The organism is Streptococcus cristatus AS 1.3089 (assembly GCF_000385925.1).
Classification (GTDB): Bacteria; Bacillota; Bacilli; order Lactobacillales; family Streptococcaceae; genus Streptococcus; species Streptococcus cristatus_B.
The window spans coordinates 1,008,241-1,065,911 of sequence record NC_021175.1; the positions used below are offsets into that span (position 1 = coordinate 1,008,241).

Sequence of the window (57,671 nt, forward strand, 5' to 3'; positions counted from 1 at the left end):
TGTTAACTCTTGCAATAATTGTTTCATAAGTGTCCTTTGGTTCATTCTATTCAGGAAAGCATTTGACTTCAAAACAATATCTGCCTCTTGCAAAATAGGCAGGTTGTTAAAAATCAATGTTCAATAAAACTAGTATAGCAAAAACTCTCGAAAAAATAAAAATGAGTCTGGGACAAAAGTCCTAGCCTCCCAATTGTCTTTGGATTGTCGAGCAAGACGCAGTGGTTGAGTAGGCTCTACTACGCTGATTTCATCAGCTTTTACAGCCCTACTCAACTGTGCGGAGGTGGGACTACGAAATCGAATTCTTACGAATTACCGATTTCTGTCCTACTCTCATTAAATCAAATAAGATTACAACTTAACAATCACTTGCTCACGACCAGCATACCTATCGATTTCTTCTTGCCAGATTGCTATCAATTCATCATCAACAATGACTGGACTATTTACCTCTTTCATTTTTTGAATTCTTTCGTCAATCGATTTAATCTTACACACTTTACTGTTAATCGTGGCCAGAAATTCTTTAAACGAAAGATGGAAGGGGATAATTTTTGTTTTTCATGATCAAAAAATGCTATGAGATTATAATTTTGATTAGAAATTCCCAAAAGAATATAATTTCCAAAACTATCCTCTGCAATCGGTAGGTAATCAACTTCAATATAATCTGATAGAAAATCATGATCAATTAAATACTGGAAATTATATTCATAATTAGCATTTTCAAACCCATAAAAGGCTCGAATATCTGAACTTTCTTTCTTTATTTTAAAGCTTGTCTGTAGGGTATTTCCACCATTATAGTTTATTAAAAAGGTTCTATATTCTTCTGGGAACAAAATGTCATGATTTTTTTCAAATTGAGCCAATGCCTCTGAAACACCTGTTTTATCAAATGGAAAAATTCTTAACATCTTTTATCCTTTTTTTGTTATTGAATAGCTAGCATACTTGAATTTCAGCTTTTTCTATCTATTTCATTGGAAAGTTTTAGTAATATATCGCGTAATTCCTCAAAATCTAAAGAGAGATTGTGTAGACCTACTATCATCTGTGAAATTGCTTCTCTGTCCAACTGATTGTCTTTTGTAAGGGACTGAACCAGCTTTTCATTTCCCTTCTTTATCCAACCTACATGATTTGGAATGTAGTCTCTTAAATAGTCTGTGAAGCCTTCTAGAGCTTCTTCTGAAAACGGCACCTCAGCTTGACTTGTTCGAATCAATGAAATACTTTCTACTATTTTATTTAACTCTTTCTCAATTGTCATTTTAATCTTCTTCTTTCATGATAGAGATATGTTCCGATAAATTATCCATCTTTGACTGAGATAGATTGATAGTGCTAGTTCCTTCAGGAGTCTAGCTTAGAAGGTCAATGATGAACAAATCTAGTATAACAGAAACTCTCCAAAAAAATAAAAATGTGACAACATCAGGTTATCACATTAAACAAAATAAGACTACAACCTAACAATCACTTGCTCACGGCCTGCATATCTATCAATTTCTTCTTGCCAGATTGTCTTTAATCTAGGTGTAATTTCTTTTTTACTGCCTACGGATCTCATATCGGCGATTCTTTCTTCAATCGTGCGAATTTTTTTCTTTTTACTTTTAATCTTAGCCACCCAGTCTTCAAAATTGATTTCTAAATGCTGCACGAGCTGACCTTCATGGTCAAAAAAAGCTAGCTGATTGAAATTTTTGTCTGTAACACCAAGAAGAATAGAATTCAAAACTATCCTTGGCTATAGGAATAAAGCCTCTTTCTAAAACTTCTTCTAAAAACCATTATCAATCAAATATTGGAAATTATTGTATTGACTCGCTTTATTAAATCCATAAAAAGCTCGTATGTCTGAAGTTTTACGATTTATGCTAAAACTAGTTTGTAAGCTATTACCACCATTATATTTAAGTAGAAATTTTTATATTTTTCTGGAAACTTGATTGTAAACTCATCTTCAAAATCCGCTATAGCCTGATCTACACCTTCTGTATCGTAAGGAAAAATTCTTAACATTTCTAACTCCAAATTTTGTACTATCTTGTGAAGTTTTAATTCAATCAATCCAATATTTTTTAAAATAATTACTGAATAAAAAGAGGGACTACACATTATCCCTCCCATTTTAACATTAATTTTGGACTAATTCTAGAAATTCAGAAAAAGTGCGAGCCAGAAAATAGGCATTGTTTTCATCACTAGAGCCCTCTAGATTATATGTATCATCATAATAATAAATACCTTCATTTTCATCACCACTCAACCAGAAAACTAGAAAACCATGTTGCAAGGAATTGCCTATAATTATTGAGTTAGAAAAAAGATCATCTAAATATTCATCAGTCCAATCTTCTATATCAGAGTTTTTTACGCCAGTCTTAATCCCATATAAAACATCAATATTAATTTCTTCATTGATGTTCTGTATCTCAATAGAATTTTCAAACTCATAGGAAGGACATCGTCCACCATTGTTTTCTTTCAGAAAGTTTTTATAATCGTCTGGAAGAGTTAGGTTGTATTTCTCTTCCAAATCTTTTATTTCCTCATCACTGGCACGACCTAGTGCTCGAATCATTAGGCTCATCTTATTTTCCTCTTCTTTTAAATATCGCAATCTTTGGTTTACGATTTTTGTTGAACATGCTCCCCTTTTGGTTAAAAGGCTTGATGCCTTTGAGACTGTTTTACCCATCTCTCGCAAAAGCAGAGGCAATTTAGAAAGTCAGATAGCAATAAAGCTAAGTAAAAATCAATATTACAGCTTAACAATCACTTGCTCTCGACCTGCAAATTCATCGATTTCTTCTTGCCATAATGCTTTTAACGCATCATCAACTACAACAGGACTTCCAATTTCTTCCATTTCTTTCGTTCGCTCCTCAATGGATGGAATATGAACAACAGGACTTTTTATCTTTTTTAGAAATTCAGTAAAATCGATAGTGAATGAGATATACGTTTGCTTTTCATGATCATAAAAACCTATTTTATTATAAGTACTAGCGCCGACACCAATTAGAATACTGTTACCAAAACTGTCTTTAGCTATGGGTAGATAATGATTTTCAATAAAATCTTCTAAAAAGCCTTTTTCGACTAGATATTTAAAATTACTATAATGGTTAGCTAATGAAAAACCATAAAAGGAGTGGATATCTGAACGAACTTTCTCAACTTTAAATCTTGTATCAATCGTATCTCCGCCATTATACTTTAATAAAAATTCTTTATATTTTTCAGGCAAGGAAATAGAATAATTTTTCTCCAATTGTTCTATTTCAGTTATGATACCATCGGTTTTAAATGGGAAAATTCTTAACATATCTACCTCTTTTCACTACTGGCATCAAAATATCCTCCATCAATCTGGTTGAGCAATATCAATGAGTATTTGAAAGCTGTATCTGAATTTCTCTAAAATCAGATAAATTTTTCTTTCAATCTATGCCTACAATCGGTTCCGCCACTTCTAACAGGGGGCGGGATGGCTCTGTTTGATTGAGTTTTACCTGCACAGCTTCTGCCACTGCTCGCGGTACACCCACTTCGACGATTTCATCGACACTGGCTTCTTTAATTTTGGTCAGAGATTTGAAATGCTTCATGAGATTTTGCTTACGTTTTGGTCCCAAGCCTTCGATGCCGTCTAGCTGCGATGAGAAGGAATTCTTAGATCGAAGCTGACGGTGGAAGGTAATGGCAAAGCGGTGGACCTCATCTTGGATGCGCTGGAGGAGGAAGAATTCCTGAGAATTACGAGATAATTCGACGACTTGCAGAGGATCACCAAAGAGCAATTCATGAGTCTGGTGCTTATCATTTTTTTGCAGTCCAGCGATCGGAATATCAAGTCCCAACTGGTTTTGGATAACTTCTTTAGCAATATTGACCTGGCCTTGTCCACCGTCAATGACAATCAGATCTGGTGGCGTCAGCCCGTCACGTATCACCCGACTATAGCGGCGCTTGATAACCTCTCTCATACTGGCGTAGTCGTCCGGCCCTACCACGGTCTTGATCTTGTATTTGCGGTAATCCTTCTTGCTAGGCTTACCATTGACAAAGACCACCATAGCCGATACAGGACTGGTCCCCATGATGTTGGAGTTATCGAAAGACTCAATCCGAACGGGCGTCGGAATGTTAAGGAGCTTCCCTAGATTTTCGATAGCGCCCTGCGTTTTCTCAACGGATTTCTCCAAAAGATCAAATTTCTGCTGGAGGCTGACCCGAGCATTCTTAATAGCCAGATTGACCAACTGTTTCTTTTCGCCACGCTGAGGCTTGACTACTTTGGTATCCACAACGGCCCGAACAGCTTCTTCATCAATGTCTGCTGGAATTAAGATTTCATTGGGCTTGAGATGAGACTTTTCTTGGTAAAACTGGCCAATATAGGTCAGAAAATCTTCGTCGGGATCATTGTAATAGGGAAAAAGATTGACATCACGCTCGATTAGTTTGCCCTGGCGGACAAAGAAGACTTGGACGCACATCCAGCCCTTGTCCACATAGTAACCAAAAACATCCCGATTCTGCAAATCTTTAGCCATGACCCGCTGCTTGGTACGCAAGGTTCCAATAGCCTGAATCAGGTCACGGTATTCGGCTGCCCGCTCAAATTCCATAGCTGCAGCTGTTTTATTCATCTTATCACGCAGCTCATCGATAATCTTATCGTCCTGACCTTTGAGAAAGTCCGACACTTCCTGAGCCATATTCTTGAAATACTGGCTATCCCGCTTGCAAATTGTATGGGCTTCGCATTGCCCCAAGTGATAATAAAAGCAGACTTTTGCAGGTGGATTGGTACATTTTTTGAAAGTGAAAATTCGATCGAGCAAACGCTTGATTTCATTGGCTGCACCGACGTCTGGATAAGGCCCAAAATAAAGACCACCATCCTTTTTGACTTGGCGCGTGATAATCAGACGAGGATAGACTTCGTTGGTAATCTTAATAAAAGGATAGGACTTATCGTCCTTGAGCATGATATTGTACTTGGGCTTATTTTCCTTGATTAGATTGATTTCTAGGAGGAGAGCCTCAATATTGGACTCAGTGACAATAAACTCAAAATCCTCAATCTCGGAAACCAGGGCCTCCGTCTTGGTGTCGTGGCTGCCACGAAAATAAGAGCGAACCCGATTACGGAGATTCTTGGCTTTTCCTACATAGATAATGGTACCGTTTTTGTCCTTGTGAATGTAACAGCCGGGACTGGTCGGCAACAGTTCCAGCTTGGATTGGATTAGCTTGTTTGTAGACATATTTCTCCAAAATCCTATCTTTTCAATAGAAACTTTTCATTTTCCTAGAACATGCACTTCCCTAACAATTCATGATCATTCCTCGTTGCAAATGTTTATTTCTAGGTTGGTAGATCTTAGGCTTACTTTGATTCTTGCGCCCTTTTTTCTAACATTTTCTTTATGAAATAAGGCATTTTGACATTTTCTCTGCCCTTTTTCTCTATCAACTTTTTGACAAATTCAGGCATTTGAAGTTCTTCCGTTTCGCTTAAAATTTGATTACTTTCTTCTGAAGGGGCCAATTCGTCAAAGGTTGTTTCTTCTGGATGCATGTATCGAAGCTCTTCTGCTTCATGCTGACGAATAGTTGCTAATAATGCAGCAATCAAACGGGAGTCTGTGTTAGGCATTGGTGGGCGATGATAAGCCACACCGAGTTCTTGGCACAATTCCTGACACTCCACGTCATTATCGAACAGTACCTCGATATGTTCGCTGATGAAACTGATTGGGACAAAGATATAATGTTGTGGATGAGTCGTCTGATCTCGGAGATATTCTAGGACATCTGGCTTGATCCACGGCAAGCCAATATCGCTTTCGCTCTGCCAAGTATTGATATACTCAGATGGAGCAAGGCCCAGCCGATTGGCAATCAACTGTGAGTTTTCAATAATCTGATCAATATATGGATCTTCAAAATCAAGGGCTAAAACTGGTACACTGTGAGCTGAGAAAATGACCTTAAAACTTTCATCTTTGACTTTTGCTTGCAAGATTTTCCTGATTTCTTCCTCCCAAAAGCGAAGCAAGTCCTCAGCCTGATACCATTCTTTGATAATATGGAATTTAATTGTCTGGCTCGTAATAAATTTTTCATACCCCATAACAGAATAAAAAGAATAATGCGGTTCTAAAATCAAGCAGATACATTCCTCAATCCCGTCATCCTCCATCTGCTTAATAACATCTGGAATAAAAGGGCGAGAAAATTTATTAGCAAAATAGACAGCATACTCTCCCTTTAAAGCTTCTTTCACCAGCTCAACTTCTGCCCGCGTGATGCGTTGCAGGGGGCTGCCACCAATACGCTGATAATTATCATGAAGGTGCTGAATCTCCTGATCAGTAGGTCGCACGCCACGACGGATATTCGTGAAAAATTCTGCAATATCCTCAAAAGTATAACCCTCTGGCGATCCAAAGGTCATCATTAGAATAGCTTTTTTAGTCATAAGTTCCTCTTTTTATATAAAATCCTCTGCTATTATAACATGATATCCCCTGAAAAGCAGATAAAAGGAATGTTTTCTAGCTAAATTAAGAATTATTTGAGTCTCAAAAAATTTTCTTCTTAAATTTGTTTCAATCAAACTAATTCACCAATAAAAAATGAAGCGAGCTGTAACACTCACTTCACTGTTATCTGCTATAAAGCTTTTCTGCGGCGATGTTTCACTGCACCTGCGAGAAGAGCTGCACCAAGAGTCATTCCAAGGAATGCTAGTTGTTCCGCTTCCGTTCCTGTATTAGGAAGGACAACTGACTGGCTAGGCGAAGCTTTAGGAGTCGCTGGAGTCGGTGTAGCACTAGTATTATCAGTCTTTGGCTGAGCTTGAGCAGCTACATTAGCTGTCGGTTCAACCGATGCATCCTTCTCATCTTGAGAAGCTGGATTCGAAGTCAGAAGCATTTGACTCCCTGAACCTGCTGCAGCAAATCTAAGTCCACCATTTGCCCGATAAGTAGTTGTAGTGGCCGATGCTAGGGCTTGACGCTCTTCTTTTGGAAGAAGGTCTAACAAATAATTGTAATTTGCTAGCAACTCATTGTAGACTGTTTGCAAATCAGCTAATTTTTTATTTTCGGTCTCAGCTAGGGCTTGTTTAGCTTTCAGGTCAGCCTCTGCTCTTGCCAAATCTTGCTTAGCTTTTTCCAATTGCTGCGGAGCTGTTTTCAGATCTACAACCTTCTTCTTAGCTTCCACCACACGATTTTGAGCAGCGACCAATTCAGCTTTAGCTGCTTCCAAGGCTGCATTCTTGTTTTCTTCAGCGGTCTTCAAAGCTGCAAGCTGGTTTTTAGCCTCTTCCAAGGTTGCTTGGGCTTTCTGCAATTTAGCTTGGTATGGAGAGAGGGCAGCCGCGATTCTCGCTGTAGCTGATCTCAAAGCAGACTTTTTATCTGACAAGTTTTGTTGAGTCAGGGCTAGACCTTTCTCAGCAGCTTCAAGGTTCTGCTTAGCTTTGAGAACAGCAGCCACACGATTTTTCTGCTCATTAGACAAATCTGTCAGCTGATTATTTAAAAGATTCAGGCTAGACTCTTGACTAACTTTCTGCGCTTGTAACTCTGCCAAACGATTTTTCAACGCTGTCACATTGGCACTTGAAGCAGCCCCACGACTACCGCCGCTGCGGAGAAGTTTCTCCATCGCTTCAACTGTTAGTAGTGTGCCATTATTGACTCTTTGGTTGAAATTACGAACATTGTGGAATCCAACTTCTGAAGTTCCGTGTGGAGTTCCCCATTGATTTGGATGAGTGTCATAGGCAGCAGAAATAGCGTTAGCCTTGTTATCCATCATTTGGACATAGTGACCAATTTTCGCAAAGACTTCCGCCCCTACTTTCATATAAATGGCATTAGCATCCAGTTGTCTTTCATCAGTTGGCAAGCCGTATTGGGCAGCAATCTTCTGATACAAGGCTTTTTCACTATGCCAGAAATTAACTGCACCTTGAGGATCGAAGCTAATAGCTACGTTTTCATTGCCAATCAGCTTGCCCATGTGCCAGTTAGCCTTCTCAAAGTACAAGGTCTGAATTTGGCTGGCAACATTGGCATATGGATCCACCAAAAGTTCTGGCAGTCCTGCATTACGACGGTAGGCATTGATAGCCTTAACCAATTCCAAAGCCTGCAAGTTATTTTCCAAGCTAGCTGGGCTAGATGGATCTGAACCAACCGTGATGTTGAATTCATTCTGACCACGTTTGTAAAGGGCTAAAGCATCAGCTGCAGCATTTCTTACAGCCTCGTTATTCGAATTATCTCGAAGATTTTCCAAGAATTGCGAATAGGTCGTATTCCGTAAATCAACTGGCGCCGTACTTGCATTTTTCTGTTCATGCACCAACTCTGTGTTTGTTGCAGTAATCAATTGCTTGGTCTGCTCTAAGTTAGCCTGAGTTTGATTGATTTTATTTTGGATTTCTGCTTGATTTTGCGGTGCAACACTTGCTGCTTGTTCCGCTTTTGCTAGTTCATTTTTAGCATGATCCACAGCTGTCTGAGCTTGATTTTCTTGATTTTTAGCAGTTTCTACAGCTGCAGTTTCCGTATGAACTGGTTCTTTGGCTTTGTTTAACTCAGATTCTGCCACATCCACCAATGACTGCTGGCCAGCAATTGTATTTTCTTGGTCTTTAACTGCCTGACTTGCTTCCTGGACTGCAGTTGCTGCTTCTTTGACAGTTTCTGATTTTGCTGTTACTTCTTCTTCAGCTTTTTTAACACTGCTCTCTGTTTGAGAAATGTTTTCTTCAGTTGCTGCCTTTTCATTTTCAGTAGCTGTATCTATCTTTTCTTGAGCTTCTGAAACTGCAGCTTTTGCTCCTTCAAGGTCTGCTTCAGCTTTCTTAGTTTGTTCTTGCTGTTGATTCACATTTTCTTTGGCAGCATCTGCTTTTTCCTTCGCTTCTGCTACATCCGCTGTCGTAATTGGTTTCTCGGTAACTGCTGTTGCCTTTGGTTTCGTAGCCGTTGACTCAACGAGTTCATCCGCTTTTACCTGATGGCTAAGCGCACCAGAAATAATCGTTGTCGCTGCAATGCCAGTCGCTACAACGGATTTACCAATTTTCTTGTCCATAGACATCTCCTTCTAATAGCACATGTATCATTTCATATTTTAGTCCTACGCTATAATACTAACATAAAATGACTGGTTAAACCAGTCAAAACCATATCATTTAAATAGAAATTTTATTACAATTCTATGACAAAAATCGAACGCTTCATCCTAATAAAGTGGAAATAGAGCGGATTTAAAGCGTTTTCTAGCTTCTTCCGCTCCTTATTCCATTTATTTCGAAAAAATCTTTACTTCTTATTTTCTGCTGGTGTCACTTGACTCTCAGCCTCTTTTTCTGAAGGAACTGCTACATTCGCTTCTTCTACTTTAGGAGTGGCTGGTGAGCTTGACTCTTCCACTGTTTCTTTAGGAGACTCGCTAGTTTTTTCTTCCTTAGTCTCCTCAGTCGAACTAGCCTCCGTCTCAGTTTTAGCCTCAGTATCAGTAGGAACTGGTTTGCTCGATTGAAGCTGATTAAAGAACGCTTCTGCTTCGGCTAGCAAGGTTGCTTTGTCTACACTCGGATCGGATAATTTATCCAATAGAGCATCTACCTTAGCAAATTGCTCATCTGTCCCCTGTTGTTCCTCAAGCATCTTGTGAGCGGACATCAGCAAATTATAAATTTTCAGATAAGTCTCTTTATCCTTGAGAGCTGCAGATGCTTGCTGTTCTTTTAAGGTTTCAACGATTTGAGCCAAGAGCGTTTTCGTTTCTGCTAAGATTGTTTCTCTAGCTTTGCGTGCTTCTTGCAAATCAGTTCGAAGTGCTGCGAGTTGCTTTTGATAATTTTCTTGCAGAGTCGAATCCGTTACTTTTTCCAAAAGTTCTTGACCTTTTTGGAAGAGAGCTTGGAGAGTTTCTTCTGAGATTTCCTCCGTAGGCTGCGGTGAAAATTCTCCATACAATTCTTTCAAGAAACCATAGATTGCCGTCTTATAACTGTGGTCGTCCAGTTTTTCGGTATCCAGAACCGTTTTATCCTTGGCTGAAGCTGCCTTGCCACTTGCCAGAGCCTTATCAACTTCGAGCTTGGTTTGATAGAGTTCCAAGAAAAGAGCTTTCAGGTCGACCGCTTCGATAAAGGCCTGAGATTTATAAAGCTTGAGCGTCAAATCAGCAACTTTCTTCCGAAGTTCTGGCTGCAAACGAGCATCATCAACCGCAAGATAGAAAGTTTTGAGATACTCAACGGAGGTCACTCCTGTCCGATCTTGATAATCTTGCAGACTTGCCAATAGCTGCTCAATCTCAGCCATCTTAGCTTGATTTTTTTCTACCTTGGCTGTCTGCAATTCACCGAGCAAACTGGTTTTATTCACATTGTAGCTGTCCGTTTCCAAACGTTTGATCTTGTCTACCAATTCTTGATATTTTTTATCAACTTCGGTCAGCTCTTCCGTTTTCGCTTTTTCATCAACATGAATGTAATGCTTATCAAATTGATCTAGGCTTGCCAAATATCCCTCTGTGGAGTTGCTTGGCAATTGCTTCATGGTTTCTACAAAATTACCGAGAGCTAGCTCGATTCGACGTTGCATCAGCAAGTCTTTAGCATAAATGGTTCGGCTAGCTGCCAAGAGGGCATCCACCTTTTCAAGAACTGCCTTTTCATCATAGGATCCTGCTTGATAAGCTGATTGCAAGGCTGGGATTTTGTTCTTCAAGCCTAGATTCAATCCTTTGGATTGGACACGGATGTAGTGGTTGTGATCGCCATGCGGAATGACAAACTGACCATTTTCAACCTGAATACTGTATGGAGACAGACCTGAACGCAGGGCTGTTGTATAAAGCTCGTTTAGGAAGTCCAGCTCTGGATTTCCAGTTTCTAAAGGAATCCGAACATGCTCTTTTCGAACAGCATATGGATGGATATGTGTCGGATCGTAGTCTTGATCCGGATTATTAAAGACAAAGAAGCCTTTTGAAATCTTAATTGCTTCACGCGGTACACCATAAGTCTTGGAAATATAAGCGATTTTCTCTTCGTCACTTGCGTCACGAGAAAAACGGTCATATTCTGTGCTGACTTGACTGGATTGGCTTGAATCTTTGTGCTTAGCCAGGTTGGCTTCTGCCGCTGCAATCTGATCTTTGGTCAAATCTTTTTTAAAGAAATAATGTGCATGCCCGCCGTGTTGGACAACGTAACCTTCCTCATCTTTTGAGATGACATGCTCAGCGTGGAAACCATGATCGTGCTCATCTTTATCAGCTGGTTTGGCTGGCTGACTTGGATTTGCTGGTTGACTAGGCTGGCTTGGTGTACTTGCAGTAGCCTTAGGATAAGTCTTCTGACCAGCAACAGGAATGTTCCGAGCTATTTCTTCTTCTAGGGCAGACAGTTTGCTGTAAGGGATAAAGTGATAGTGATTTCCATGCGGAATGGCCACTCCTTCTGCGGTCCGTCTAACAATTTTACTTGGATCAAAGACAAGACCATCTTTTTCAACATAGCGTTTTTCTTTTGGAATACGATAGAGTTTCTCAAGTAAGGTTTGGTAACTTGATGGTGCATCTTCTGCTTTTTCAGCTGGTTTAGCTCCGTGCCCAGCATCTGATTGGGCAGGTTTGGACCCTTGAGCTGGCTTAGCAGTCTGTCCCTTGTCAGCTTGATGAGCTGGCTTAGTCGCAGTTCCTGTATGTTGATTTTCTGATGCTTTACCTGTAGGAGCAGAAGCCTCTCCTCCTGTATTAGGATTTTCAGCTGGAGTTGCTACTTGCTTGCCTCGCTGCAAGGAATCCCAGTAGGCTTGGGCAGCCGCTAACTCACCTGGCGACAGATCACTTTTTGGAATATAATGCATATGACCGCCATGTGGCACAAGGAAGCCATCTCCTGTATCCGAAATCACATCAGATGGACTGAAAACATAGCCGTCATCTGTTGTATAGGCGCCATTGCTCCGACTCGATGCAGTGCCTTCTGCTTGATAGGTCCTCTTTCCTGCAGCGTAGGCAGCACTTGGACGACTGAAATCTTGCGTTTTTCTGCTAACAGTTTGACTCGATTTAGCTTCTGATCCGCCCTCGCCTTCTTCCTTGCTAGGATGAATTTGTCTTTGCCGTGCAATTTCATCAACAGAACGAACATTGCTGGTTTCTTTGGCATTGGTCAGATAGAGGTAATATTTTCCTGCAACCTTGATAATATAACCATCTTTCACTTGGTTGACAATATCTGATTCTTGCAATTGATAATTTGGATCCCGCATAATCAACTCTTCACTTAGAATTGCATCAAAGGGAACCTTGCCGTTATAGTAATGATAGTGGTCACCATGTGAAGTCACATAGCCTTGGTCCGTAATCTTGACAACGATCTGCTCAGCAGTAATGCCTTCTTTGGCCTGAATCTGCTCAGGTGTCAATTTCTCGGCTTTTTGAGATTTATTGTCCTGCTTATTTGTAGATTTCTTTTCTACATAAGCGACACGATTTGTCGCTTGTTCTTGTGGCTTATCTGCTTGATACTGCATAATCGCATAACCGCACACACCTAGTGTAGCTAGTGCCGCAACTGAACTAATAATATATTTCTTTTTCATACATCACCTCATTGTTTTAATTCTTTCGCTAAAATTTCTAAATTATCTTCTAAATTTTCAAGATAAGTCTTATCATTTTCAGGATCTGCTTCGAGAGGATTTAGCATCTTTAGGTTGACTCCTGTCGCCTTCTTCAAGGTTTCAGCCAACTTAGAAGAAGCATTGCTCTCGACAAAAATCGTCTTGACTTTATAGGTCTTGATAAAGTCTTGTATCTCCGTCAACTGCCTTGGACTAGGCTCTTGATCTGGCGAAATCCCTGAAATCCCCAGTTGCTTGAGACCGAAACGCTTGGCTAGATAAGAGAAGGCCGTATGCTGGGTCACGAAAGTTTTTTCATCTAGCCTGCTAAAGACTCCTTGATATTTTTGGCTCAGGGCCTTTGCCTTCTCTGCAAATTTTTGAGCATTTTTCTGATAGGTATCCGCATTTTTACTATCTAGCTTGGACAATTCTTGGGCGATGAGTCGCGCTTCTTCTGCCACTTTTTCAGGATCCAGCCAAGTATGTGGATCATAGAGGGTCTTTTCATCAATCCCTTCCTCAGCAGAGACTTCTTCTAAGCCGGCCACCTTGTCCAACTGCATCCCGTTGCTGGCTTCTACGACCGCTACTTTAGACTTTTGCAAGCTAGGATCCAGACTACCGGCCCAAGACTCCAAAGTCCGCGAATGATACACAAAGACATCTGCTTCATAAATAGCCGCTACATCGCTGGCTGATGGCTCAAATTCATGAATCCCTGCACCCGACTGAATCATCCGGACATCGTTCAAATCTCCCGAGACTTCTTTGACCATCGAATAAATCGGGTAAAAACTCGTGACAATATTAAGCCCGCGTTTGCTGCCAGCACCACTTGCTTCCTTTTTACTACAAGCGGTAAGGCCAAGTCCCAGCAAGACTAGACTTAAAGCTATCAAAACTTTTTTGATTTTCATTTCAACTCCTTAACCAGTTTAGCAATCATTCAAAGAAATAACTATTTTCAAAACATTCTTTCCCAAGAATGCTTTCAAAAATAGCCTCTTTTGTTAACTGGTTTATTAACTAGTTAAGATAATACTCCTTTTTATTTTTCTGTCAAGAAGGAAGTTTGAATTTTTTCAAAAATTTTCCAACCCTTCATCCAAATAAAAAAAGAGTGTGGGACAGAAATCGGTAATTCGTTAGAATTAGATTTCGTCGTCCCACCCTCCCGCCACAAGTTGGAGTAAGGGCGTGTAAAAGACTGATGAAATCAGCGTGGTAGAGCCCACTCAACCACTGCGTCTTGCTAGACAATCCAAAGACAAGTGAGAGGCTAGGACTTTTGTCCTAGCCTCTTTGAGAAATCGATATCTAAATTTTGCTACTTGATAGAAAGATCTAGTCTCCACTATCCCTACTATTGGCCCGAATTTCTTCCAACATTTTGGCTTCTTCGGCTGTACATTCATAGTTTTCCAGCAAGTCCGGACGGCGCTCATAGGTTTTTTTCAGACTTTCATAAAGACGCCACTTGCGGATATTTTCGTGGTGCCCACTCATGAGCACTTCCGGAACAACCATGCCGCGATAGTCATAAGGACGAGTGTACTGAGGATACTCCAAGAGTCCAGACGAAAAGCTATCATCCGTGTGACTGACTTCCTTGCCAATAACCTCTGGAATCAGGCGAACTGTCGCATCAATCATGGTCATAGCCGCCAATTCTCCTCCGGTCAGGACATAGTCACCCAGCGAAATCTCGTCTGTCACCAAGGTCTTGATCCGCTCATCATACCCCTCATAGTGACCACAGATGAAGATCAATTCCTCTTCCTTAGCCAGCTCCTCAGCATAGGCTTGGTCAAAAGTCCGTCCGGCAGGATCCAGCAAAATCACGCGCGGTTGCTTCTTTTCAATGGCATCATAGGCATCAAAAATAGGCTGAGCCCGCAGCAGCATGCCCTGACCGCCACCATAAGGCTCGTCATCCACATGCCGAGATTTTTCCGCATTTTCTCGAAAATTATGATAATTGATTTCCAAGAGGCCTTTTTCTCGCGCCTTTCCCACAATCGAGTGCTCCAAGGGCGCAAACATCTCCGGAAAGAGGGTCAAAATATCAATCTTCATCGTCCAGTCCTTCCGGTATCTCTACATCAACCCGACCTTGCTCGATGTCAATGCCTAACACTACTGGCGGAATGTAAGGCAGCAGCAAATCGCGCTTGCCTTTACGCTTGACCACCCAGACATCATTGGCTCCTGGCTGGAGAATCTCCTTAATCGTACCTAGCAGAACATCATTTTCATAGACTTCAAGGCCGATAATCTCATGGTAGTAAAATTCGCCATCTTCTAAATCAGCCAAGTCTTCTTCAGCCACTTTCAAACTAAAATCACGAAATTTTTCGATGTCATTGATATGATACATGCCCTTGAACTTGATAATATCAAAGTTCTTGACCTTGCGGTGGCTGGCAATCTCAACATCCATAACAAACTGGTCTTTCTTATCGAAAAGGGCCAGTTTATTACCTTTTTTAAAACGCTCTTCCGCAAAATCCGTCACCGACAGAACCCGCATTTCGCCTTGCAAACCTTGGGTATTGACGATTTTCCCAACATTAAAATAATTCATTTTTACTCCAGTTAATCTTTTTACTATTCGTTTTATTGTATCATTTTGCTAGCTTTTTCTCAAGGCAGGCAGCTAGCTCAGACAGCGGAAAAGCTTATAAGGCAATGCCTTTTTCTTTGAGATTTTGCAGGCATTCCTCATAGTAAGCCGCATCATGCTCAGGGTAAATAGTGCTCGCCACAGCCACTTTTTCCAGATGAGAATAAGCCGGACAAGTCTTGCCACGATAGTCCCGCTCCAGCCACTCTGGGGACACACGATAACCTCGCTTGCTCATCTCCTCCATAATCAGCTCATGGTACCGATAAAGCAAGTAAGGAGAGTGAGTAAAAACATAGTCAACGGTCGCATGTTTCTTGCCCCAGCCATTGCCACGAAGAGCGCAGCATTCCCGATGCTGCCCAAGCAGTTGCGGACGGGGAAGCTTAGGAATCAGTTCTTGATGCCAGAGTCTCATTCTAACCTCCATTTAGTAAAAACAAAGCAATCTTTTATTGCTCCAAATCGCAATTGAGCTCCAGAGAACTTCCTTTTAATAATCGCTGAAACGTCTATGTTTGATTTCAAAATCGAAATAATTCTCCTCCTGAAGTCGGCGGAAAATGTCTCGGTAGGCTTCTTCGTCAAAAGAATCCCCTCGATAAAGGATTTCAAAGCTAAGATCCTCATATTCCAGAAAGGCATTGGCTGAGCGAAAACCCTTGCTGTGATAGAAATCCCAGCGATCTTGACGCTGCTCAAGATTGTCACACGGCTCATCTAGACGCTCGATTTCTAAAAGCATAGTTCGCTGATAGAAATTGACCAGCTTTTCGATGATTTCACCACCATAGCCATGGCTGCGTAGATGCGGCATAATCGCAAAGAAACTAACATAAAAGGCTTGCTCGTTGGAGATGGCAAAGGCAAAACCAACAAACTCCTTTTCACGATAAAAGGCGAAAAAATTAGCATCTTCCTGTTCCTCATATCGTAAAAATTCACTGAGCGGTATCCTTTCCTCTTCTGGGAAAGCTTCATTATTCAAAGCCTCTACCTTATCCAAATCTGGAAAATCTGCTGTAATGATCTGGCTGGTTAAGCTCATAAAATCACTCCTTTTCTAGTGATAGTATAACAAATTTTGCAACTGGTTTCAAAAAAGAGGCTGGGACAAAAGTCCTAGCCTCTCAATTGTCTTTGGATTGTCGAGCAAGACGTAGTGGTTGAGTGGGCTCTACTAGGCTGATTTCATCAGCTTTTACAGCCCTACTCAACTGTGCGGAGGTGGGACGACGAAATCGAATTCTAACGAATTACCGATTTCTGTCCCACTCTCTATGTATCGATTTTTTCATATAATAGAGAGGTACCGAATGCCTAGTTAGAACCGGTTGAACTCCCAGCGAAGAGGTCTTATTCTAGCTACTACTTCACTATTTCACGTAAATTATCCAAATGCTGGTTATCAGTCACAGCTATAATGCTGACACCTGCTGGCCAAACAAAGTCTGGGGTAAATTGGCTTTCCAAAGGCTGATTTTTTGTCAGACGATAGCCGATGATATTGAGATGATACAGCCTACGAGCGTCTACTTCACGGACCGTTTTCCCGACCCAGCTAGTAGGCAACTCAAACTCAGCCACAACTACATCATCATCCAGCTGGAAAACCTCAATCGAATGGTTAAAGAGAATGGTCTTAGCCAATGAAATACCAGCCTCCACTTCAGGCAGGATAACCAAATCAGCTCCCACCTTTTCCAGTACCTGCTGGGTTACTTCATCCTTGACTTTGGCAATGACATTTTTAACGCCCAATGCCTTACAGTGCATGACCGCTAGAACACTGGATTCCAGACTTTCTCCAGTCGCCACGACGACCGTATCACAGGAACCAACGTCTGCCGCCTCCAAAAGTTCCATATCAGTAATGTCCCCGATCACACCGACGGCAATCATGTCTTCATACTGATTGATTGTCTCTTCGTGATTATCAATCGCAATGATTTCTACATCCTGAGAAATCAAGGCCTCAATGATACTCTGTCCAAAAATCCCCAAGCCGAGGATTCCAACTGTTTGATTAGCCATTTCTTTTCTCCTATCCAATCATAATGTCCGCCTTGCTGTAGTGCAAGGTAGTCGCCTTCTTCGGTTGGTAATGGTTAATACTAACCATAAGAGTCAGCGGCCCCACCCGTCCAATAAACATTAGCAGCATAATCACAATCATACCAGCTGTATTGAGGCTGGTAGTGATATTTGCCGTGACACCAACTGTAGCCAGTGCTGACACAGTCTCAAATATCAGGTAAATAAAGCGATGACCGCTATCGGTCACTAGCCCAAGAGCCAAAAGACCAAGCAGAAATGTCAGCTGAAAAATCACTGTCACACCAAAAGCCTTCTGCACTAGCTGAGGAGCCAGCGTTCTCCGACCAAGATTGGTATGTGGCAAGCTCAAAATCTCCTTACGAGCGAACAGCAAAAGAACTAAGAAGGTGGTAATCTTCAGACCGCCCGCTGTACCACCCGGAGCTCCTCCTAAAAACATCTGGAGCAGATAGATAAACAGGGTTACTGGACGAGCAGCCGTATAATCTATGGAAGCAAAGCCAGCTGTCCTCATACTGACTGTCTGGAAAAAGCTGACCAGTAGCTTATCGCCAAAGGAAAGATTGCCAATCGTTCCAGGATTATGATACTCCGTCCAAAGACTCGCGACCGTCCCAATAACGAGGAGACCAGCAGTCAGCAGTAAGACTACCTTAGTATGAAAGTGCAGCCCCTTCTGTTTTCCTCCCAGTTTAGTCGCCAAGTCAAACCAGACCATAAAGCCAAGTCCTCCAGTAATGATGAGGAGAGCCAAGGTGATATTGACCAAAACATCTGTCTGCAAGCCTAGTAGGCTATCATTGCCAAAATTATCAAAGCCCGCATTACAAAATGCAGAAACGGCTAAAAAGATAGAATTAAAAATCCCTTTTCTCAGACCAAACTTGGGAATGAAGCGAATCATAAGAAGGAGAGCGCCCAGTCCTTCGATAGTAAAAGTCGTGATAAAAATCGAACGGACAAATTGACCTAAGGTACGATTGTGACCATAACTAAAACTATCCCGCAGAATACGGCGATCCTTGAGGCTGAGCTTTTTCCGACTTTCCATGGTAAAAAATCCGATAAAAGTCAGGATTCCCAAACCACCAATCTGAATCAGCAGCATACAAAGGAGCTGTCCCCAGACATTGTATGTATCCACAACCGATTGAGTAAAAAGCCCTGTCACACAGACCATCGAGACAGCTGTAAAAAGATGATCCAGATAGCCCGCTTGGGAACTTGCCGTCTGCACCCAAGGGAGACTGAGTAGCAAGGAGCCACAGAATATCACCAGAAGAAAAGACAAGATAATCTTTTGCGCTGGTGACAAGCGTGAAAATAAATGCTTCATAAAGTTTCCTTTCCTGATCTAATAAAAGCAGAGGCCAGCTCTATCTGCCCTTCTCTTTCCTTGACAGCCCGCTGCAAATCATCTGGACTCTGCAAGTTCCTGACTTTGATGGCGTAATCCGCTGCGACAATAGCATGGCCCCGCATGTGGCCTGTTGCGACTGCTTGGGCAAAGACACGCGCAGCATACTTACCGATTTGTGATTGGGCTTGCTGCGACAGTTTGTTAGCCAAGAAACCAGCCTGCCTTAGTTCATAGGCAGATGCCCTCCCATCAAGTCGAGCCTGAAAAACCTCTCTTACCTGAGTCAAAATCTTCTTCTTTTCAGACTCATCTTCCGCATCAATCAGAGCTATAAAGCTTGACGCCATTTTCATAGCCCATCGAGCCAGTTGCCCCTGAGGAAGCTGTTCCAAAACAAGCTCCAATTCCAATCTCTTCTCACCATCATCCAGGATTTTCAGCTTGTAAGGGCTCGGTAGACTCACTTGATTATTCTCATAACACATACGCTCATGAGCGTTCCAAGCATAATCTTCTGGCTTCATATGTCCTCCAGTTTCGAATTTCTCTAAACTCGCCCCTGCATTTCGTTTTTATCTTAAATGAAGTACCTAGTTCTCGCGAAGCTCGAACTGCATCAATGGCCCTAAATGCAACTACGCCTAACGGCTTGTTTCATTAAGGATAATAAGGAGCGTAGTTCTCGCGGAGCTCGGACTGCATCAATGGCCCTAAATGCAACTACGCCTAACGGCTTGTTTCATTAAGGATAATAAGGAACGTAGTTCTCGCGGAGCTCGAACTGCATCAATGGCCCTAAATGCAACTACGCCTAACGGCTTGTTTCATTAAGGGCCATAGAAAAAACGGGACACATGCCCCGCTGCTTCTTATTTCTCATCAATAACGATGCGAACTTTTTTGTACTCGGTTGGGACAGAGTAAACAATCGTCCTTATAGCGGAGATAGTACGACCTTTACGACCGATCACACGTCCAACATCGCTTGGATCAAGATCAAGATGATACTCTAAAAACTCAGGCGTATCTTCAATCTTGATAGTTAAGGCATCTGGCTGTGAAATCAAAGGTTTCACTATCGCAATAATGAGATTTTCAATCGTGTCCATATATCAACCTGCACTTCTATTATTTAGAGTATTTTGAATCGTGGAATTTCTTCAAAACACCAGCTTTTGAAAGGATGTTGCGAACTGTATCTGAAGGTTGAGCTCCGTCAGCCAACCATGCAAGAACACGATCTTCTTTCAAAGTCACTTGGTTTTCTTCAACAAGTGGGTTGTAAGTTCCAACTGTTTCGATGAAACGTCCGTCACGAGGTGAACGTGAATCTGCAACGTTGATACGGTAGAAGGTTTTTCTAGAACCCATACGAGTCAAACGGATTTTTACTGCCATTTTTAAAATTTCTCTTTTCTTATTTTTTATTTCGGTGAAATAGCTGAGCTATTTAGCACATGTTCTATTATAGCATATTAAAAACAGCTGTCAAGTTTTTTTCTTGACAGACTTAAAAATTTTTTCAAAGCAGTAATTTTTTAATTTCTTCATAGGAAGATACCGTATAAGTCGGCTGCGCACTGCTATTGTTCATCAGCTGCTTGGGATTGTACCAAATAGAGTCCAGTCCTGCATTATTGGCGCCAGCAATATCTGCTGTCAAGGAATCTCCAATCATCAAAGCCTGAGACAAGTAAAAATCTGGTATCTGCTCTGCTATTTTTTCATAAAACAAAGCTTCGGGCTTCTGAGTCCCTATCTTTTCTGAGATGAAAATGTGATTAAAATAAGGAGAAATGTCGGAATTGGCCATGCGACCGGTCTGAATAGCCGTGATACCATTGGTGGCTCCATAAATCTCATAATCAGCTGTAGTCAGACTGTCCAAAAGCTCGCTAGCACCAGCGTAGGTCTGACCCTGCTGAGCAATATGCTGCTGATAGAGAAGGGCTAACTCGGCGCCATCTTTCTCAATGCCAAAATGAGCAAAAAGACGAGAAAAGCGAGTGTTGACCAGCTCTGGCTTGGTGATTTTCCCCTGCTCCAGATCGCGCCAAAGCCCCTTGTTCATGGGAATATAATAGTCTTTGTAGGTCTGAATCTCCGTTACGCCCTGCTCCTCTAAAAAATGAGTCAGCGCGATGTCTTCTGCCGTATCAAAATCCAGCAACGTATGGTCAAGGTCAAAAAGTAGAAATTTGTATGACAAAATCGAAATCCTTTCTGCAACTGTACTAGCTTCATTATACCACAATGCATAAAAAACCAGCCGCTCAAAAATGAACGGCTGATTTCTAATCTATTTCACAACTGGAATCCAGACTTTCATTTGATAATCTGGGGAGTACATATCACCCTCAGTGTAGACTTCAAAATCTGGTGCTCTGCTCCTGACTTAAGGAAACTCGTGCTAAAATAGAGTCACTATAATATATGGAAAAATGTACCTCAAATAATTATTTAGATAAGAGGAATATCAAGATAAAAAATAATCATCTATCTCATCAATATTTTTTAGAATTTTAGTTTCGGGAACTCCTATCTTCTTAGCCATGTCAATGGAAGATATAAATCTCAATGATAAATTCAAATTGTAGTCAAAAGCATATTCTTGAAGTTCACCAAGTTCATGATATAGGCTCATTAGTTTATCTAGTTGTTTTTTAAACTTAATATCTAAACGATTTATATAATCATTTACATCTCTTTGATAACTAAGGATTACACTTCGCTCATGCTTATTTAGCATGTCCTTCCCTAAACTAAGGGCTGTAGTTGCAACAATTGAACCAATTAGAGCTCCTATAACAGGTATTGGAATCAACGATTGCCCTATTGCTGCCCCAATCGCTGCCCCTGTAGCATCAAGGGAATTCAATGTTACTAAATTGATAAAATCATCAGTATCGATATCTCCATTTCTGTACTTAACAATAGCTGTACTTAATCCAAATGTGCCAGAAACAATTGCTCCTGCACTGGGCGCAGCTAAATGACAAACATTTGTAAGTCCATAAATAGCAAACCCTGATACTCCACCTTTTATAGCACCGTTTGCTGTACTGATACCACATTGTTGCCAATCATTAGCATCAAAATCCCAAATATCTTTTCCATCGTTATGTTTTCTATAAATAAAAATAGCTAAGTTCAGTCCACCTTGAACTGCTGCGCCAACACCAGCAACTTTTGAAGCCTCAGCAAAAGTGGGTTGTGATTTTTGATAAGCAACTGATTTCTCCTTGTTTGCCTTATTTTTTATATCCAACTCTTGTTGAAATGCTTGTTTATTAATAGCATCAACTTCACCAGATAATGTTTGATTAATAGTACCTTTTTGAACATCTCTGTATCGTAATAAAGAGGGTCTTAACCACTCATTATATCGAGATCCACGTAGATTACTTTCATTTTCAATAGCCTGTTTAATTTTATTAATTTGTGAGAGTGATAACCTGTTACCATTATATTCAACAGTTTTTGCTCCACTCATAATTTTTTCAATAACCTCTACATGGTCTTTAGGAAACATCATAATCATATTTTCATATCTAGAAGCCTGTTTAATCTCCTCTAAGATATTAGAATAAAATTTCATCTGAACTTCATTACCCTGAAGTAATATATCAGCTGCCCCATTATCATTCAACAAAATGATACTTTTTTGCAATCCTTCAAAAACATCTCTTGCGTTTCTAATGCCAGTTTCAGCAAATTCAGCTATAAAACCATGTGCTCCTGTGTCACCACCTCGATTATTACTTATAAGATTTTCAATTTCTAGTTTGGCTAAATCAAGATTTGATAATGCATTGGCTGTTCTCGTAGCTAAATCTGAAAGCTTATTCGTTTCATTTACTAGAATCATATCTAATGAATGTAATAAATCTGATAATCTTATACTATTCAGATAATCAACATATGCTGCAATGCTTTGTTCCAATACATTGTCACGGCTCTGTTCATCAAGCATCTAACTTAAGTTCCTTATTAATTAGCTGAGCCAATGTCAATGTTGAATTAACTAATAAGCCAGCTTGATTTTTTTCATCATGGGAAAATAAGCTATAATCATTCCCTTTTAGAGAAGATAGGGCATTCTTAATACCATTAATTTGAATTTCAGTCAATTTAATCAATGATATGACTTCAGAATTCTTATTGTTAAATCTTCGAATTACTATTTCTAGTTTTTCTCTATCTTTGGTAACACTATCAGCAGTTTCTCTATTTTTATTTCTTGCAAAGAAACCTGTGCCTATAGAACCTGCAAACATAACACCAGCTAAACTCCAGCCAACTGGTCCAGCCAAAGCTAATAATGCGCTTCCAGCAGTCATCCCGCCGCCACCAGCTGCTAAAGCTCCTCCACCAAGCCAAGCTAAGGCAGCATTAGTTGCTGCTGCACCAGATAATGTTGAAATAGCAGTACCTGTAGATGCCACTCCAAATGTAGTGGCAATACTCATTGCAGCAGTTGGCCCCATAGTAGCAACCGCTACTCCAAGCGCACTCAATGTCGCACCTACTCCTGTTCCACCGGAAGCAGCCTTTGCTTCTAGCTCTGCTTTCTTTATTTCGCGTTGCTTTACCGCAAAGTTTTCCATCTCAATCTCTATTTTTTTCAAGTTTATGTCAAATTCTTTAGGTGTATTAGCTAGTTGATTAATACGTTCTTCAACAACTTTAACTAAATCTACTCCTTTGATGCGCTTGGAGTAAAGAGAATTTGCATTATTTCCCAAAGTCTTTGCGACACCCTCATAACGGTTAACAGCCTCATTAAAATCATTTATTGCATTTTTTCGAAGTTCCTTATTAAATAAATCAATAGACATAGACGTACCTCTTAAACCATAAAATTATTTTTCTGTATGCGTATTATATCATATTCTGTTTGCTACTACAATATAAATATATTATTAAAAACCAGTACCTAAGGACATGTAACCGTAAACAAAAGAGAGTAATTTAGCTATTTTTATTATCTACTTTAAATAATCTTTTAAAAAGATTTATCATAAACTAATATTGAATTATTTTTATGAAACATTAAATACTATTTAACGCTTTTCTATTTACATTTATAATAAAATAAAAGCTTTCTTACTAATCAAATTGCAAATATGATAGCAAATACACAATCCCCAGAAATTATTTATATAGGACAGATTATAAGCGTTTATTTGTATTATTTAATTTTTACTATTCTTTAGTTGTATGATAAAGTCAAAAACCTTTCTGCAACTGTACTAGCTTCATTATACCACAATGCATAAAAAAAACAGCCGCTCAAAAATAAACGGCTGGTTTCTAATCTATTTCACTACCGGAATCCAGACTTTCATTTGAAAGTTTGGTGGCTCTTGTTTTGATCCTGCTACATTACCAAACAGCATCTTCGTTTTTCTCACTTCTTCTACTCTACTTTATAGTGAATACACAAATCTCTAAACTTATTATCTAGCGCCGCTATATCGAACAAGACTTCAGACAATTTTTGGTAATCTTCCTTGATACAAAATAGATGAGCTTGGCCGAACAATTTTGCTAAATTTTCTTTTAGTTCAGATCTGACCGTATCATGGTCTTTTAAGAAGTTGCTCATGTATAGATTTCTGATAGAAGCTAATTTGAAGCTAAAGTATTGATGAAGATGCTTTTGTTCTTCATTCAAGCCATTGTCCGCCACCGACTTAGCATATCTTGCTATCACATTCTCCTCGCCATCTTCATATTGTTGCTTCATCAACATAGATGTTTTCTGGTAAATTTCTTTGAAAGTTGGAGATTTGATTTTTTTGAAGTTTCCCCACATGGAGAAAGAACCTCTTTTATAGTCGATATTTTTAGCTTCCCAGGCTTTAAAAAATTCTGAGAAAGTCATTTTCATACAAGCAAAGCCTGCTGGATCATGGAAATAGATAAACTCATCATCTAGATCATAAACTGAAACAAAATGGTCCACCCCATACAAATGAATATGATTGGGATTATAAGTCAGATACCCCATGTCCAAAGGGCCAAGAACAACTGGCCCGCTGAGCAAGAACTTGCTTAGCATTTCTCTGATAGAGAGAAGATTCATCGCATTTGAATCCTTTATATAGTATTCATCATATGTAAAACCCAGAATGTTTAAAGAATGGCTGATAGAACTATCTGGCATCCCATTATCAAAGAAGACTAAGGGATGTTTTTCATCTTTCTTTACAATACTAGCGCCATTTCCCAACACCATAATAGCTTCCAAAAACTCAGGGCGAACATCATGACCATACGAATGCAGCGCCATCGCAAGTGAATATGTATAACAAAGAGAAACGTCCCCAAAATACATCTGCATAGCATCATCCTCCTCTGTAATCAACGCCTAAAAAATGACTTGCAATCACCATTTTATTTCACTACTGGTATCCAAAGTTCCATTTGATAGTCTGGAGAGGACATGTCTCCCTCGGTATAAACTTCAAAGTCTGGTGTTCCTGAGTGGCGATAGCCAGTTTCTGGGAAAAAGACTTCCAAAACATATTTCCAAGCATGATGGATGCTGGCTGGTATAGCGCCTTTGACTGGCACGATGGCATATTCAGCTTCTGCGATTTCTTTGATGGACAGACCTAGTTCTTCTGCTTTAGCCTTATCCGCCACATCATAGGCAGCCATATAGTTGATGATTTCGCCTTCTTTAACATCAGAGCAGACGCCAAAGGATTGGCCACTTCCCAGACTTTCTAAGCTTTCAAAGCTGTGATTTGCATAGAGCTGCTCCCATGCAGACGGGCATTTGCTATTGTCAATAGCTTCCAATAGGACGCCTGCCACGGTAAAAGCAGTTTTCTTTTGAATCTTGATATCCATGTTCTTTCCTCCTGTAATCTTTAAGGATAATTGAAGTCTAGGAAAGACCCGATAAGGTTTTCCATTTCGAACTTCCGAGGGGGTTGCACCATGGAATTTCTTGAAGGCTGCGCTAAAAGCATCCGCAGACTCATAGCCGTATTTCAGCGCTATGTCAATGACTTTCTCAGAGCTTTCCCGCAAGTCTGTCACAGCTTCTGACAGCCTGCGATTGCGTAGGTATTCTGCTAACGTCATATCCGCAAGGATGGAAAAGAGCCTGCTAAAAAGAGCATAAGAATAGCCTGACAGCTGCTGAAATGTCTGCAAGTTCACTTCTGCGTCCAACTTACTTTCCAGATATTCCATGGTTTTATTGAATTGATGCATCATAATCTTTTCTGCTTACCTCCTAACTACAGTCTAGCAGTTCTAAGATACTTTCGCCCCAGAATTTTTGTACAAGATTTAGAGGGCGATTCTACAACCTATCCCGCAGCTTCTCCACAAAGAGATAGGCCGCTGGGCAGGTCAGGGTATTTTTGATTGTCAGATGGTTAATCTGATGAATCTTTTTGCGGTCTGTATGAGGAAACTCGCGGCAGGCCTTGGGACGGACCTCGTAGATCGAGCAGAGATTGTCTCCACCTAAAAAGGGACAAGGCATGGCCTTGAAAACCTTGTCGCCGTCTTCATCCACCTGCAGAAACTCCTCTTCAAAAGCCGGCAGCTTCATCTTGAAATACTTGGCAATGCGGACAATGTCGGCTTCCTTAAAGTCTGGCCCTAGAGTTTTACAACAATTGGCGCAGGCTGTACAGTCAATCTCCTCAAAGACCTCATCATGGATTTGCTGGGCAATCTTATCGAGGTTTTTTGGTGGCTTTTTCTTGAGATTGGCTAAAAATTTTCGGTGCTCTTTCTGCTTTTGCAGGGCTAATTGGTGGTATTTTTCAAGGTCAATTTCTTGAGTCATAAACTACTTTCTAATCAGTTGATTTTCGTTAGCATTATATCATAAATCTCAAAAAAATGAGACTGGGACAAAAGTCCTAGCCTCTCAATTATCTTTGATTGTCGAGCAAGACGCAGTGGTTGAGTGGGCTCTATTACGCTGATTTCATCAGCTTTTACAGCCCTACTCAACTGTGCAGAGGTGAGACGACGAAATCGAATTCTAACGAATTATCGATTTCTATCCCACTCTCATTTACTTTGTTTTAAAGATTGTTAGTTGGGCCTTTTTCGTCAAGGCTCCATGTTTCTTCTATGTAGGAAATAACAGAAGCCAAGGTTTCTCGGTCGCCTTCAAAAGAGATCAAATACACTTTGTCGCCTTTTTGGAAAACCCAAGAAACAACTAGCTGCCCTGATTTCATAATTACATTCAGTTGGAAAGCTTCATTGCCAGAAACAGTGGATTTTGCTCCCCACATTTTTTCTACATCTTTATTATCATTCCAACTATAGGCTAGTCGCTGGGCAATTAGCTCAGCATTGAAAGTTTCCCCATCTTGGACATGAGCTTTTTCTCTAGTATAGCCATTCATGGTAACGATATTATAAGCTGAGCCATCCGTGAACTGAACGCTGTCGCCACCATCTAAGTCGGTGAACTTGATCCAATTACTTGGAATATCGATATAGCCGTAATCAGCCGAACCAATGCGCTTGGTCTCGGTTGTAGTAGAAACATCTTTGTCACTAGCTTTATCAGACTTGCTGCTATCTTTTTGAGAAACTTGACTAGTTGTACTACTAGAAGTAGACGATTTCCGATTACCATAATTTTTAATAAGGCCACAAGAGGACAGAGACAGACCAACCAGAACTATCAAAAAACTAAGAAAATATTTTTTTGTCATAACAAACCTCCTTTTTAACTACATGGATCCGAACTATCTAGATTTTCATATCATCCAAACATTATAAATAAACTCGCACTATCTAAGATTACTTCCCAATCTTATTTTTAGGAACAGATCTACTGTTTTTCTTCGCTTTGTAATACTGAACTCAGGCGATTAAATCCGACTTTATTCCTCATCCATACTCAGGACGCTGAGGAAGGCCTCTTGTGGGACTTCGACAGATCCGATAGCTTTCATTCGTTTTTTACCGGCTTTTTGTTTTTCAAGAAGTTTGCGCTTCCGAGAAACGTCACCACCATAACACTTGGCAAGTACGTTTTTACGAAGTGCCTTGATATCAGTACGAGCCACAATCTTATGACCAATAGCTGCCTGAATGGGTACTTCAAACTGCTGACGAGGGATGATTTTCTTGAGTTTGTCCACAATCAGCTTGCCACGCTCATAGGCAAATTCCTTGTGAACGATAAAGCTGAGAGCATCAACCTTGTCGCCATTGAGAAGAATATCCATCTTAACCAGCTTGGATGAGCGATACTCTGAGATTTCATAGTCAAAGCTAGCATAACCACGAGTAGAGGACTTGAGCTTGTCAAAGAAGTCAAAGACGATTTCAGCAAGTGGGATTTGATAGATGACATTGACCCGATTATCATCGATATAGTCCATGGTCACAAAGTCACCGCGCTTGCGCTGTGCCAACTCCATCACCGCTCCGACAAATTCCTGCGGCACCATAATCTGCGCCTTGACATAGGGCTCCTCGATCGAATCAATCTTGGTCGGATCCGGAAACTCGCTCGGATTAGAGACATCAATGGTTTCACCATCTGTCAGATTAACCTTATAGATAACAGATGGTGCCGTCATGATCAGGTCAATATTAAACTCACGCTCCAAACGCTCCTGAATAACATCCATGTGCAGCAAGCCCAAGAAACCACAGCGGAAACCAAATCCTAGTGCTTGCGATGTTTCTGGCTCAAACTGCAGACTGGCATCGTTTAGCTGAAGTTTTTCTAAAGCCTCACGCAGGTCATTGTATTTATTGGACTCAATCGGATAGAGACCCGCAAATACCATGGGATTCATCTGCTTGTAACCGTCTAGTGGCTCAGATGCGGGATTGTCCGCCAAGGTCACTGTATCTCCGACCCGAGTGTCCTGTACCGTCTTGATAGAGGCTGCGATATAACCAACATCCCCTGTCGCTAAGAAATCACGTCCAACAGCCTTAGGTGTAAAGATGCCGACCTCAGTTACATCAAAGGTCTTACCATTGCTCATGAGCTGAATGGTATCACCTGGCTTAACCACGCCGTCCATCACCCGTACTTGCAAGATTACCCCACGATAGGCATCATAGACCGAGTCAAAAATCAAGGCTTTGAGTGGTGCTTCAACATTTCCAGTCGGAGCTGGGACTTTTTCCACAATCTGCTCTAAAATTTCTTCAATTCCGATACCAGCCTTGGCAGAAGCCAATACGGCTTCGCTAGCATCCAGACCAATCACGTCTTCAATTTCTGACCGCACCCGCTCTGGATCGGCTGCTGGTAGGTCAATCTTATTGATGACTGGCAGGATTTCCAAGTCATTATCCAGCGCTAGATAAACATTGGCAAGTGTTTGAGCTTCAATCCCCTGAGCCGCATCCACAACTAGAATAGCTCCTTCACAGGCCGCTAACGACCGCGATACTTCATAGGTAAAGTCCACGTGTCCCGGCGTGTCAATCAAGTGGAAGATATAGGTTTCCCCATCTTTAGCAGTGTAATTCAGCTCGATAGCATTGAGCTTAATGGTGATACCGCGCTCCCGCTCCAAGTCCATGCTGTCCAAAAGTTGGGCCTGCATTTCCCGACTGGAAACTGTCTCCGTTGCCTCCAAAATCCGATCAGCTAAGGTTGATTTCCCGTGGTCAATATGGGCAATGATGGAGAAATTGCGAATTTTCTCCTGACGTTTTTTCAAATCTTCTAAATTCATTTTTCTCATCCTTTTAGGGTATTCTATTTATTATATCATGATTTGTCGAAAATAAAAACGACTGTAAGCAAGACAGTCGACTTAATTTTCCATTTATCTAGAGTCTCATAAATACGGAGACGATTAGTCATGAACTTTTCTGAGTTTTTCAAGAGTTTCTAGGAAAATAGCTGGCGCTTCAGCCGTAAATTCCAGCACTTCTCCAGTCCGAGGATGGGTGAAGCCCAGTGTTCGCGCGTGCAAAAATTGACCATGGCCTTTCAGGGTCTTACGAGGTCCATAAACCTCATCACCAGCAACAGGATGACCAATGTAAGCCATGTGAACACGGATTTGATGCGTCCGTCCCGTCTCCAGCTGGAGCTCAACCAAGGTATAGTCCCCAAAACGTTCCAAGACTTGGAAACGTGTCAGAGCGGGTTTCCCCTTGGCTGTGACTGCCTGTTTCTTGCGGTCTTTTTCACTGCGGCCAATCGGCGCCTCAATCACTCCGCGGTCATTAGGCAGATTTCCATGGACAATCGCCCAGTACTTACGGAGGGATTTCTTATCCTTGAGCTCATCTGCAAGTGCCAGATGGGCTTGGTCATTCTTGGCAATCATCAAAAGGCCAGAAGTATCCTTATCAATCCGATGGACAATGCCCGGTCGGAGAACTCCGTTGATGCCAGACAAGTCTTTTATGTGATACATGAGGGCATTGACCAGAGTACCGCTAGTATGCCCAGCTGACGGGTGAACCACCATGCCTTGTGGCTTGTTGACGACGGCCACATCCTCATCCTGATAGACGATTTCTAGCGGAATATTCTCAGCCACATATTCAACTACCTCTGGCTCAGGTACTTCATAAGAAATGACATCGCCTTCTTTAACGGCATACTTGGCTTTTTTTGCCTCTCCATTGACCAAAATCTGGCCATTTTTTATCTGTTCATTGGCTAAACCACGGGATAGCTCTGTCAAGTCCGCCACTGCCTTGTCCAAACGCAGGTCTGCGGCTGCTGCATCAATTTTCAATTCCATTTGTTTCTTCCTTCAAAATTACCAGTAATAAAATCACTACTCCAACAGTCAGGTACATATCCGCTACGTTAAAAATAGCAAAATTGACAAAATCCAACTGGAACATATCCACTACAAATCCCTGCTGGATCCGGTCAATGAAATTGCCCAAACCACCAGCAATAATTAGAATTAGTCCCGTCAGCAACCATTTTGAACCCTGAATATTTTTAAGTAAATACCAAACAGCAACTCCAATCACGGTACAGGTAATCAAGGCGAAAAACCACTGCTGATTTTCCAAGATAGAAAAGGCAGCACCAGTATTTCGCAGGTAAGTCAAACTGACAATCTTAGGAATAAACTTTCTAACTTGCCCCAAAGAAAAATTGGAAACAATATAATACTTGACCGCTTGATCGAGAGCAATCAAAAGAACAACTAAAAAAGGAATGGTAATCTTTCGTTTCATACTTCTCTTTTCTGTGCAAAATATTCTTTCATAACAGCTACAAAGGCTTCTCCAACCTGACTCAAGTCCACGTCTTCCCGCTTGACATAAACCATGCGATTATCCAAATTGTCTCGGAGCTTGATGACAGTGATGCCATTGACACTATTGCTGTCCAAGAAACCGGAGCCCGTTGCATAAGCATCCGTCCGCTCCAAAATTCCATTCAGCGTAGCTCGGTCCGTCACATTAAACATCTGGGAGCTGGCACTGGTATCGACAAAGTTCTCTGAATAATAGAGATACTCGTCCTTTTCCTGAGTGAAGCGAACCGTCGGCAAATCTGCCAAGTCCTCCATGACCAACTCTTCCTTTTGAGTCAGAGGATGATTTTCCCGCAGATAAATGTGGGTCTGGAAAGGAATTAGCTCGATGACTTCCAAGCCTAGCTTTTCAATCCGTTGCATGATGCCCTTGCTATTCTGATTATTGAGATAAATAATCCCAATCTCACTGTGGCCTTGGGCTACTTCATCCAAAATCTGCACGGTTGTCGACTCGAAAATGCGAAAATTCTTGTAGTCAGGATAACGCTGAGAAAACTCTGTTATCAAAGGCGGCAAAAAGTCATAGTGCTGACTGGCAATGGAAAATTCATCCTTTTCCTCTTCAGGATTAGCATACTGATTTTGAAAGACATCGAAGCCTTTGACCAATTCCTGAGCTCTCTCGTAAAATTCCATACCCCGCCGAGTCAGAAAGGTTCCGCTACTCGTCCGGCGGAAGATCTTAAATCCTAGCTCCTTTTCCAAATCTCGCACCGCGATAGATAGACTGGGCTGGCTGACATACATTTTTTCTGCTGCTTCACGGAAGGTTCCGCTGTTGGCAATGGCCACTACATAACGCAATTGTTGAATATTCATATCTTTTTCCTTTTACAAATACTCCTAATTATATCATAAACTCAGCCTTCCTCAAAGGTAGGCAGTGACTTTCCTCTTGGAAATACATCTCTGAAATCTGCCTCATTTGCCCAAAATATCCTTTGCATACAAGAAGGTGACATAAAGAACGACGAGCAGGGCTATTAAGACTTCAAAAGTAAGCAGAATTTGCCCAGCTCGACCAAGATTCAATGCATTTAAAGATTGCTTCAAGGCCACAGCCGAAATAACCAAGGGGAAGGTAAAGGCAGAAAACCCTGCTGAAAAAGGACGATTGATCAAACGAGGCAATTGCCACAAAATAAAAGCATAAAAGCATTGACCTGAAATCAAGAGCAAGCTCAATAAGACAGGATTTGGCTGAGAAAAAGTAGCTACATAAGCCGCTGTCATCAAGGAAATAGGCGCACAAATCGTTGTCGTATTTGGACGAACATTCTCTGCTAAGCCAATTTTATAGGTCTTATAAAGGACGATTGGCAAGACCAAGATGGTCGCTAAAAGGCCGTACCAAAAGACCAGCTGCCCCAAAGCCACCTGCTGGGGAACAGCAATTGTCAACGGAGCGACACCGATCCCGACAAATAAGACCGTCCAAGCAGGAAAGACATTCTCCCACTTGAAAGGGAAGACAAAGGTCAGGATATAATAGACCATCAAGAAAACTAAGCCACTAAAGCTCAGCCACCATAGCACTTGCGCACTAATTCGGGTCAAATTTCCCAAAAAAGTCCAGCTCGCTAGATAGGTCGAAGCCACCATTCCTTGCATGAAAAATGTCGGGAAGACCGAGGCCACTAGCGCTTGACCTAGTTGCTCTTTGACTTGCTCGGTATGGGTCAGCATTCCCACCACTAGATGAAGGAAAAACAAGAATGCCAGACTTGCTAAAAGGTAGCGCAAGAACTGACTGACATCACCGACTAAATTTCCCAAAGCTAGTAAGCCTAGAACCAAGCCGGCCTGGACTAATAATGGCTCTTTTCTCTTTATCATAAACAGATCTCCTGACCTCCATGCCGCTCTTCTCTGAAGGTTAATCTTTTTATTTTCTCTTTAAATAAACTGTTTCCGATTTTCGTTTAAAGCCCAATCTTTCATACAGCCTCAGGGCACCTGTATTTTGAGTTTCTACCACAATTTGACAGACTTGTCCATTTCGGCTAGCAAGGTCATTCAAGATAGAACTGACTAGGTGACTCCCCAGTCCCTGTCCCTGAAAAGCCTGATCCACAGCTAAGGCGAACAGATGATTACTTCCAAAACTTGTATCCACTGAGCAAGACGCCACGATTTGACCATCTTTTTTCAGGACATAGAGCAAGCTATCTGGACTCTCCAGCGCTTGGCTGGCATAGTGAAGCGTAGTCTCCATGGGCATTTCAAAAATCTGAGACTGAAACGCTGCAATCTCCGCAACCATTTCTTTTTTTCCCAGTAAAACTTCCACGCCTTCTTTTTCTTCTTCAGGGAAAGTCCCCGCCGCCTGCTCCAGCCAAATTTCCGTTTCTTTCAAATCATAGTCAAACTTCTCAGCAAAGGTCGGATGGTCTGCTAAAAACTTAGCTTCACTGATGTATTCGATTTGGGATAAATCGTATTTCTCTGCAACTTTGGAAAATTCCTGCAAAAGAGTTCTCGCTATGCCTTGTCTGCGATAGTCAGGCAATACATAGACAGATACCTCTGCTTGACCTGGCTCATCCGCATAAACCGATAAAAAACCGACCGTTTGATGATCTAGATTGGCCAGAAAAAAGGCTGGCATGTCCACATTAAAATTATAGGCGTTATCCAGATAAGGAAGACGATAGGTCCCATCTGTAACGTGGCAGCTCTGAACCAGCTCAAAAAGCTGATCCTTGATTTCCTGACTAGACTGGCTATAAATCTGTATTTCCATCATTCTCCCTCGAAACTTTTATAAACAACACATATAGTTTGTAACTGTCCTACTCCAACTCACTCAGATACTCATAACGCTCATACTTTTCAAGAAGCTGCTCATTCTTATCATCCAGCTCCTTCTGAAGTTCCGAAAGCTTAGTAAAGTCCGAGCCGTTCTGCTCCATTTCCGTCTCAATGGCGGCGATACGTGCCTCCAGCTCCTCGATATCCGCCTCGATGGTCTCCCACTCTTGCTTTTCAAAGTAGCTCATCCGCTTCTTCTGCTCCCGCGCCTTGACTGGCTTTTCCTTTTCTTTCTTTTGGGAAATAGCTGCGCTGGATTGTCTAAAAGCCTTTTCATCCAGATAGTCCGTGTAGTTTCCAAAAAACTCTCTGACCTGTCCATCTTCAAAAGCTAAAATCTTGCTGGCTACCTTATCGAGGAAATACCGATCGTGGCTAACTGTAATTACCGGCCCTGCAAAGCCCTGCAAGAAATTTTCTAAGACCGTCAAGGTTGCGATATCCAAATCATTGGTCGGCTCGTCCAGAAGCAGGACATTAGGCTTTTCAAGTAAAAGCTTGAGCAGGTAAAGCCGCTTCTTTTCTCCGCCAGACAACTTTTCAATCAAAGTGCCATGGCTTGAGCGAGGAAAGAGAAACTGCTCCAAGAGCTCTGCAATGGATGTCGTCCCGCTACCAATCTTAACTTCTTCCGCCACTTCCTGCAAGTAATTAATGACGCGCTTGGACTCATCCAGCCCTTCAATCTGCTGAGAAAAGTAGGCCACTCGGACTGTCTCGCCGATTATGACCTGACCAGACTGAGGCTGCAACTGACCAGCAATGAGATTGAGCAAAGTAGACTTGCCCACTCCATTATCTCCGACAATGCCCAGTCGATCTTTGTTTTGCAGCAAGAGATTAAAATGCGACAAAATCTGCTTGTCTCCGTATGCAAAATCCACATCCTTAAATTCAATGACCTTTTTTCCAATACGGCTGGTTTCAAAGTTCATCTCTAAATCCGTCTGATTGATCTGACCAGCCAAATCGCTTTTAAGGTCATGGAAACGATTGATACGTGCCTGCTGCTTGGTCGCTCGCGCCTGAGGCTGACGGCGCATCCAAGACAGCTCCTGCTTGTAAAGCTGCTGTTTCTTGTGTAACAGAGCAGCATCACGCTCATCTTGCTCTGCTTTGAGTCGAACATAGTCCTGGTAGTTGCCCTGATACTCAATCAAGCACCCGCCGTCTAATTCAAAAATCCGTGTGGAAATACTATCCAAAAAATAGCGGTCGTGGGTGATAAAGAGGACGGTCTTCTTTGAGTTCTTGAGAAAATTTGTCAGCCATTCAATCGTATCAATGTCCAGATGGTTGGTCGGCTCATCTAGCAGCAGCAAGTCTGCTTCGGAAAGCAGCACCTGCGCTAACTGAACCCGCCGACGTAAACCACCTGAAAGCTGGCTGATTTTTGCTGCCAAATCTGAGATACCGAGCTTGGATAGGACAGTTTTTACCTGACTCTCAATCTCCCAAGCATGCAGCGAATCCATTTCTGCCATGACCTTGTCCAAACGAGCTTGCTTGGCTTCATCATAAGCTGCCATGAGCAGTTCGTATTCTCGAATGAGCTGCATTTCTCGCAAATCACTGGACAAAACAGTATCCAAGACTGTTTTGTCTTCATCGAAATCTGGTTCCTGAGTCAGATAAGAGATTTTATAGTCAGATTTTGCTGAAAAAGGATAGACATCACCATCAAAGCCTGATTTGCCAGATAAGACATCCAGAAGGGTGGTTTTTCCTGTCCCATTGACTCCAATCAGTCCGATCCGATCCAAGTCGTGAATGATAAAAGAAATCTCTTGAAAGACTGTCTTATCCCCGACAGACTTGGTCAGCTTTTCAACGATAAAGTCACTCATCCAACTTGCTCCTTAATAAAGTTCATAATCTCTTCCTTGCTATTTGCCAATTCTCCGTCAACAATGGCCAATTCAATTTTAGTCAGGATTTGTCCCAATTCTGGTCCGGGTTTAAAGCCATAATCTCGGATCAAATGACTACCCGTCACCACAATCTCATGTTTATCATGAATTGTCAGAGCAGCATGTGTAGCCTCAATGGCCTCAAACTCAACTGGCAAACCTGCCGCCTGTCTCAAATTTTCAGCTTGCAGGATCAAATCCAAATCATACTGATAGCAATCACGCTTAGAAAGGCTCCGTTCCTGCCGAATCTCATAAACAGCCACTAGCTGATTTACTCGCTTTTGAAAGTCATTGGACGTTTTCCAATGCTTCAAAAACTTACGAACATCTTTTACCTTCAAAGCCAGCAAAAGCGCAGCCCAAGCCTGCTCGGAACTAGAAAATTGAAAATCTTCTTCTAAACCGTCTAGTAGTTTCTGCAAAGCCTCTGCTGAATCTTTCATATCAGGCAGAAAGTCGTAGGCAGCAGCCTTGATCAAGCTCTCCAGACCTTTTCGCCAGAAAGGTGCCATCAGGAGCTTGTCAAACTCGATAAAAATCCGTTCTACCGATATCTTCTCCAAAAGCGTCGCACAGTCTGCCATAGCCTGAAAGGTCAACTCTTCCAAATCAAAGTCTAAACCAGCCTGAAAACGAAAGCCCCGCATGATACGAAGGGCATCTTCATTAAAACGCTCTGCAGCCACTCCGACTGCCCGAAGAATGCGATTTTCCATATCTGCCAAACCGTTAAAGAGGTCTACAATCTCCCCCTCTTGGTCTAAAGCAAGGGCATTGATTGTAAAATCCCTGCGCTTCAAGTCCTCTTCCAAAGAGCGCACAAAAGAGACCTGACTAGGTCGGCGATAGTCCACATAGACATCCTCAGTCCGAAAGGTCGTTATCTCGTATTCTTCCCGGCCTTCCAAGACCAGCACCGTTCCATGCTCAATACCGACATCAACAGTCCTAGGAAAGATTGTTTTGATTTCCTCAGGATAGGCCGAACTAGCAATATCCACATCGTGAATAGGCCGATTCAACAGCGCATCTCGTACAGAACCACCGACAAAATAAGCCTCAAAACCGGCCTCTTTAATCTTCTCTAATACTGGCAAAGCCTCCTGAAACTCAGAAGGCATCTTCTCTAATCTCATAGTAAATGTTCCAATCCATAGACCAATTCAGAGCGCTTGACTACCTCTTTGATACTCAGATTTACCCCAGTCATAAAGGAAACCCGATCATAGGAGTCATGCCGCAAAGTCAGCCCTTCTCCTTGACTACCAAAGATAACTTCCTGATGGGCCACCAAGCCCGGCAAACGCACTGAGTGAATCCGCATGCCGTCAAACACTGCCCCACGGGCACCAGCCAAGGATTCTTCCTCATCAGCCGCTCCCTGCTGCTTGCTTGTCCGAACTTGACTGATTAATTCAGCTGTTTTGATAGCCGTGCCACTCGGTGCATCCTTCTTGTTGTCATGATGCAGCTCAATAATTTCCACATCTGGAAAATACTTGGCTGCTTGGGCTGCAAACTGCATAAGCAAAACTGCTCCCAGAGCAAAATTCGGTGCAATCAAGCCGCCCAGACTCTTTTGACGCGATAGTTGGGTCAAGTCTTCAATCTGCTCAGGCGTGAAACCAGTCGTTCCGACCACCGGAGCAAAGCCATTCTCAAGAGCGAAGCGAGTATTTTCATAAGCCACTTTGGGAGTCGTAAAGTCAATCCAGACATCCGCTTGAAGACCAGCAAGTTCTTCTTTAGTATTGAAAACTGGAACTCCCGCTAGATCCTTTTCATCTGTAAAAGGATCTAGCAGACCGGCCAATGATAACTCAGGATCTTCTGTTACCATCTTATAGGCTGCTTGTCCCATCTTTCCCTTGAAACCAGCGATAATGACTTTTATACTCATCTAGAACCTCTCTCTATTCTTGACTAAGCACTCTGCAAAACTCTAGACTAGCGGAATGTAGGCCAATGCAACGCTGCCCTCACCCAAGTGAGTTCCAATCACACTACCAAAGGTAGCCAGAGGAATGTCATCCGCGATGCCAGCCTCCATCAGCTGCTGACGCAAGCTTTCCGCCTTCTCTTCAGCATTCCCATGAATCACCATGACTTGATAAGAAGCAGAGGCAGTTTTTTCCTCAACCACTTCAATCAATCTCTTGGTCGCCTTCTTTTCCGTCCGAATCTTTTCAAAGACTTCGATGACACCTTCATCGTTAAAATACAGAATCGGCTTGATACTCAAGAGATTACCCAAAATAGCTGCACCATTGGACAAGCGACCACCCTTAACCAGATGATTGAGGTCGTCAACCATGATAAAAGCACTGGTTCCATCAATTTGTCGCTGAATCTTAATCAAAATCTCTTCAAAATCCTGCCCCTCAGCAGCCCAAGTCAAAGCATTTTCGACCATGAGGCCAAGCGGAGCACTGGTGATTTTTGAATCAGGAAAGGCGATTTTCAAATCAGGAAACTCGTCCTTGAGATACTGGATATTTTGATAAAATCCTGAAATCCCACTGGATAAAAAGAGCCCCAACACATGCGTGTAATCCTCTCCAGCAAGACGTGTCAACGTCTCTTCCAACTCTGCCACACTAGGCTGACTTGTCTTTGGCAAATCATCTGCAGCAGCCATCTTCTCATAAAATTCACTGGCTGTCAGATTTTTTCCTTCTACATAAGTTTCGCCAGCAATCACTACTGGAATATCGAGCACAAAAAGATGGTCATTTCCACGTAGGCTATCCGGTAAAAAAGCGGACGAATCGGTTATAACCGCTAATTTCATCATTAGAACTCCAAATTAATACCTGGTAAATCTAGCGCAATCTCAGTTACTTCATAAGTCAAACGATTGAGCATGGTCAAGCAAGGACGCGCCAATTCTTCTACTTCTTCATGTTCAAACTCACTAGGTTCCTCTACCAAACGTCCTTGAATATGATTTGTCTGCGTAATCGTTCCACTAATCACAAAACGATCAAATACAATCATGAAAGTCAAAATCACAATCATGGATGTTGAATTCTTTTCTTCATTTCTTTCAATCAGCTGAAAATTCACGTCAACTTTTGTTTCTGGTGTTCCATTTTCTTTTTCCCATTCAAAATTGCGTGCATCAAAATGATACTGGCTGACAAATTCTTGTTCACGTTGTAATTCCATTACTATTCTCCTAAAAATATACGATAGTCCATTATAACATAATTTAAGGAAAGTTTCTATGTAAAAAAGGAGCCTATCCAACAAATAGATAAAAAACTTCTCCTAACATTACACAAGTATAAGCAAATCTTTAATTTAGCATTTTTAAATAAGTTTTATTGTGCAAGATTTCAATTCAAGAAAGATTATAACTACCTTAGATGGATGTGCTCAAGTAACTACTTGTAATTGATTTCGGCGCTATTCCAGACTGGTTCGAAACGGACTTATAGTTATTGCCATGGATATATTACAATATAGCTAAGAATCTCTTTCTTTCTGCTTAAATTGTCCTCGATCGCTTTCACATGTACAACACCTAAATCAGACTATGGACTGCCTTCACATCCAAATCATGAAACAATTTGATCAAAAATCTCGCGATTACAAGACAATAAAACGATGCTGGAAACTCATCCAACAAGATAGTCAAATACTAAGCAATGAACGTTTTTATCGCCCATTCTTTCCTATGTATTGATCAATAAAGAAATCAATGTTAACTCACATCACCCAGCTACAAGCTAACAAAAGACCAAAAAACCTTAGTTCTGTATTGTACAAAACCAAGGCTTCTTCTTACATGACTTATATCACTTTTGAAAAGTAAGTGAAACTTACTTTATCTATGACTCTATTAGTCTTTTTTCTTAGCACTAACAGTCAATCCTGAAGCTACTGCCACTAACGCTACTCCAACTACAGCCAAGCCTGAAGAAACTTGCTCCCCAGTCTTTGGTAATTCAGCCACCTTATTAGAAATTGGTGTAGTATGATAAACTGGCTTCGTACTTCCAATGGGTTTCGCTACTGTAGGAGCTGGAGCTTTTTGCTTAAGTACGACATGTGCTTCTGCCAAGAAGTCATATTTCTCTGTCACAATGCGGTAGACACGTCCTTCTTGGACAGTCTTAACAACATGATTTGTAAAATCACGATTTAAAAGACTAGAAAATTCTTGACGGATATCAAGGTAAAGACCTTTTGTTCCTTCAACTAGAGGTTTAAAAGTCGTTTTTTCGTATGTTACACCCACAACCGATAGGGAAATATCAGCCGCTTTAAGAGCTTTCAGAGTTTCTTCTACTGTTGGAATGCCTGGAGTACTGAAATCAATACTTTCATCAGTAATCAAGAAAGCAAAACGACGATTATTAGAAGCTGTAGACCAATCGTAATCTTTTGAAGTTGCAATATGATGAAGAGGGGCTGTAGGCTCTTCTGTTCCACCGCCTGTTTGAATAGATCTAAGAGCCTTAATATACTCTTCTACATTCTTAGTGAATTTAGACCCATTAAAATCGAAATATTGAACATTCTTAGCAGACTCATACGCGATTAAGCCAAGACGAGCATCAACCTTTTTACTAGCCAAATCACGGACAAAAGCCTCAATATTTTGCATAACATTCTGAATAGATGAACCCATTGAACCTGACTTGTCAATAGTAAAAACGATATCAGCAGAACCAGACGATTGCTTCGTAATTGTCACATCTGCTTCTTTCATCACTTTTTCAAATGTTGTCTTCTTGATGGTCTGAGTAACATCAGCTACATACTCATCCGTATCAACATGATCGGTAACTGTCTTTGATGTAGCAACTGGCGCTTTTTCTCCAACAGCAGTTCCTTTAGCAGCTACACTAGTTGTCTCAACACTCACAGAAGCCTCTGCTTTAGCAACAGCTTCTGTACCAGCTTCATTTTCTTTCGTATCCACTTTGACATCAGTAGAAGTAGTAGATACTTTCACTACATCACCAGGTTTAGCCTTATCAATTGGCACTACTGGAGTACTAACCTTTTCTTGAATCTCTTTGGCTGTCTCAGAAAGTTGTTGATTAGCCTGAGTTGTTTTAGCAGCAAGTTCATTTGAGCTTACTTGAGCTAGCTCATTAGCAGCTTGACTTGGCTTATTTACCTCATCAGCATCAGCTTGTGTGACTGCTGTAAAAACAGATGCTAGGGCAACTGAAAATAAAACAGATTTGCATTTCCAAAATAAAGAACGCTTCTTATTTTTCATAAGTATTCTCCTTTAATAAATTTTGATTATATTATATCAATATCAAGGGGATTTGTCAAATATGATCTAATGTTCGGAACAACTTGCTATATTTACTAAAATCAGATTCTAGATTCTCTTTGGTAACAAATTCAATTCTTGAAATTATTTTCAAAACATGGTACAGATATTAATCCAAAGAACGCTTCTTATTTTATTTCTGTAAGTAAAGTTTTTATCAAGATTTCATTTCCTTTTATTTCACCTAACAATGAGACCTCTGCCTATCAAGATTCTAGAAGACGCAAAAAGAACCTTGACAAACCATCAAGATTCTTTTGCGTAGGTTTTATTTTTCAAGTGGTTTACGCAAATATCCGAAAAGAATACCGCTGACAACTGCACCAATCAAAACATACACAAGGTAAAGGATTGGATTGTTGGTCAAACCGATGACGAAGATTCCTCCGTGTGGTGCCATAAGTTTAATGCCAGATAGACCGACAAGTGCACCTGTAAGAGCTGAACCGACGATAAAGCTTGGGATCGCACGGGCTGGGTCAGCAGCTCCAAATGGAATCGCACCTTCTGTAATGAAAGAAAGTCCTATGACGATATTTGTCAAACCTGAATCGCGTTCTTCGGTAGTAAATTTATCTTTGAAAAGCAGAGTTGCCACGAATACTGCAAGCGGTGGAACCATTCCGGCTGCCATAACCGCTGCCATGACTGGAGAACCACCAGTTGAGACAGTGCTTGCCAGCGTACTTGTACCAAATACATAGGCTGCTTTGTTCACTGGTCCACCCATATCGACCGCCATCATACCACCGACCAAGAGACCGAGAAGAACCGCAGAGCTTCCGCTCAGACTTGCCAAGAAATCGTTGAGGGCTGTATTGATTGCTGACATAGGGATATTGACTGCCAGCATAAGGAATCCAGTCACAAGAACACCAAGAAGTGGCAAGAGCAAGATGGAGCGAATACCTTCAAGTGAGCGAGGCAGACCTGCAAGTAATTTTCGAAGGACTAAAATCACACCACCAGCTAAGAATCCACCGACCAGAGCTCCAAGGAAACCAGATGATACACCCGCTAGAGAGAGTGTCTTCTCACCACCCGCAGCATAGGCAACACCACCAAAGGATGCGCCACTGCTAGCAATTGCACCAGCTACGAAACCAGAAACCAGACCAGGCTTTTCAGCGATTGAGTAAGCGATGTATCCAGCCAAGACTGGCAACATGAAACCAAAGACTGCACCACCAATCGCCTTAAATTGAGCTGCAATTTCATGATAGCTTCCCAGATTAGAAAGCTGATCCTTTGGCACACCTAAGATTTGATCCAGCAAGAAGGCAATGGCAATCATGATTCCGCCGCCAATAACGAATGGCAACATTTGAGAAACACCGCTCATCAAGTGCTTGTAAAAAGCTCCGCCCAAGCTAAGTTTTTCGTTGCCGCTAACTACTGTAGCGCCACCATTAGCAGCCTTATAAACTTCAGCATTGCCAGAAAGAGCTAAATTGATGAGTTCTTCTGTCTTACGAATACCGTCTGCAACTGGGCGACTGATTAAAGGTTTACCGTCAAAACGATCCATTTCAACAGCCTTGTCTGCTGCGATGATGACTGCTTTCGCTTTTTTGATGTCTTCTGCTGTCAGTTTGTTGCCGACTCCGCTTGCACCATTGGTTTCTACCTTGATGCCAACACCCATTTCAGCAGCCACTTTTTGAAGGGCTTCTTGGGCCATGTAAGTGTGAGCGATCCCTGTTGTACAAGCTGTAACGGCTACGAGGAAGTCTCCTCCCTCAGTTGCAGGAGCAATAGTTGCTGGTTCAGCTGCCTTTTCAGACGCTTGGTCAAAGAGAGCGATAACTTCATCTGGTGAAGATACTTTGCGCAATTTGTCAGCAAAGCCATCTTTCATCAAATATTGAGACAATTCTGCCAAGGCTGCCAAGTGGGTATCATTTGCACCTTCTGGAGCTGCAATCATGAAGAAGAGATCAGTTGGTTGTCCATCCAAGCTTTCATAGTTAACACCCTTGTTTGACTTGGCAAAGAGAACAGTTGCTTCTTTGACAGCAGAGTTTTTGCTGTGGGGCATAGCAATTCCATCTCCCAAACCAGTTGAAGTCAAGGCTTCACGCGCCAAAATGCCTTCTTTAAAAGTTTCGAAATCCGTCACATAACCGTGATCCACTAGGCTTTTAATCATCTCTTCGATGACAGCTGTTTTTTCAGTTGCTTGCAAATCCAGCAACATGACATCTTTTCTCAATAGGTCTTGAATTTTCATCGTTTTTCTACCTCAACTTTTTCATAAGTTTCTTTAATAAAGTCCGCTGTTGCCAAGTCATCTGAGAAAGTAGTTGCTGTCCCGCAAGCTACTCCCCATTTGAAGGCTTCTATTGCGTCTTTTGATTTGACAAATTCACCTGTAAATCCAGCTACCATAGAATCACCAGCCCCAACTGAATTTTTCACTGTTCCCTTGATGGGTTTAGCGAAGTAAGCTCCCTCAGATGTGACAAGAAGGGCACCGTCCCCTGCCATAGAGATGATGACATGCTGAGCACCTTTAGCCAGTAACTCTCGTGCGTATTTCTCGATTTCATCTAAACTTTCGAGTTTCACTCCAAAGATAGCTCCTAGTTCATGATTGTTTGGTTTGACCAAAAGCGGCTGATAGTCCAAACTATCAATCAAGGTCTGACCTTCAAAGTCACAAACCACTTGCGCACCTGTCTGACGGGTCAGGGCAATCAGATCCTTATAGATAACATTGCCTAGATTCTTAGCACTAGAACCCGCAAACACAACCGTGTCTTCGGCAGTCAAACTAGATAAAATAGCTTTCAATTCTTCTAACTGAGCTGGTTCGACATTTGGACCCGTTCCGTTGATTTCCGTTTCTTGGTCTGCTTTAATCTTGACATTGATGCGCGTATCTTCTTCCACTTGGACAAAGCATGTCTCAATCTCTTCTTTTGCCAGAGTATCTGTGATAAATTTACCAGTAAAGCCACCGATAAATCCAGTCGCTGTATTGGGAATACCCAAGCGTTTCAAGACACGGCTGACATTGATACCCTTACCGCCAGCGAACTTATCATCACTGTCCATCCGATTAACACTACCGATCTCTACTTTATCTAAGCGGACGATATAGTCAATGGAAGGATTAAGTGTGACTGTATAAATCATGCTTCTATTACCTCCGTTTTTTCTTTAATCTTTTGAATCACGTCAGATTCTGTCTGGTTTGTAATGAGCCTTGCGCGCGATATTGGGGCCACTTTTGCAAAAGATGTCTGCCCCAACTTTGTAGCATCAGCCAAAACATAGGTTCTCTTAGCATTTTCCAGAATAGCGCGTTTCACTGCTCCTTCTTCCATATCCGGAGTTGTGAAAAATTCACTGTCAATTCCATTCATTCCGATAAAAGCCTTGTCAAAATTCAGCTGACCGATTTGATTTAGAGCGACACCACCGATACTGGCATCTGTCGAGCGTTTCACGACACCACCAATAATCACAGTGGGAATGTTGCGCTCCACCAACTTAGTCGCATGATGGATAGAGTTGGTCACCACCGTCACGCTCGGATCGTGCAATTCATTGACTAAGAGTTCATTGGTCGTCCCTGCATCAATAAAAATGACATCGTATTCTTGAATCAAGCTGGCTGCTTTTTGAGCAATCTTGCTTTTTTCTTGAATGTTTTTGATAGATTTTTCTTGATTGCTTTCTTCCTCCTGCAAAAAGTGAAGACTCTCGGCACCACCATGCACACGCCTCAACTTTCGCTCGCTTTCAAGCTCATCCAAATCTCTTCTAACAGTTGATTCTGAAGTGTTTAAAGCTTGTACTAGATACTCTAAAGATACAAATTTATCTTTGGTAACTTTTTCGAGAATCAGCTGTTTTCTTTTCGACTTCAGCATAGAATACCTCCTCTGCAATCAATTACAGTTCTATTATACAAGATTAAGTTTCAAAGTCAAGCACTTTCTATCATTTTCTTTCAAAACAATCTATTTATTTTAGAATATAGAAAAAAGAAGCCTGTTAGACTTCTTTTAATTCCTTTATTACATTGAACTGATATAGACAAGAAGGATCGGTAAAAAGGCAGCGAGCACACATAAAATTGAAAATACCCAGAACCAAACTGATTTAAAGGCTTGCCTATATGTGCCTGGCTGAGATTTATTTTCAGTAATGTAGTCTTTAATCTTCGACCTATTTAAAATGAGTACAATCAATACTACCGTCGTTCCTGCAGTCATCAATCCATAATTTATGAGAATCACGATGCTTTCTGGGATATAATTAGTCAGGAAATCAAGTCCTTCTGCTATAACCAAATTATTGAAAATATGGAAGAAAATTGCCCAGAAAATAGAATATTCAAAAGCGATGTAACCAAATCCCAGACCAATCAGAGCTGCAAAATACACCTGATAGAGATTTTCATGGAATAGACCGAAAAGCAGAGCCGTCATAATAATGGCAAAAACTTTTCCGTGTTTTTCCAAAGCCCGCAAGCCTGCTCCCCGAAAAATAATCTCCTCCGTAATCGGTGCCATGATGGTGGTATAGATAAACATAGTGATTGAATGAGAGCTAAAATCCTGTGATAAAATCTCAGAAAGATCCAAGCCAAAGAGCGACAAAATAGCGTTCATGATTTGACTCGTCAAAGAACTAAAGAGTTGAGAAAAAAACAAGAAGCAAATCATGAAGAAGAAGACTTTGGGACTCATTTTCCTACTTTTCTTGCGTAAATCTTGAGTGAAAAGCTGCTTGCCCCTAAAAATCGTGAAAACAAGCACACCCAAACAAGATGCAATGATATAGGAACCGCCATCCTTTTCCATGAAATTTTTTACAAATTCCTCAGTCTTACCTATATCAAATCCCTCCTGAAAAAGAACAAAGAAATAGGAAAAAATAGTATAAAGTATAACGACCACTAGCATCACGATAGAATAAGTGAAGCAGCTTGCTGAAAATCTCCCCAAATCTTTCTTGGGATTTAAAGGCTCAGGTAACGTATTCATAAAATCTCCTTTGTTATTATTGACTACGAGTCTTTCTACTGAAAAAATACAAACTTAAAAAGAATCCCTCGTAAAGAAGAGCAAAAAGAATAAAGGCGTGCATAAAAAATTCTTCTGGCAAAATCCAGATAACCGGATCCTTGGCTGGATCAAACAACCATGTATTATCTCCCACAAAAAGCACTTGGTGAAAGAGCGTAAAAAAACTGTTAAAACCAATCAAGCCAGCCAAGCAAATCATTATGAAGGGCAATAGGCTCAAGATAAGCAAATTTCTTTGATAAAGAGCTAAAAATCCTTTTTTGACCACTTTTTGGATAAAGAAAATCAAAGCCGGCAAGGTTAGTACAAAGACAACCTGCGCCAAGTGGAAGAGATACTTGACTGCCTGAAAATGATGCAGCCCAGCTACTGACGAGCGAAAGTTTGGCATTGCCAGCTTCTGACTAAAAGGATTGGTCAGGTAATTCATCAAAATGTTGAAATTATACTGGATAGTCTCTGCTTTGAGATGAACCTTATCGGGCAAAGCGAAATAAGAAATCTCCAGTGGGTAAAACAGCCAAGCCAGATAAATGGTCAACAAAATGGCTGTTGCCAGCAAGCATAGGACACTGGCTGAAAATCTTAACTTATCACGCATCAAAGTCCCACTCCGCTAGGCTAGATAGAACATGCGTTGGTTGGATTGGCAGATTTGGCACCTCTTCTGGCAAGGTAAAGCCTGTCGTGACCAAGAGCGTCGGAATACCATTGTCAATTCCCGCTCGAATATCTGTCAGATAGTTATCACCCACCATGACCACTTCTTCACGCGCCAACCCTAGATGCTCAATGGCTTTTTCCATGATGATGGCATTCGGCTTGCCGATAAAGGTCGGCTGAACCCGAGTGGCTGCTTCCAAGAGGGCGTTGATAGCGCCCGCTCCCGGCTGCAGACCTCGCTCCGTCGGAATATTGAGATCAGGATTGGTCCCAATAAAGTGAGCGCCCTTTTGAATAGCCAAAGTCGCTAGGGTCAGCTTCTCATAGTCCACTTCCCAGTCCAATCCCACGACGACATAGTCTGGATTTTCTGTGTCTTCTATATAGCCAGCCTCTTCAATAGCCTGTTTAAGTCCGACATCACCGATGACATAGACTTTTTTGCCCAGATTTTTCTCCTGCATATAGTCAATAGTCGCTAAAGTCGCTGTGTAAATAGTCTCAAGCGGCGTCTCAATATTGAAATTCTCAGCCAACATGGTCTGCACGGCTTCTGGCGTGCGAGTAGTATTATTGGTCACGAAAAGATAGGGAATCTTGCGCTTCTGCAGCTCGTGTACAAAGGCCTCTCCTGCCGGAATCCGACTCTTGCCCTTATAAATCGTCCCGTCTAAATCAATCAAATATCCTTTATAAGTCATACATTACTTTCTAATCTTTTTCAATCTCTTGCCAAGTGATGATAGCTTGTGCATTGACATCTCCGTCACTGGAAATCTGGTGCGTACTCTGCAGACCGTCTAGTTCATAGCTAGAGGCAATCATACCACCTGGTCGGACTTCCTTGACATACTTCAGGTTGATTTTCTGAGGAATATGCTGGGTAAGGAAGTCTGCTCCCATGACCTCAAAAATCCAGTCCAGATATTTGCTATTGTTGACATGACCATTCATATCCAAGTCGTAAAAGCGCACATGGTAGTCCTTGCTGATAGGATTTTCCAAGTTTGGATACTTGGGACCGCGCAGCAATTTCTTAGAAAAGTCAGACTGATAAGGTGCAACAATCTCAGGCACCACCCCATGAACCTTACGGCTATCCCGGTCCATAAGGACAAAGGTTGCCATCATCTGTATAATGGCCTGACCTGCTTCATCAAAAATTGTGAAGCGACGGTAGCAAAAGAGGCGATTGTAGGTCAAGGCCTCTGTCTCAATAGTGATTTCCTCTGCGAAACGAGGCAGACGAACCACATCAATATCATAGTCTGTGATAATCCAGACCAGATTATACTGCTCCAATATGTCCTTATCACTGACGCCAAGCTCAATCGACTGCATACCCGACACCTGCAAGGACAGCAGGATAACATCCGGTAGCTTGATATGGCCATTCATATCAGCCATATCAAAAGGAATTTTCATTTTCATTTGATAAGTTAAGCCCATGATTTACTCCAATATAAATTTCTCAGCAACCGTATCGCCCAAAAAGAGGCCTTGTTTGGTCATGCGCACGATATCTCTGTCTGGCACTAACAAGCCCTGCTCAGTCAGCTCAGACACAACAGCTCCGTATTGATCTTCAAAGGAAAGACCGAATTTTTCCTCGAAGCGCTTTTTAGAAACACCTGACTTCTTGCGCAGTCCTAGAAACATTTCTTCTTCCATCTTTTCGTTCAGCGTCAGCACTTCTTCCTGTACTCGTGCATTGCCCGCTTCCACCGCCTGCAGATAATGGCGAATCGGCCCGTGGTTTTTATAGCGAACACCATCGACATAGCCAGACGCTCCCGCTCCAACACCATAATATTCAGCATTGTCCCAGTACATGAGATTGTGGCGGCTCTCAAAGCCTGGCTTGGAAAAGTTTGAAATCTCATAATGCTCGAAGCCGGCCTTTTCCAGCTCAGCTATAATGTATTCAAACATCTCCGCTTCCAAATCCTCTTTAGGTAGAGGCAGCTTCCCTCGCCGCATCCGATTCATGAAGACCGTGTGATTTTCCAAAATCAAGCTGTACAAACTCATGTGGGGAATGTCTAGGGCAATAGCCTTGGCCACATTGGTTTTCACATCTTCCATGGTCTGCTTGGGTAGTGCATAAATTAGATCGATTGAAATATTATCAAAACCCGCTTTTTTGAGATTGGCAATATTCTCGTAGATATCCTTTTCTAAGTGACTACGGCCAATTTGCTTAAGCATGCGGTCATTGAAGGTCTGTACGCCCAGCGAAACCCGATTGACAGGCGAGTCTTTAAGTACAGCAATCTTCTCCTCATCCAAGTCTCCGGGATTGGCTTCAATGGTCAGCTCTTCTAGATAGGATAAATCAAGCTTGTCCGTCAGCTTTTCCAGCAAAAAAGCCAACTGAGGTGCTGATAGAGCCGTCGGGGTCCCACCTCCGATATAGAGGGTACGGAGCTTTTGGATGTCGTAAGAATGATACTCCTCAATCAAATGCTCCAGATAAGAATCCACTGGCTGATTTTTGATAAAAACCTTGGAAAAATCACAGTAATAACAAATCTGAGTACAAAAAGGAATGTGCACATAGGCAGAAGTTGGTTTAGTTTGCATAGTATTTATTATAGCATAAAATTAGCGACAAAGCCCCTTTGGAAAATAGAATAAAAAAACTCAAGAAATAGAAAAATTCCTTGAGTTAATGTTGAAAGAGCATCTGTTCGAGCAGATCAGGGATAAAGCAACTGCTGAATCACTAAAACATGGCTCTCTTCTACACCATATAAACTATGAAGTTCATTCGGCTCCATTGTCAGAAAACTTCCCGGTACTAATTGTACAGTTTCTCCTAAGGCAGTAAAATCCACTTTCCCTTCTAGACAGACAACTGTAACAAGAGCATCCGCGCTATGTTCAGAAATTTGTTTTCCTTTAGCAAGGTGCAAATGGCGGATGAGACGTCCTTGCTCTTCGACCGGAGTTTCAACCACATCAACATTTGGATCTATTGAGTAAAATTTCATCGTTTCCCCTCCTTTTCTTCATTTTAGCATAATTTCAAAGAATTGTCAGAATTTTTTAATATTCCTAATTGATACCTACAAAGCTACAAAACACAATATACTAATCATGCTCTATTTGATCAATTTTCTTAAATATAAAAAGATTGAAGAACATCATCTAAAATAGACCTTTTCTTCAATCTAGAAATTTGTTATGAATTAGATTTCAAAATCATTGAATTCCATAAGCCATACTGATCTGGATTTTAGCAACTCCATTCTGCAGGCTGATTTTGTCAATGCTGAATGGACTCTGCGGCAGAGATAGAAGGAAACTATCTCCCTCCGTCGTGATGGAGGAATTAGAGGCCTGCAGTCGCTGCTTCAGCATGCCAGTCACCCAAGATTTAGGGATAGGAAGGATACCTAGCTTGGCATTAACGATTGTGATGTATAAGGCACTCCCCTTCACCGTCACATCCACTTCTAGATCCAGCTTACTATCAATAAAAAATATCTTAACCGGGTACTGGATGCGCAGCTTATTGCCTTCAATACTGTAAGCACCATTTAGCAGTTCCTGGTTCTCGCTATCGGTCAGCGAAGACTTAAGCACCTGATTGAGCTGGACGCTATTGAGAGAGACCTCTGTGCTGACTCCCTGAGCCGTCACATTAGCATTGTTCAAAGTCGGCTCAACCATACTTTCCCACGAAGTATTTGCTTGAACGTTTTTTAATTGCTCACTTGGATTGATGGAGGAAGAAACTAGAAACATCACTGCTGCAAGCAACAGCACCAAAGCAATTCCCACTACTCTTTTTACCATTTTCATGTTTGTATTCCTTTAACTTGAGAAATCTCCTTAGCTGAAAACACAGAAAGGATTTATCTCATTTTACACTATTTTTTCATCATTTTCTGTAACAAAGAGATTAAAAGACTAACAATCCTATGAAAAAGAAGAGTGGGACAGAAATCGGTAATTCATTAGAATTCGATTTCGTTGTCCCACCTCCGCACAGTTGAGTAGGGCTGTAAAAGCTGATGAAATCAGCCTAGTAGAGCCCACTCAACCACTGCGTCTTGCTCGACAATCCAAAGACAATTGAGAGGCTAGGACTTTTGTCCCAGCCTCTTAGTTGCATATCGCCTGTATAACAAGGCTTAGCATAGCTAGCCTATTCTTACTTAATCACTTGTTGCGTCTTAGCATAGTTGGCTTCGACTGCTTCTTTTTCTGACTTCCACCAGTCTTGATTGTCCGTGTACCACTTGATGGTCTCTTTGAGACCTACTTCAAAGTTGGTAAACTCTGGCTTCCATCCTAGCTCATCACGAAGCTTGCTGGCATCAATAGCATAGCGGAGGTCGTGACCAGCACGATCTGTCACATGGTCATAGGCATCAGCTGGCTGCCCCATTTCCTTGAGAATCAGCTCCAGCACTTCCTTATTATTCTTCTCACCATCAGCACCGATCAAGTAAGTTTCGCCAATTTGTCCCTTGGTCAGAATCGTCCAAACACCTGATGAATGGTCATTAGTATGAATCCAGTCACGGACGTTTTTACCTTCACCGTAAAGTTTTGGCTTGATACCGCTCAGGATATTGGTGATTTGGCGCGGAATAAATTTCTCAATATGTTGGTAAGGACCATAGTTGTTTGAACAGTTAGAAATCGTTGCTTTGACACCAAATGAGCGCACCCAAGCTTTAACGATTAAGTCTGAAGCTGCCTTGGTTGATGAGTATGGTGAGCTTGGATTGTACTTGGTTTCAGCCGTAAATTTCTCACCTGGACCTTCTCCATGACCTGGCAAATCTTCACGCAGAGGAAGATCTCCATAGACTTCATCAGTCGACACATGGTGGAAACGAATGTCGTATTTACGTGCTGCTTCCAAGAGTGTGTAAGTTCCGATGAAGTTGGTGTGGATAAATGGACTCGGGTCATTGAGCGAGTTATCATTGTGGCTTTCTGCCGCATAGTGAACGATAGCATCAGCTTCAGCTACCAGCTTATCTACCAAGGCTGCATCAGCAATATCTCCAACAACCAACTCAACACGGTCACCTAAAATTTCTTCAATATTGGCACGATTCCCCGCGTAAGTCAGCTTGTCCAGCACTGTCACATGGACATCTGGAAAGTTATTGTAAACATAATGGACAAAGTTAGAACCGATAAAACCAGCTCCACCTGTCACGATAATTTTTTTGTATTCAGTCATTGATTTTCTTGTCTCCAAAATGAAATTAGAATCAGGAATAATTTTTGCAACATTAAAAGAGCAACAGCAATTAAAAAAGCAGAAAATAGAGTTTTCAAAAAGTTAAAAATGGAAATGATAAAAATAAACATCCACTTTTCTTCTTACAAATCTTCTTTTCTTAGTGGTTTGACATCCTTAAGTAGTGGATGGTTCTTGTCTGCTTCTGAGACTTCTGCTGCTTCTAGGTTTTCCCACTGGATGCCTAAAGCTGGGTCTGCATAGTTGACAAAGGCATACTTAGGTTTGAGTTCCAAAGCCCAGTAGTCGTTCACCAGATAGCTATAGGAAACCGTGTCAGAAAGGACTTGGAAGCCGTTAGCGACGCCACGTGGCACAAAAATTCCCTTGCTGGCATCGATTACTGTCTGGTAGGTATTACCAAAGGTCTCACCTTCACGTAGGTCTACCCAAGAACCCAGCACCTTGCCGTCATCAGCAACAGAGATGTACTTGTCCCATGGCTCAGCATGAAGGCCACGCAGGACATTTTTACGAGAAAAGCTGACATTATTTTGCAGTTTTCCTTCTGCAAAGAAACTTTCAGGGAAGCCTAGTGGCAGCATTTTTTCCTTTTGGAAATTCTCCTTAAACCACCCTCGGTTGTCCCCACGCACAGGGATATCAAATTCTAACATTCCAGGGATTCCGGGAACCTCACGCGCTGCTAATTCCTTATCAAAAAATTGTTCTGTCATCTTCTTATTCTTCTCCAATCAAGCGCAAGAGATAGTGACCATATTCATTCTTCTTCAACGGCTGCGCCAATTCATGCACTTGCTCTTTACTGATATAGCCCATACGATAGGCAATTTCTTCCAGATTCGCCACCTGAACGTTCTGCATCCGCTGAACCGTTTCGATATATTGAGCGGCTTCTAAGAGACTTTCGTGAGTTCCTGTATCCAACCAAGCGAAACCACGTCCCATGAGCTCAACAGACAAATCACCACGATCCAAGTAAGCCTTGTTGACATCTGTGATTTCCAACTCACCGCGAGGACTTGGTTTAATGTTCTTGGCAATTTCGACGACATCGTTATCGTAGAAGTACAGTCCTGTCACTGCATAGTTAGAGCGCGGTTGTTCCGGTTTTTCTTCGATGGAAATAGCATTCATATTCTCATCAAATTCTACGACACCAAAGCGTTCTGGATCCTTGACATGATAGCCAAAAACAGTTGCTCCTTTTTCCTTAGCTGCAGCATTTTGGAGCATTTTACTCAGACCTGGTCCATGGTAAATATTATCCCCAAGAATCAGCGCCACGCGGTCATCTCCAATGAAATCGGCCCCAATGATAAAGGCTTGTGCCAGCCCATCTGGACTTGGCTGCTCTGCATAAGAAAGCTTGATACCAAACTCAGATCCATCTCCCAGCAGATCCTCAAAACGAGGCAGATCCGTCGGAGTAGAGATAATCAAGATGTCCTTGATACCAGCCAGCATAAGAGTTGACAGCGGATAATAAATCATGGGTTTGTCATAAACCGGCATGAGCTGTTTTGACGCAGCGCGGGTCAATGGGTACAAACGTGTACCAGAACCACCTGCAAGAATAATACCTTTCATATGAGTTTCCTCTCTTAATGTATTCCCTTTATTTTACCATTTTTGAAAGCGGATGTCATCCTTTTCACTCTCTTTAAATAATAGTACATCCCCATGTAAAAAAACCAGCCAAGAATGCCTGCATAACCACAGGCTACGATCGTAACCAGTCCATAACTTCTCCCTATCCTCTAAAATCAATCATACAAAATCGTCTTGGTTTCCCCGATACAATGAAGTTACTCGGCAATCGACAAACCATAATATCTCATCCAATATTTCACTATTCCATTCAGTCAGATAAGATATTTTCTTCTATGTCATATATAATTTTATCTCGCATTTAAACTCCAAATCGAATAAATACGGCTTTCAATTTCACGAAATGATAAATCCATAAACTCTTCATTTGATTCTGCTATCAGTCCATGATAACCCCAGACAGCTACCCATATTTGGATCTTATCGCAGATAGTTTTTCGGTACAAATAATATCGTATACTATCAAATTCTCCTTTAATAAATACATCATTTGGTAAAAAATTCTTCATCTTTATCTCTCTCCACATAGAACTAGTTACTTTAAGAAAAGCACAATCATGACACTTGCACAACCACAAGCTGTTATTTAAAGCAAGCTCCCAAAAACTTATTCTAACTTAGTAGTCTTTATTTTGGATAGAAAATTGAACGATCTGATGATTTTGAACAATAACTTCGTATTTACCAAATCCAGAATGTTTACTATCATTTCCAACACTAATGGCCATAAGATAGCGTGCATTCGGTAGCTTAGTTAAATCTAGCTGTTCTTGTAAAATCTGCTTGATTTTATCATCATTCTTCTGGTCTTGGCCAATACTAATGATAGATCCATCGTCCTGCTCCACGTTCAAAGTCACCTTCATTTCAATAGCAAGAGCCTCTTTTTCCAACATGTCAGAAATAGGGATTGGATACAAGCCTTGCAAAGGCTGGCCCTCTGCCCGATTCTTTTTTATAAGAGCCTCGTATGTATCAATATTTGGCGCATCCTTGTCTATCATAAAATCAAGGGATTCTAGATATAGTTTCTTCTTATCCGCTCTTGCAAAACTATCTTTTACATTCTGTAAAGTTTCACTATAACCCGGACTCAGTTCAAGTCCCCTATAAGCGATACTAGGAAAAGCTTGATAAATCGCATATCCCTTTTCAAGCTGTAGGTCAATATCCGTTTTTCCATATTTCGTATCCCGAGAGGTATAATATTCAATTCGGTCACCAATCTTAACCGTTTGCCCCTCAATCTCCTCAGAATACTCAGCTCTGATTAAATAACCAGCGAAAGAGGTATAGTTTTTATCAGCATCTAAAACTCTGACCGTTCCTTCAAAACCACTCTGCTTATAAGAGCGCTGAACAGCCTGTACCATTTCATATTTCGGCACTCGTACAAAAATCCCCCACATATCTATCAAACTCAGAAACATAGAGACGAGTGATATGGAAATAATGATCACCACACTAGATAGGAAACAGCCCAAAATACCGAAACCTATTTTCTTTTTTGGATTCTTTGCTAGTTCCTGATTTCCTCCATTATTCTGGACAACAAGAGGATCTTGAGAACGACTTTTGTGTCTAGTAAATAGAATAAGTGAGATTGAGATTAAGATTGATATTACTAATAAAAGTAAAATGAGAAATATTAAAAACATTTGTTCTCCTTAAGTGCTCTCTTCTCCACATACCGCTTAATAGGATAGTCTGCTGGATCTAGCAGTCCTGCTTTTCCTAAAGCCATCTGAGCCAATTGGCGTCCGATAAGCGGACCAGTTGTCAGACCAGAAGAGCCTAGACCGCTTGCTGCGTAGACATGCGGTAAGTCTGGCACAGCTCCAAAGAAAGGAGAAAAGTCACTGGTATAAGCCCGCGTTCCCACGCGTTCGCCTAAAATCTCTGCAGTAGCCAACCTCGGCAAATAAGTTTCCGCTTCTTGCTGCAACTGGTTCAGCACCGTCTTATCTACTGTCAAATCAAAGCCCAGATCATTTTCATGACTGGCACCGACACTGACCTTGCCTGCTAGAAAAGGAATAATATCCAGCTCTCCCTCAGGCATCACAACAGGGTAGTCATCCGTCTTTTCAGCCAGCTTAAAATCACGTAGCTGACCTTTTTGCGGCCGAACATCTGTTTCATAGCCCAGTGGCTGCAAGATTTCTCCCAGCCAAGCCCCCACAGCCAAGACAACACAGTCAAAACTGCGACCGTCCACCAGAAGTTGTTCTCCCTCTACTGTCAAGCTTACCTGTTTCTCAACCAACTCTGCCTTACTGGCTTTCAGAAGCGTCTCTGTCAAGAGTGCTCCCTCCACCCGGGCTCCACCGGAAGCATAGAGAAGCCGCTCAAAGCCTTGCAAGTCTGGAAATTTCTTCTGGACTTCCTGACGGCTGAGAAAACTCAACTCCCCTATTAAGGGCGACTCTTCACGACGATTAGCAGCTAAATCATAAAGTTCCTGCAGCTTGCTCTCATCCCTTTTCAGCAGATAAACACCAGTCTGTTGGTAAAAGTCTGTCTGGATTCCAGCCTCTTTCAGATCCGCAATCAAGTCTTGATAAAAATCAGCGCCCAGACGCGCCATCTTGTACCAAGCCTTGTTGCGACGCTTAGAAAACCAAGGACTGATAATACCAGCAGCTGCCTTGGTTGCCTGCCCCTTGCCGTCATCAAAGATAGTCACTTCCACATCTGGGGATTTGGACAGATAGTAAGCCGCTGTTGAGCCGACAATCCCAGCTCCAATTACTGCTACTTTTTTCATGTCGCTCCCTCTCAAAGATGTCGGAAAGGATTGGTCGAAGCCTGACTAGCCAGAATCTCAATCTCCCAGCCTTCTTCTGCCTTCCAAGTATCAAGCTTTTCTTTTAATTTTTCCGTAAATAGAACCTCGATATGATGTCCAGGATCCAGTGCCAAAAGCCCTTCTGTCAGCATTTCCTGAGCTGTATGATAGTAAATATCACCAGTTATGTAAACCTGCGCTCCCTTGGCAATAGCCTCTGGATAAAAGGACTGCCCGCTGCCGCCACAAATAGCCACACGATCAATCATGCGTTCGAGATCTGCTTCTTCATAGGTAACCAGACGCAAACCATCTAGTCCAAAGGCTGCCTTGACCTTAGCTGCAAATTCTCCAAAGGTCTGAGGAGCAATCTTCCCCACGCGACCAATACCGTGTTCTGGGCTTGTCTGACTGAGAAAACTTGTCTCCTCAATTTCCAGAAGCTGGCAGAACCAGTCATTGAGCCCGTCCTCCACGACATCAATATTAGTATGGCTGACATAGACAGCAATATCATGCTTGATAAGGTCTAGAATTATCTGATTTCGCGCCTTATCTGCCACTAGGTCCTTGAGCGGGCGAAAAATAGGCGCATGTTTAACGATAATCAGTCCTGCACCTAGCTCAATAGCCTCAGCCACTGTCTGCTCACGAATATCCAAGGCTACCAAAACCTTGTCTACTTCTTTGTCCAAAGTTCCAATTTGCAGGCCTGAAATGTCGCCCTCCATTGACAGTTCTTGCGGGCAGTATGCTTCATAACGGGCGATGATTTCACTTGCTAGCATGGAGTACCTCCTTGATACTTTCGATTTTTTGGGACATAGCAGAACGTTCTAGCTGATTCTTTTCTGGGATATGAGCTAAAGCTTCTTCGAATTTCTTCAGTTCTTTCTGCCATCTTAGTTTAAACACAGGCGATTGCTGCTTCATCAAAAAAGGTCCAAAGCGCTTTTCTTGCTCTGTCAAAGTTTGCTGGCCGGCTTCTGCCACTAGGATTTCGTAAAACTTACCAGCCTCTTCTAAGATATCCTCAGCCAGCAAGCGAAAGCCATTAGATACCAGCCAGCTGCGGAGCTCATCCTCTCGGTTATTAGGCTGCAAAATCAAGCGGGAAATAGACCCAAGCTTAGCTCTGCCATTTTCCAAAATCTCTGAAATCAAGCGACCACCCATGCCAGCAATAACGATGGTGTCAATCTGATCTTCCACTTCAACAGCCGCCAGACCATTGGCCAAGCGAACCTCAATCTGCTGCGTCAGCCCATGCTCAGCAACATTTTTCTGAGCAGACTGAAAAGGCCCCTCTACCACTTCT

General features: G+C 41.8%; 57 protein-coding genes and 3 pseudogenes (2 of these 60 only partly in view). All 60 read right to left on the reverse strand.

Features of this window, described 5'->3' with window-relative positions:
• On the reverse strand, window positions 1–27 hold the 5' end (the start) of the coding sequence (locus I872_RS05035) for a hypothetical protein (RefSeq protein ID WP_145980501.1). Its footprint begins 339 nt before the window's first position; only the first 27 of its 366 coding nucleotides appear in the window; its start codon is at window positions 25–27; the stop codon falls past the left edge of the window.
• A gap of 431 nt (window positions 28–458) precedes the next feature.
• Window positions 459–920, reverse strand: coding sequence for an SMI1/KNR4 family protein (locus tag I872_RS05040; RefSeq protein ID WP_015605065.1), 462 nt, complete (start codon window positions 918–920; stop codon window positions 459–461).
• A gap of 44 nt (window positions 921–964) precedes the next feature.
• The gene (locus tag I872_RS05045) at window positions 965–1,276 is read right to left on the reverse strand and encodes a hypothetical protein (RefSeq protein ID WP_015605066.1); all 312 of its coding nucleotides are present in this window, start codon (window positions 1,274–1,276) and stop codon (window positions 965–967) included.
• Between the two features lie 192 nt (window positions 1,277–1,468).
• A complete protein-coding gene (locus I872_RS12250) occupies window positions 1,469–1,744 on the reverse strand; it encodes a hypothetical protein (RefSeq protein ID WP_015605067.1) in 276 nt (91 codons plus the stop codon).
• Window positions 1,745–1,881: 137 nt separating this feature from the next.
• Window positions 1,882–2,031, reverse strand: coding sequence for a hypothetical protein (locus I872_RS12255; RefSeq protein ID WP_234702206.1), 150 nt, complete (start codon window positions 2,029–2,031; stop codon window positions 1,882–1,884).
• 115 nt (window positions 2,032–2,146) lie between these two features.
• Entirely contained in the window at window positions 2,147–2,710 is a 564-nt protein-coding gene (locus I872_RS05060; protein WP_234702207.1) for an SMI1/KNR4 family protein, read from the reverse strand.
• 63 nt (window positions 2,711–2,773) lie between these two features.
• Complete coding sequence (locus I872_RS05065) at window positions 2,774–3,340, reverse strand: SMI1/KNR4 family protein (RefSeq protein ID WP_015605070.1); 567 nt, start codon at window positions 3,338–3,340, stop codon at window positions 2,774–2,776.
• Between the two features lie 115 nt (window positions 3,341–3,455).
• Window positions 3,456–5,288: an excinuclease ABC subunit UvrC gene (gene uvrC, locus I872_RS05070; protein WP_015605071.1), complete on the reverse strand. Its 1,833-nt coding sequence runs from the start codon at window positions 5,286–5,288 to the stop codon at window positions 3,456–3,458.
• A 122-nt stretch (window positions 5,289–5,410) separates the two neighbouring features.
• Window positions 5,411–6,505, reverse strand: a complete 1,095-nt coding sequence (gene hemH / locus I872_RS05075) for a ferrochelatase (protein ID WP_015605072.1) — start codon at window positions 6,503–6,505, stop codon at window positions 5,411–5,413.
• Window positions 6,506–6,699: 194 nt separating this feature from the next.
• A complete protein-coding gene (locus I872_RS05080) occupies window positions 6,700–9,144 on the reverse strand; it encodes a CAP domain-containing protein (RefSeq protein WP_015605073.1) in 2,445 nt (814 codons plus the stop codon).
• 917 nt (window positions 9,145–10,061) lie between these two features.
• Window positions 10,062–11,336, reverse strand: a pseudogene (locus tag I872_RS12525) (pneumococcal-type histidine triad protein); the annotation flags it as partial.
• Between the two features lie 171 nt (window positions 11,337–11,507).
• Window positions 11,508–12,677, reverse strand: a pseudogene (locus tag I872_RS12530) (pneumococcal-type histidine triad protein); the annotation flags it as partial.
• 8 nt (window positions 12,678–12,685) lie between these two features.
• Window positions 12,686–13,618: a metal ABC transporter solute-binding protein, Zn/Mn family gene (locus I872_RS05090; protein WP_015605075.1), complete on the reverse strand. Its 933-nt coding sequence runs from the start codon at window positions 13,616–13,618 to the stop codon at window positions 12,686–12,688.
• A 427-nt stretch (window positions 13,619–14,045) separates the two neighbouring features.
• Window positions 14,046–14,777 (reverse strand): tRNA (guanosine(37)-N1)-methyltransferase TrmD, encoded by a 732-nt coding sequence (gene trmD / locus I872_RS05095; RefSeq protein ID WP_015605076.1) that lies wholly within the window; start codon window positions 14,775–14,777, stop codon window positions 14,046–14,048.
• Window positions 14,767–15,285 (reverse strand): ribosome maturation factor RimM, encoded by a 519-nt coding sequence (gene rimM / locus I872_RS05100; protein ID WP_015605077.1) that lies wholly within the window; start codon window positions 15,283–15,285, stop codon window positions 14,767–14,769. Before rimM ends, trmD begins: the two co-directional genes overlap by 11 nt.
• Window positions 15,286–15,379: 94 nt before the next feature.
• Window positions 15,380–15,742 carry a TIGR02328 family protein gene (locus I872_RS05105; protein WP_015605078.1) on the reverse strand — a complete coding sequence of 121 codons (363 nt, stop codon included), beginning with the start codon at window positions 15,740–15,742 and terminating at the stop codon, window positions 15,380–15,382.
• A 75-nt stretch (window positions 15,743–15,817) separates the two neighbouring features.
• Window positions 15,818–16,372: a GNAT family N-acetyltransferase gene (locus I872_RS05110; RefSeq protein WP_015605079.1), complete on the reverse strand. Its 555-nt coding sequence runs from the start codon at window positions 16,370–16,372 to the stop codon at window positions 15,818–15,820.
• Window positions 16,373–16,692: 320 nt separating this feature from the next.
• The gene (locus I872_RS05115) at window positions 16,693–17,358 is read right to left on the reverse strand and encodes a potassium channel family protein (protein WP_015605080.1); all 666 of its coding nucleotides are present in this window, start codon (window positions 17,356–17,358) and stop codon (window positions 16,693–16,695) included.
• A 10-nt stretch (window positions 17,359–17,368) separates the two neighbouring features.
• Window positions 17,369–18,718, reverse strand: coding sequence for a TrkH family potassium uptake protein (locus I872_RS05120; protein ID WP_015605081.1), 1,350 nt, complete (start codon window positions 18,716–18,718; stop codon window positions 17,369–17,371).
• The gene (locus I872_RS05125; RefSeq protein WP_015605082.1) at window positions 18,715–19,266 is read right to left on the reverse strand and encodes a putative immunity protein; all 552 of its coding nucleotides are present in this window, start codon (window positions 19,264–19,266) and stop codon (window positions 18,715–18,717) included. The genes I872_RS05120 and I872_RS05125 overlap by 4 nt, the downstream gene beginning before the upstream one ends.
• A gap of 345 nt (window positions 19,267–19,611) precedes the next feature.
• Window positions 19,612–19,851: an RNA-binding protein KphA gene (kphA, locus tag I872_RS05130; RefSeq protein ID WP_005590445.1), complete on the reverse strand. Its 240-nt coding sequence runs from the start codon at window positions 19,849–19,851 to the stop codon at window positions 19,612–19,614.
• A 19-nt stretch (window positions 19,852–19,870) separates the two neighbouring features.
• Window positions 19,871–20,140 carry a 30S ribosomal protein S16 gene (rpsP, locus tag I872_RS05135; protein ID WP_015605083.1) on the reverse strand — a complete coding sequence of 90 codons (270 nt, stop codon included), beginning with the start codon at window positions 20,138–20,140 and terminating at the stop codon, window positions 19,871–19,873.
• Between the two features lie 124 nt (window positions 20,141–20,264).
• Entirely contained in the window at window positions 20,265–20,951 is a 687-nt protein-coding gene (gene pynA / locus I872_RS05140; RefSeq protein WP_015605084.1) for a pyrimidine 5'-nucleotidase PynA, read from the reverse strand.
• Between the two features lie 90 nt (window positions 20,952–21,041).
• Window positions 21,042–21,131, reverse strand: a pseudogene (locus tag I872_RS11655) (AraC family transcriptional regulator); the annotation flags it as partial.
• Window positions 21,132–21,218: 87 nt separating this feature from the next.
• Window positions 21,219–22,715, reverse strand: a complete 1,497-nt coding sequence (locus I872_RS05145; protein WP_015605085.1) for a hypothetical protein — start codon at window positions 22,713–22,715, stop codon at window positions 21,219–21,221.
• Window positions 22,708–23,580 carry a hypothetical protein gene (locus I872_RS05150; protein WP_015605086.1) on the reverse strand — a complete coding sequence of 291 codons (873 nt, stop codon included), beginning with the start codon at window positions 23,578–23,580 and terminating at the stop codon, window positions 22,708–22,710. Before I872_RS05150 ends, I872_RS05145 begins: the two co-directional genes overlap by 8 nt.
• A gap of 581 nt (window positions 23,581–24,161) precedes the next feature.
• Window positions 24,162–25,088 carry a hypothetical protein gene (locus I872_RS05155; RefSeq protein ID WP_015605087.1) on the reverse strand — a complete coding sequence of 309 codons (927 nt, stop codon included), beginning with the start codon at window positions 25,086–25,088 and terminating at the stop codon, window positions 24,162–24,164.
• 53 nt (window positions 25,089–25,141) lie between these two features.
• Window positions 25,142–25,975: an AraC family transcriptional regulator gene (locus I872_RS05160; protein WP_015605088.1), complete on the reverse strand. Its 834-nt coding sequence runs from the start codon at window positions 25,973–25,975 to the stop codon at window positions 25,142–25,144.
• An 88-nt stretch (window positions 25,976–26,063) separates the two neighbouring features.
• Window positions 26,064–26,558 carry a YkgJ family cysteine cluster protein gene (locus tag I872_RS05165; RefSeq protein ID WP_015605089.1) on the reverse strand — a complete coding sequence of 165 codons (495 nt, stop codon included), beginning with the start codon at window positions 26,556–26,558 and terminating at the stop codon, window positions 26,064–26,066.
• A 244-nt stretch (window positions 26,559–26,802) separates the two neighbouring features.
• Window positions 26,803–27,447, reverse strand: a complete 645-nt coding sequence (locus tag I872_RS05170) for a hypothetical protein (RefSeq protein WP_015605090.1) — start codon at window positions 27,445–27,447, stop codon at window positions 26,803–26,805.
• A gap of 171 nt (window positions 27,448–27,618) precedes the next feature.
• Complete coding sequence (gene lepA / locus I872_RS05175; protein ID WP_015605091.1) at window positions 27,619–29,442, reverse strand: translation elongation factor 4; 1,824 nt, start codon at window positions 29,440–29,442, stop codon at window positions 27,619–27,621.
• A 123-nt stretch (window positions 29,443–29,565) separates the two neighbouring features.
• On the reverse strand, window positions 29,566–30,468 hold the full coding sequence (locus I872_RS05180) for an RluA family pseudouridine synthase (RefSeq protein ID WP_015605092.1): 903 nt from the start codon (window positions 30,466–30,468) through the stop codon (window positions 29,566–29,568).
• A complete protein-coding gene (lspA, locus tag I872_RS05185; RefSeq protein WP_015605093.1) occupies window positions 30,452–30,919 on the reverse strand; it encodes a signal peptidase II in 468 nt (155 codons plus the stop codon). The genes I872_RS05180 and lspA overlap by 17 nt, the downstream gene beginning before the upstream one ends.
• Window positions 30,916–31,824: a LysR family transcriptional regulator gene (locus tag I872_RS05190; protein ID WP_015605094.1), complete on the reverse strand. Its 909-nt coding sequence runs from the start codon at window positions 31,822–31,824 to the stop codon at window positions 30,916–30,918. The genes lspA and I872_RS05190 overlap by 4 nt, the downstream gene beginning before the upstream one ends.
• Before the next feature lie 102 nt (window positions 31,825–31,926).
• On the reverse strand, window positions 31,927–32,841 hold the full coding sequence (locus I872_RS05195) for a TDT family transporter (protein ID WP_015605095.1): 915 nt from the start codon (window positions 32,839–32,841) through the stop codon (window positions 31,927–31,929).
• Window positions 32,842–32,890: 49 nt separating this feature from the next.
• Window positions 32,891–33,748, reverse strand: a complete 858-nt coding sequence (locus I872_RS05200; RefSeq protein WP_015605096.1) for a GNAT family N-acetyltransferase — start codon at window positions 33,746–33,748, stop codon at window positions 32,891–32,893.
• 49 nt (window positions 33,749–33,797) lie between these two features.
• On the reverse strand, window positions 33,798–35,663 hold the full coding sequence (locus I872_RS05205; protein ID WP_015605097.1) for an ABC-F family ATP-binding cassette domain-containing protein: 1,866 nt from the start codon (window positions 35,661–35,663) through the stop codon (window positions 33,798–33,800).
• On the reverse strand, window positions 35,660–36,865 hold the full coding sequence (locus tag I872_RS05210; RefSeq protein ID WP_015605098.1) for a CCA tRNA nucleotidyltransferase: 1,206 nt from the start codon (window positions 36,863–36,865) through the stop codon (window positions 35,660–35,662). The genes I872_RS05205 and I872_RS05210 overlap by 4 nt, the downstream gene beginning before the upstream one ends.
• Window positions 36,862–37,629: a 4-hydroxy-tetrahydrodipicolinate reductase gene (gene dapB / locus I872_RS05215; protein ID WP_015605099.1), complete on the reverse strand. Its 768-nt coding sequence runs from the start codon at window positions 37,627–37,629 to the stop codon at window positions 36,862–36,864. Before dapB ends, I872_RS05210 begins: the two co-directional genes overlap by 4 nt.
• Before the next feature lie 42 nt (window positions 37,630–37,671).
• The gene (locus I872_RS05220) at window positions 37,672–38,520 is read right to left on the reverse strand and encodes a DegV family protein (protein ID WP_015605100.1); all 849 of its coding nucleotides are present in this window, start codon (window positions 38,518–38,520) and stop codon (window positions 37,672–37,674) included.
• A gap of 2 nt (window positions 38,521–38,522) precedes the next feature.
• Entirely contained in the window at window positions 38,523–38,897 is a 375-nt protein-coding gene (locus tag I872_RS05225) for a DUF1149 family protein (RefSeq protein WP_015605101.1), read from the reverse strand.
• Between the two features lie 676 nt (window positions 38,898–39,573).
• On the reverse strand, window positions 39,574–40,965 hold the full coding sequence (locus tag I872_RS05230; protein ID WP_015605102.1) for a vWA domain-containing protein: 1,392 nt from the start codon (window positions 40,963–40,965) through the stop codon (window positions 39,574–39,576).
• A 328-nt stretch (window positions 40,966–41,293) separates the two neighbouring features.
• Window positions 41,294–43,255: a PTS fructose transporter subunit IIABC gene (locus I872_RS05235; protein WP_015605103.1), complete on the reverse strand. Its 1,962-nt coding sequence runs from the start codon at window positions 43,253–43,255 to the stop codon at window positions 41,294–41,296.
• A complete protein-coding gene (gene pfkB / locus I872_RS05240) occupies window positions 43,252–44,163 on the reverse strand; it encodes a 1-phosphofructokinase (RefSeq protein ID WP_015605104.1) in 912 nt (303 codons plus the stop codon). The genes I872_RS05235 and pfkB overlap by 4 nt, the downstream gene beginning before the upstream one ends.
• The gene (locus I872_RS05245) at window positions 44,160–44,903 is read right to left on the reverse strand and encodes a DeoR/GlpR family DNA-binding transcription regulator (protein WP_015605105.1); all 744 of its coding nucleotides are present in this window, start codon (window positions 44,901–44,903) and stop codon (window positions 44,160–44,162) included. The genes pfkB and I872_RS05245 overlap by 4 nt, the downstream gene beginning before the upstream one ends.
• Window positions 44,904–45,050: 147 nt before the next feature.
• Entirely contained in the window at window positions 45,051–46,022 is a 972-nt protein-coding gene (locus I872_RS05250; protein ID WP_015605106.1) for a CPBP family intramembrane glutamic endopeptidase, read from the reverse strand.
• A 16-nt stretch (window positions 46,023–46,038) separates the two neighbouring features.
• Entirely contained in the window at window positions 46,039–46,665 is a 627-nt protein-coding gene (locus tag I872_RS05255) for a TIGR01906 family membrane protein (protein ID WP_015605107.1), read from the reverse strand.
• Window positions 46,658–47,428, reverse strand: a complete 771-nt coding sequence (locus tag I872_RS05260; RefSeq protein WP_015605108.1) for a TIGR01457 family HAD-type hydrolase — start codon at window positions 47,426–47,428, stop codon at window positions 46,658–46,660. The genes I872_RS05255 and I872_RS05260 overlap by 8 nt, the downstream gene beginning before the upstream one ends.
• Before the next feature lie 10 nt (window positions 47,429–47,438).
• Window positions 47,439–48,176, reverse strand: coding sequence for an acyl-[acyl-carrier-protein] thioesterase (locus tag I872_RS05265; RefSeq protein ID WP_015605109.1), 738 nt, complete (start codon window positions 48,174–48,176; stop codon window positions 47,439–47,441).
• Between the two features lie 3 nt (window positions 48,177–48,179).
• Window positions 48,180–49,310 (reverse strand): radical SAM family heme chaperone HemW, encoded by a 1,131-nt coding sequence (gene hemW, locus I872_RS05270; protein ID WP_015605110.1) that lies wholly within the window; start codon window positions 49,308–49,310, stop codon window positions 48,180–48,182.
• A 116-nt stretch (window positions 49,311–49,426) separates the two neighbouring features.
• A complete protein-coding gene (locus I872_RS05275) occupies window positions 49,427–49,720 on the reverse strand; it encodes a cupin domain-containing protein (protein ID WP_015605111.1) in 294 nt (97 codons plus the stop codon).
• 211 nt (window positions 49,721–49,931) lie between these two features.
• Complete coding sequence (locus tag I872_RS05280) at window positions 49,932–50,534, reverse strand: hypothetical protein (RefSeq protein WP_015605112.1); 603 nt, start codon at window positions 50,532–50,534, stop codon at window positions 49,932–49,934.
• A 352-nt stretch (window positions 50,535–50,886) separates the two neighbouring features.
• Complete coding sequence (rfbB, locus tag I872_RS05285) at window positions 50,887–51,933, reverse strand: dTDP-glucose 4,6-dehydratase (protein ID WP_015605113.1); 1,047 nt, start codon at window positions 51,931–51,933, stop codon at window positions 50,887–50,889.
• Window positions 51,934–52,076: 143 nt separating this feature from the next.
• A complete protein-coding gene (locus I872_RS05290) occupies window positions 52,077–52,670 on the reverse strand; it encodes a dTDP-4-dehydrorhamnose 3,5-epimerase family protein (protein WP_015605114.1) in 594 nt (197 codons plus the stop codon).
• A gap of 4 nt (window positions 52,671–52,674) precedes the next feature.
• Window positions 52,675–53,544, reverse strand: coding sequence for a glucose-1-phosphate thymidylyltransferase RfbA (rfbA, locus tag I872_RS05295; RefSeq protein ID WP_015605115.1), 870 nt, complete (start codon window positions 53,542–53,544; stop codon window positions 52,675–52,677).
• A 311-nt stretch (window positions 53,545–53,855) separates the two neighbouring features.
• Window positions 53,856–54,074, reverse strand: coding sequence for a hypothetical protein (locus tag I872_RS05300; RefSeq protein WP_015605116.1), 219 nt, complete (start codon window positions 54,072–54,074; stop codon window positions 53,856–53,858).
• 108 nt (window positions 54,075–54,182) lie between these two features.
• Window positions 54,183–55,223 carry a hypothetical protein gene (locus tag I872_RS05305; RefSeq protein ID WP_015605117.1) on the reverse strand — a complete coding sequence of 347 codons (1,041 nt, stop codon included), beginning with the start codon at window positions 55,221–55,223 and terminating at the stop codon, window positions 54,183–54,185.
• The gene (locus I872_RS05310; protein ID WP_015605118.1) at window positions 55,214–56,332 is read right to left on the reverse strand and encodes an NAD(P)/FAD-dependent oxidoreductase; all 1,119 of its coding nucleotides are present in this window, start codon (window positions 56,330–56,332) and stop codon (window positions 55,214–55,216) included. Before I872_RS05310 ends, I872_RS05305 begins: the two co-directional genes overlap by 10 nt.
• 11 nt (window positions 56,333–56,343) lie before the next feature.
• Window positions 56,344–57,141, reverse strand: coding sequence for a Nif3-like dinuclear metal center hexameric protein (locus tag I872_RS05315; RefSeq protein WP_015605119.1), 798 nt, complete (start codon window positions 57,139–57,141; stop codon window positions 56,344–56,346).
• Window positions 57,128–57,671: the 3' portion of a tRNA (adenine(22)-N(1))-methyltransferase gene (locus I872_RS05320; RefSeq protein ID WP_015605120.1), read on the reverse strand. Its footprint extends 146 nt past the window's final position; 544 of the gene's 690 nt are visible here — the last part of the coding sequence; its start codon lies beyond the right edge, outside the window — the gene reads right to left on this strand; its stop codon occupies window positions 57,128–57,130. The genes I872_RS05315 and I872_RS05320 overlap by 14 nt, the downstream gene beginning before the upstream one ends.

What these genes read in the sequence shown, in the direction of transcription:
- I872_RS05040 (WP_015605065.1), bottom strand. Translation starts at nt 920, where the DNA reads ATGTTAAGAATTTTTCCATTTGATAAAACAGGTGTTTCAGAGGCATTG.
- I872_RS05045 (WP_015605066.1), bottom strand. Translation starts at nt 1,276, where the DNA reads ATGACAATTGAGAAAGAGTTAAATAAAATAGTAGAAAGTATTTCATTG.
- I872_RS12255 (WP_234702206.1), bottom strand. Translation starts at nt 2,031, where the DNA reads ATGTTAAGAATTTTTCCTTACGATACAGAAGGTGTAGATCAGGCTATA.
- I872_RS05060 (WP_234702207.1), bottom strand. Translation starts at nt 2,710, where the DNA reads ATGGGTAAAACAGTCTCAAAGGCATCAAGCCTTTTAACCAAAAGGGGA.
- I872_RS05065 (WP_015605070.1), bottom strand. Translation starts at nt 3,340, where the DNA reads ATGTTAAGAATTTTCCCATTTAAAACCGATGGTATCATAACTGAAATA.
- uvrC (WP_015605071.1), bottom strand. Translation starts at nt 5,288, where the DNA reads ATGTCTACAAACAAGCTAATCCAATCCAAGCTGGAACTGTTGCCGACC.
- hemH (WP_015605072.1), bottom strand. Translation starts at nt 6,505, where the DNA reads ATGACTAAAAAAGCTATTCTAATGATGACCTTTGGATCGCCAGAGGGT.
- I872_RS05080 (WP_015605073.1), bottom strand. Translation starts at nt 9,144, where the DNA reads ATGGACAAGAAAATTGGTAAATCCGTTGTAGCGACTGGCATTGCAGCG.
- I872_RS05090 (WP_015605075.1), bottom strand. Translation starts at nt 13,618, where the DNA reads ATGAAAATCAAAAAAGTTTTGATAGCTTTAAGTCTAGTCTTGCTGGGA.
- trmD (WP_015605076.1), bottom strand. Translation starts at nt 14,777, where the DNA reads ATGAAGATTGATATTTTGACCCTCTTTCCGGAGATGTTTGCGCCCTTG.
- rimM (WP_015605077.1), bottom strand. Translation starts at nt 15,285, where the DNA reads ATGAATTATTTTAATGTTGGGAAAATCGTCAATACCCAAGGTTTGCAA.
- I872_RS05105 (WP_015605078.1), bottom strand. Translation starts at nt 15,742, where the DNA reads ATGAGACTCTGGCATCAAGAACTGATTCCTAAGCTTCCCCGTCCGCAA.
- I872_RS05110 (WP_015605079.1), bottom strand. Translation starts at nt 16,372, where the DNA reads ATGAGCTTAACCAGCCAGATCATTACAGCAGATTTTCCAGATTTGGAT.
- I872_RS05115 (WP_015605080.1), bottom strand. Translation starts at nt 17,358, where the DNA reads ATGGCTAATCAAACAGTTGGAATCCTCGGCTTGGGGATTTTTGGACAG.
- I872_RS05120 (WP_015605081.1), bottom strand. Translation starts at nt 18,718, where the DNA reads ATGAAGCATTTATTTTCACGCTTGTCACCAGCGCAAAAGATTATCTTG.
- I872_RS05125 (WP_015605082.1), bottom strand. Translation starts at nt 19,266, where the DNA reads ATGAAGCCAGAAGATTATGCTTGGAACGCTCATGAGCGTATGTGTTAT.
- kphA (WP_005590445.1), bottom strand. Translation starts at nt 19,851, where the DNA reads ATGGACACGATTGAAAATCTCATTATTGCGATAGTGAAACCTTTGATT.
- rpsP (WP_015605083.1), bottom strand. Translation starts at nt 20,140, where the DNA reads ATGGCAGTAAAAATCCGTTTGACTCGTATGGGTTCTAGAAAAACCTTC.
- I872_RS05145 (WP_015605085.1), bottom strand. Translation starts at nt 22,715, where the DNA reads ATGCTTGATGAACAGAGCCGTGACAATGTATTGGAACAAAGCATTGCA.
- I872_RS05150 (WP_015605086.1), bottom strand. Translation starts at nt 23,580, where the DNA reads ATGTCTATTGATTTATTTAATAAGGAACTTCGAAAAAATGCAATAAAT.
- I872_RS05155 (WP_015605087.1), bottom strand. Translation starts at nt 25,088, where the DNA reads ATGCAGATGTATTTTGGGGACGTTTCTCTTTGTTATACATATTCACTT.
- I872_RS05160 (WP_015605088.1), bottom strand. Translation starts at nt 25,975, where the DNA reads ATGATGCATCAATTCAATAAAACCATGGAATATCTGGAAAGTAAGTTG.
- I872_RS05165 (WP_015605089.1), bottom strand. Translation starts at nt 26,558, where the DNA reads ATGACTCAAGAAATTGACCTTGAAAAATACCACCAATTAGCCCTGCAA.
- I872_RS05170 (WP_015605090.1), bottom strand. Translation starts at nt 27,447, where the DNA reads ATGACAAAAAAATATTTTCTTAGTTTTTTGATAGTTCTGGTTGGTCTG.
- lepA (WP_015605091.1), bottom strand. Translation starts at nt 29,442, where the DNA reads ATGAATTTAGAAGATTTGAAAAAACGTCAGGAGAAAATTCGCAATTTC.
- I872_RS05180 (WP_015605092.1), bottom strand. Translation starts at nt 30,468, where the DNA reads ATGGAATTGAAAATTGATGCAGCAGCCGCAGACCTGCGTTTGGACAAG.
- lspA (WP_015605093.1), bottom strand. Translation starts at nt 30,919, where the DNA reads ATGAAACGAAAGATTACCATTCCTTTTTTAGTTGTTCTTTTGATTGCT.
- I872_RS05190 (WP_015605094.1), bottom strand. Translation starts at nt 31,824, where the DNA reads ATGAATATTCAACAATTGCGTTATGTAGTGGCCATTGCCAACAGCGGA.
- I872_RS05195 (WP_015605095.1), bottom strand. Translation starts at nt 32,841, where the DNA reads ATGATAAAGAGAAAAGAGCCATTATTAGTCCAGGCCGGCTTGGTTCTA.
- I872_RS05200 (WP_015605096.1), bottom strand. Translation starts at nt 33,748, where the DNA reads ATGGAAATACAGATTTATAGCCAGTCTAGTCAGGAAATCAAGGATCAG.
- I872_RS05205 (WP_015605097.1), bottom strand. Translation starts at nt 35,663, where the DNA reads ATGAGTGACTTTATCGTTGAAAAGCTGACCAAGTCTGTCGGGGATAAG.
- I872_RS05210 (WP_015605098.1), bottom strand. Translation starts at nt 36,865, where the DNA reads ATGAGATTAGAGAAGATGCCTTCTGAGTTTCAGGAGGCTTTGCCAGTA.
- dapB (WP_015605099.1), bottom strand. Translation starts at nt 37,629, where the DNA reads ATGAGTATAAAAGTCATTATCGCTGGTTTCAAGGGAAAGATGGGACAA.
- I872_RS05220 (WP_015605100.1), bottom strand. Translation starts at nt 38,520, where the DNA reads ATGAAATTAGCGGTTATAACCGATTCGTCCGCTTTTTTACCGGATAGC.
- I872_RS05225 (WP_015605101.1), bottom strand. Translation starts at nt 38,897, where the DNA reads ATGGAATTACAACGTGAACAAGAATTTGTCAGCCAGTATCATTTTGAT.
- I872_RS05230 (WP_015605102.1), bottom strand. Translation starts at nt 40,965, where the DNA reads ATGAAAAATAAGAAGCGTTCTTTATTTTGGAAATGCAAATCTGTTTTA.
- I872_RS05235 (WP_015605103.1), bottom strand. Translation starts at nt 43,255, where the DNA reads ATGAAAATTCAAGACCTATTGAGAAAAGATGTCATGTTGCTGGATTTG.
- pfkB (WP_015605104.1), bottom strand. Translation starts at nt 44,163, where the DNA reads ATGATTTATACAGTCACACTTAATCCTTCCATTGACTATATCGTCCGC.
- I872_RS05245 (WP_015605105.1), bottom strand. Translation starts at nt 44,903, where the DNA reads ATGCTGAAGTCGAAAAGAAAACAGCTGATTCTCGAAAAAGTTACCAAA.
- I872_RS05250 (WP_015605106.1), bottom strand. Translation starts at nt 46,022, where the DNA reads ATGAATACGTTACCTGAGCCTTTAAATCCCAAGAAAGATTTGGGGAGA.
- I872_RS05255 (WP_015605107.1), bottom strand. Translation starts at nt 46,665, where the DNA reads ATGCGTGATAAGTTAAGATTTTCAGCCAGTGTCCTATGCTTGCTGGCA.
- I872_RS05260 (WP_015605108.1), bottom strand. Translation starts at nt 47,428, where the DNA reads ATGACTTATAAAGGATATTTGATTGATTTAGACGGGACGATTTATAAG.
- I872_RS05265 (WP_015605109.1), bottom strand. Translation starts at nt 48,176, where the DNA reads ATGGGCTTAACTTATCAAATGAAAATGAAAATTCCTTTTGATATGGCT.
- hemW (WP_015605110.1), bottom strand. Translation starts at nt 49,310, where the DNA reads ATGCAAACTAAACCAACTTCTGCCTATGTGCACATTCCTTTTTGTACT.
- I872_RS05275 (WP_015605111.1), bottom strand. Translation starts at nt 49,720, where the DNA reads ATGAAATTTTACTCAATAGATCCAAATGTTGATGTGGTTGAAACTCCG.
- I872_RS05280 (WP_015605112.1), bottom strand. Translation starts at nt 50,534, where the DNA reads ATGAAAATGGTAAAAAGAGTAGTGGGAATTGCTTTGGTGCTGTTGCTT.
- rfbB (WP_015605113.1), bottom strand. Translation starts at nt 51,933, where the DNA reads ATGACTGAATACAAAAAAATTATCGTGACAGGTGGAGCTGGTTTTATC.
- I872_RS05290 (WP_015605114.1), bottom strand. Translation starts at nt 52,670, where the DNA reads ATGACAGAACAATTTTTTGATAAGGAATTAGCAGCGCGTGAGGTTCCC.
- rfbA (WP_015605115.1), bottom strand. Translation starts at nt 53,544, where the DNA reads ATGAAAGGTATTATTCTTGCAGGTGGTTCTGGTACACGTTTGTACCCA.
- I872_RS05300 (WP_015605116.1), bottom strand. Translation starts at nt 54,074, where the DNA reads ATGAAGAATTTTTTACCAAATGATGTATTTATTAAAGGAGAATTTGAT.
- I872_RS05305 (WP_015605117.1), bottom strand. Translation starts at nt 55,223, where the DNA reads ATGTTTTTAATATTTCTCATTTTACTTTTATTAGTAATATCAATCTTA.
- I872_RS05310 (WP_015605118.1), bottom strand. Translation starts at nt 56,332, where the DNA reads ATGAAAAAAGTAGCAGTAATTGGAGCTGGGATTGTCGGCTCAACAGCG.
- I872_RS05315 (WP_015605119.1), bottom strand. Translation starts at nt 57,141, where the DNA reads ATGCTAGCAAGTGAAATCATCGCCCGTTATGAAGCATACTGCCCGCAA.